General features: G+C 44.5%; 37 protein-coding genes and 1 pseudogene. 10 read left to right on the top strand and 28 right to left on the bottom strand.

From position 1 onward, the window contains the following. Positions 1–41: 41 nt before the first annotated feature. The 3 genes from SANK73390_RS19715 to SANK73390_RS19705 all read right to left on the bottom strand — a co-directional run bounded on the left by SANK73390_RS19715 (position 42) and on the right by SANK73390_RS19705 (position 3,902). Positions 42–1,829 carry an ABC transporter transmembrane domain-containing protein gene (locus tag SANK73390_RS19715; RefSeq protein ID WP_462768053.1) on the bottom strand — a complete coding sequence of 596 codons (1,788 nt, stop codon included), beginning with the start codon at positions 1,827–1,829 and terminating at the stop codon, positions 42–44. A 110-nt stretch (positions 1,830–1,939) separates the two neighbouring features. Then, positions 1,940–3,190 (bottom strand): sensor histidine kinase, encoded by a 1,251-nt coding sequence (locus SANK73390_RS19710; RefSeq protein WP_462768052.1) that lies wholly within the window; start codon positions 3,188–3,190, stop codon positions 1,940–1,942. Positions 3,191–3,206: 16 nt separating this feature from the next. Beyond that, positions 3,207–3,902: a response regulator transcription factor gene (locus SANK73390_RS19705; RefSeq protein WP_462768051.1), complete on the bottom strand. Its 696-nt coding sequence runs from the start codon at positions 3,900–3,902 to the stop codon at positions 3,207–3,209. 136 nt (positions 3,903–4,038) lie between these two features. Between SANK73390_RS19705 and SANK73390_RS19700 the strand changes: the two genes are divergently transcribed. Together SANK73390_RS19700 and SANK73390_RS19695 are read left to right on the top strand one after the other, a co-directional pair. Continuing rightward, on the top strand, positions 4,039–4,713 hold the full coding sequence (locus SANK73390_RS19700; RefSeq protein ID WP_462768050.1) for an ABC transporter ATP-binding protein: 675 nt from the start codon (positions 4,039–4,041) through the stop codon (positions 4,711–4,713). Next, positions 4,704–7,205, top strand: coding sequence for an ABC transporter permease (locus SANK73390_RS19695; protein ID WP_462768049.1), 2,502 nt, complete (start codon positions 4,704–4,706; stop codon positions 7,203–7,205). The genes SANK73390_RS19700 and SANK73390_RS19695 overlap by 10 nt, the downstream gene beginning before the upstream one ends. A gap of 101 nt (positions 7,206–7,306) precedes the next feature. On the opposite strand, the gene SANK73390_RS19690 is transcribed toward SANK73390_RS19695, so the two are convergent. Continuing rightward, complete coding sequence (locus tag SANK73390_RS19690; protein ID WP_462768048.1) at positions 7,307–9,592, bottom strand: aminotransferase class V-fold PLP-dependent enzyme; 2,286 nt, start codon at positions 9,590–9,592, stop codon at positions 7,307–7,309. A 306-nt stretch (positions 9,593–9,898) separates the two neighbouring features. On the opposite strand from SANK73390_RS19690, the gene SANK73390_RS19685 reads away from it, so the two are divergent. Then, on the top strand, positions 9,899–11,776 hold the full coding sequence (locus tag SANK73390_RS19685; RefSeq protein ID WP_462768047.1) for a S8 family peptidase: 1,878 nt from the start codon (positions 9,899–9,901) through the stop codon (positions 11,774–11,776). A gap of 80 nt (positions 11,777–11,856) precedes the next feature. Here SANK73390_RS19685 and SANK73390_RS19680 read toward each other — a convergent pair whose 3' ends face one another. The 3 genes from SANK73390_RS19680 to SANK73390_RS19670 all read right to left on the bottom strand — a co-directional run bounded on the left by SANK73390_RS19680 (position 11,857) and on the right by SANK73390_RS19670 (position 13,742). Then, positions 11,857–12,348, bottom strand: a complete 492-nt coding sequence (locus SANK73390_RS19680; protein ID WP_462768077.1) for a hypothetical protein — start codon at positions 12,346–12,348, stop codon at positions 11,857–11,859. A gap of 332 nt (positions 12,349–12,680) precedes the next feature. Then, positions 12,681–13,154 (bottom strand): VOC family protein, encoded by a 474-nt coding sequence (locus SANK73390_RS19675; RefSeq protein WP_462768046.1) that lies wholly within the window; start codon positions 13,152–13,154, stop codon positions 12,681–12,683. Between the two features lie 135 nt (positions 13,155–13,289). Further along, positions 13,290–13,742: a GNAT family N-acetyltransferase gene (locus SANK73390_RS19670; protein WP_462768045.1), complete on the bottom strand. Its 453-nt coding sequence runs from the start codon at positions 13,740–13,742 to the stop codon at positions 13,290–13,292. 228 nt (positions 13,743–13,970) lie between these two features. On the opposite strand from SANK73390_RS19670, the gene SANK73390_RS19665 reads away from it, so the two are divergent. The 3 genes from SANK73390_RS19665 (at position 13,971) to SANK73390_RS19655 (ending at position 20,620) form a co-directional block, all read left to right on the top strand. Beyond that, entirely contained in the window at positions 13,971–14,324 is a 354-nt protein-coding gene (locus SANK73390_RS19665) for a DUF1428 domain-containing protein (protein WP_462768044.1), read from the top strand. Between the two features lie 608 nt (positions 14,325–14,932). After that, positions 14,933–17,785, top strand: a complete 2,853-nt coding sequence (locus tag SANK73390_RS19660; RefSeq protein WP_462768043.1) for a TonB-dependent receptor plug domain-containing protein — start codon at positions 14,933–14,935, stop codon at positions 17,783–17,785. Between the two features lie 1,077 nt (positions 17,786–18,862). Further along, entirely contained in the window at positions 18,863–20,620 is a 1,758-nt protein-coding gene (locus SANK73390_RS19655) for a S53 family peptidase (RefSeq protein WP_462768042.1), read from the top strand. 123 nt (positions 20,621–20,743) lie between these two features. On the opposite strand, the gene SANK73390_RS19650 is transcribed toward SANK73390_RS19655, so the two are convergent. From SANK73390_RS19650 to SANK73390_RS19585, 14 genes are all read right to left on the bottom strand, one after another. Continuing rightward, on the bottom strand, positions 20,744–21,541 hold the full coding sequence (locus tag SANK73390_RS19650; protein ID WP_462768041.1) for a 2OG-Fe(II) oxygenase: 798 nt from the start codon (positions 21,539–21,541) through the stop codon (positions 20,744–20,746). 15 nt (positions 21,542–21,556) lie between these two features. Beyond that, on the bottom strand, positions 21,557–22,390 hold the full coding sequence (locus tag SANK73390_RS19645) for a 2OG-Fe(II)-dependent halogenase WelO5 family protein (protein WP_462768040.1): 834 nt from the start codon (positions 22,388–22,390) through the stop codon (positions 21,557–21,559). Between the two features lie 16 nt (positions 22,391–22,406). Then, positions 22,407–23,222, bottom strand: coding sequence for a glycosyltransferase family protein (locus tag SANK73390_RS19640; RefSeq protein WP_462768039.1), 816 nt, complete (start codon positions 23,220–23,222; stop codon positions 22,407–22,409). A gap of 12 nt (positions 23,223–23,234) precedes the next feature. Continuing rightward, entirely contained in the window at positions 23,235–28,463 is a 5,229-nt protein-coding gene (locus SANK73390_RS19635; RefSeq protein WP_462768038.1) for a hypothetical protein, read from the bottom strand. Continuing rightward, complete coding sequence (locus SANK73390_RS19630) at positions 28,460–29,386, bottom strand: hypothetical protein (RefSeq protein WP_462768037.1); 927 nt, start codon at positions 29,384–29,386, stop codon at positions 28,460–28,462. Before SANK73390_RS19630 ends, SANK73390_RS19635 begins: the two co-directional genes overlap by 4 nt. After that, positions 29,386–30,813 (bottom strand): hypothetical protein, encoded by a 1,428-nt coding sequence (locus tag SANK73390_RS19625; protein WP_462768036.1) that lies wholly within the window; start codon positions 30,811–30,813, stop codon positions 29,386–29,388. The genes SANK73390_RS19630 and SANK73390_RS19625 overlap by 1 nt, the downstream gene beginning before the upstream one ends. Positions 30,814–30,857: 44 nt before the next feature. Next, on the bottom strand, positions 30,858–40,040 hold the full coding sequence (locus SANK73390_RS19620; protein ID WP_462768035.1) for a DUF6603 domain-containing protein: 9,183 nt from the start codon (positions 40,038–40,040) through the stop codon (positions 30,858–30,860). Beyond that, positions 40,041–41,711: a lipase family protein gene (locus SANK73390_RS19615; protein WP_462768034.1), complete on the bottom strand. Its 1,671-nt coding sequence runs from the start codon at positions 41,709–41,711 to the stop codon at positions 40,041–40,043. A 43-nt stretch (positions 41,712–41,754) separates the two neighbouring features. Beyond that, positions 41,755–42,453 carry a hypothetical protein gene (locus tag SANK73390_RS19610; protein WP_462768033.1) on the bottom strand — a complete coding sequence of 233 codons (699 nt, stop codon included), beginning with the start codon at positions 42,451–42,453 and terminating at the stop codon, positions 41,755–41,757. 61 nt (positions 42,454–42,514) lie between these two features. Next, positions 42,515–43,417, bottom strand: a complete 903-nt coding sequence (locus tag SANK73390_RS19605) for a hypothetical protein (protein WP_462768032.1) — start codon at positions 43,415–43,417, stop codon at positions 42,515–42,517. A gap of 2 nt (positions 43,418–43,419) precedes the next feature. After that, the gene (locus SANK73390_RS19600) at positions 43,420–44,385 is read right to left on the bottom strand and encodes a hypothetical protein (protein WP_462768031.1); all 966 of its coding nucleotides are present in this window, start codon (positions 44,383–44,385) and stop codon (positions 43,420–43,422) included. Between the two features lie 6 nt (positions 44,386–44,391). Next, positions 44,392–45,042: a hypothetical protein gene (locus tag SANK73390_RS19595; RefSeq protein ID WP_462768030.1), complete on the bottom strand. Its 651-nt coding sequence runs from the start codon at positions 45,040–45,042 to the stop codon at positions 44,392–44,394. Positions 45,043–45,055: 13 nt separating this feature from the next. Beyond that, positions 45,056–45,619, bottom strand: coding sequence for a hypothetical protein (locus SANK73390_RS19590; protein WP_462768029.1), 564 nt, complete (start codon positions 45,617–45,619; stop codon positions 45,056–45,058). A 30-nt stretch (positions 45,620–45,649) separates the two neighbouring features. Continuing rightward, positions 45,650–45,859, bottom strand: a complete 210-nt coding sequence (locus SANK73390_RS19585; RefSeq protein WP_462768028.1) for a hypothetical protein — start codon at positions 45,857–45,859, stop codon at positions 45,650–45,652. 982 nt (positions 45,860–46,841) lie between these two features. On the opposite strand from SANK73390_RS19585, the pseudogene SANK73390_RS19580 reads away from it, so the two are divergent. Then, a pseudogene (locus SANK73390_RS19580) lies at positions 46,842–46,925 on the top strand (transposase); the annotation flags it as partial. A gap of 40 nt (positions 46,926–46,965) precedes the next feature. Here SANK73390_RS19580 and SANK73390_RS19575 read toward each other — a convergent pair. Continuing rightward, positions 46,966–47,520, bottom strand: a complete 555-nt coding sequence (locus tag SANK73390_RS19575; protein WP_462768027.1) for a TetR/AcrR family transcriptional regulator — start codon at positions 47,518–47,520, stop codon at positions 46,966–46,968. 101 nt (positions 47,521–47,621) lie between these two features. Between SANK73390_RS19575 and SANK73390_RS19570 the strand changes: the two genes are divergently transcribed. Next, positions 47,622–48,158, top strand: coding sequence for a dihydrofolate reductase family protein (locus tag SANK73390_RS19570; protein WP_462768026.1), 537 nt, complete (start codon positions 47,622–47,624; stop codon positions 48,156–48,158). A gap of 222 nt (positions 48,159–48,380) precedes the next feature. On the opposite strand, the gene SANK73390_RS19565 is transcribed toward SANK73390_RS19570, so the two are convergent. The 3 genes from SANK73390_RS19565 to SANK73390_RS19555 all read right to left on the bottom strand — a co-directional run bounded on the left by SANK73390_RS19565 (position 48,381) and on the right by SANK73390_RS19555 (position 49,998). Then, positions 48,381–48,962 (bottom strand): nucleoside deaminase, encoded by a 582-nt coding sequence (locus tag SANK73390_RS19565; RefSeq protein WP_462768025.1) that lies wholly within the window; start codon positions 48,960–48,962, stop codon positions 48,381–48,383. Between the two features lie 54 nt (positions 48,963–49,016). Continuing rightward, positions 49,017–49,268 carry a hypothetical protein gene (locus SANK73390_RS19560; protein ID WP_462768024.1) on the bottom strand — a complete coding sequence of 84 codons (252 nt, stop codon included), beginning with the start codon at positions 49,266–49,268 and terminating at the stop codon, positions 49,017–49,019. 106 nt (positions 49,269–49,374) lie between these two features. Further along, positions 49,375–49,998 (bottom strand): LysE family translocator, encoded by a 624-nt coding sequence (locus SANK73390_RS19555; protein ID WP_462768023.1) that lies wholly within the window; start codon positions 49,996–49,998, stop codon positions 49,375–49,377. 193 nt (positions 49,999–50,191) lie between these two features. On the opposite strand from SANK73390_RS19555, the gene SANK73390_RS19550 reads away from it, so the two are divergent. Next, positions 50,192–50,944, top strand: a complete 753-nt coding sequence (locus tag SANK73390_RS19550; RefSeq protein WP_462768022.1) for an alpha/beta hydrolase — start codon at positions 50,192–50,194, stop codon at positions 50,942–50,944. A 40-nt stretch (positions 50,945–50,984) separates the two neighbouring features. Here the strand turns inward: SANK73390_RS19550 and SANK73390_RS19545 are convergent, their stop codons facing one another. Next, entirely contained in the window at positions 50,985–53,174 is a 2,190-nt protein-coding gene (locus SANK73390_RS19545; protein ID WP_462768021.1) for a DUF6359 domain-containing protein, read from the bottom strand. A gap of 118 nt (positions 53,175–53,292) precedes the next feature. After that, on the bottom strand, positions 53,293–55,335 hold the full coding sequence (locus SANK73390_RS19540; RefSeq protein WP_462768020.1) for a bifunctional 2',3'-cyclic-nucleotide 2'-phosphodiesterase/3'-nucleotidase: 2,043 nt from the start codon (positions 55,333–55,335) through the stop codon (positions 53,293–53,295). Between the two features lie 236 nt (positions 55,336–55,571). Between SANK73390_RS19540 and SANK73390_RS19535 the strand changes: the two genes are divergently transcribed. Next, on the top strand, positions 55,572–56,351 hold the full coding sequence (locus SANK73390_RS19535) for a thioesterase II family protein (protein ID WP_462768019.1): 780 nt from the start codon (positions 55,572–55,574) through the stop codon (positions 56,349–56,351). A gap of 113 nt (positions 56,352–56,464) precedes the next feature. Here the strand turns inward: SANK73390_RS19535 and SANK73390_RS19530 are convergent, their stop codons facing one another. Continuing rightward, positions 56,465–57,580: a type 1 glutamine amidotransferase domain-containing protein gene (locus SANK73390_RS19530; protein WP_462768018.1), complete on the bottom strand. Its 1,116-nt coding sequence runs from the start codon at positions 57,578–57,580 to the stop codon at positions 56,465–56,467. Between the last annotated feature and the right edge of the window lie 91 nt (positions 57,581–57,671).

The following is a 57,671-nucleotide window of genomic DNA, read 5'->3' as shown; positions in this document are numbered from 1 at the left end:
GTATTTCTGGTACGAAGAAGACTGCCAAATAAAGTTCATATTTATTCATGTGAACTCTCAAATTGCAGCTGGCATAAACGCTTGTATAGCGGGTCAGAGTCGATTAAAACGTGATGCTTACCACGGTTAACAATTCGTCCTTTATCCATCACAACAATACTATCAGCGTGCTTTACAGTAGATAAACGATGCGCGATTATCAAGGTTGTGCGCTGCTTCATTAATTCCACCAAAGCAGCCTGAACATGATACTCACTCTGGGAGTCTAGTGCGCTTGTTGCTTCATCCAGCAATAAGATTTTAGGGTCTTTTAAAATAGCACGCGCAATAGCAATACGCTGCTTTTGACCACCTGAAAGTCTAACGCCTTGCTCTCCTAAAAAACTACTGTACCCTTGTGGTAATGCCTCAATAAACTCATGAGCATGCGCTTTTTTTGCGGCTCTAATAACTTCCTCATCACTCGCTGAAGGTTTTCCATAGCGGATGTTATGCATTACATCCGCACTAAAGAGTACAGGGTTTTGAGGTACTGATCCCATCAGTGCCCTCAAATCAGATAAAGATATATCACGAACATTAAAGCCATTAATGCTTATCATTCCCAGCTGCGGATCATAAAAACGCTGTAACATTTCAAACAATGTACTTTTCCCAGCTCCAGATGGACCCACAATGGCTAACACCTCACCGTGATTTATCGTTAACTCAATTTTATCCAATGCTAACTGTGTTGGCCTTGAAGGATAACTAAACGATAGCTGTTTAATATCAATGGTCATATCGGCATTCAAAGCCAATTTTTCTGGTTGTAATGCACTGGGTAAATTACTGTCTACTTCGAGCAAATGTAATAACCTTTGGGCTGCACCTGCTGCACGCTGTAGTTCAGAGTAAACTTCAGCGATGGTCGCAACCGACATGGCCACCATAACCGCATAAAAAGCAAAGGCAGCTAACTCCCCCGCCGTTATTTTGGCCAAGATGACATCATTTCCCCCAACCCAAAACATCACTGTAATGGCACTAAAAATAAAGAAGATGGCAATAGCGATTAAAAATGATCGGTGCCTAATTGTTAATTTAGCAATACCAAATGCAGATTCAACTTCGTTTGAAAATGCCTGATACTCAGACTTTTCTTGTGTATAACTTTGCACCACTTTAATGTTTTGGATTATTTCACCGGCATAAGTGCCTATATCAGCGATAGCATCTTGACTGCTGCTGGCGAGCTTTCTTACTTTTTTACCAAAAGCAAACATAGGCAGCAATACCAAAGGAACAAACGCAATAACAATGAGCGCCAGTTTAAAGTTAGTGATAAATAGCATTATCACACCACCGATCAGCATCAGTGTACTGCGCAATGCCATTGAAAATGACGAACCTATAATAGACTGCAGTAAGCTGGTATCGGTGGTTAGTCGGGAGGTTATTTCGCCACTACGGTTATCTTCAAAGTAGCTCGGGTGTAAAAATACTATTTTTTCAAATACCGCTTTACGTAAATCCGCAACAACTCGCTCTCCTAACCAACTCATTAAATAAAAACGAAAAAACGTACCAGTGGCTAATAACAGTATCAGTACTATCATGCTCAGTACGGCGCTTTGTAATTGCGCTGATGAATTTGCTACAAAGCCACTGTCGACCACAAATCGTACACCTTGGCCAAGAGACAAAGTAACTGCAGCGGTCACAACCAATGCGAGTAAAGCTAATAATGCTATTAGTTTATAAGGTTTAATAAATGAAATAATAGGTAAGATACTTTTTATCGGCTCTTTTGTATTCGCCACTTTTTTTGCTGTGGTTAAGTTACTCATTAACTATTTTTCCTTTGCTGAAGTCTTTTCCCCCAGCGTTTTTAAAACAATAAAATACCGTTACTATGGTATAAAAGCATGTTAAACGGTTCCATCTAGGTGATATAAAGCTAAAAAGTAATCGCTACTTGAGTGCCAGAGCTATCGCTCGTTAAGGTGTATTGCAAGGTAAGCTTTTCACACAAGCGTTTGACGATATTCAAACCTAATCCCAAACCTTGACTGTTTTTGCCTTTAACACCTGCTTTAAAAACCAATAACTGTTCGTCATTCTTAATGCCTTGCCCTGTATCTTCAATAAGTAGCGTATTATTTGCAAAGGAAATGGCAATACGCCCTTGCGTTGTATATTTAAATGCATTGCCAAGTAAATTATTTAATAAAATTAACAAACTTGTTTTCTCTACCGGTACTTCTACGAGGCTACCAACATCAACTGTTAGTTCAATGTCTTTACCATCGAGGTGCTCGTATTGCTGTATTATGCTTTGCTCAATCGCAGCCAGTAGCCGACTATTTCCTTGCCCTAGCTGATCTTCACGTGCCAGCGCAAGCAAAACCGTGAGGCTTTGCTCTATTTGTTGTTGAGCTGAATCAATACGTTGAACCAAAGATATTTGCTGTTGATCTAAACTGGTTTGCTTTAATAATGTTAAAGCGCCTTGACTTATCGTCACTGGCGTTCTTAATTCATGAGAGACATCTCGGGTAAAGACCTGCTCTCGACTAATGAAAGCCCGAATTCTATCTAGGGCTGATTCTAGCGTTTTTGCAAACGTGCCTATTTCATCGTTTTTGAACTCAGTTGCAAACCCTTGAGGCAGTTTATCAACAGGCGCATTGTTGAGTATAACCATTAAATTATCTAAGGGCTTGAGCAAGCGCTTCGCTATTTTATATGAAGCAAAGCCCATAATAATGGCGATTAAACAGGCAAAAGCACAAACAAAAAGCAAAAAGTACACCATCCCCTCAGTGATCTTTCGAACCACTAAATGATCACTCACTTCTGCCAGTAGATATCCCTGCTGCTGTTTTAACTTTAAAAGATGAAAGTGTTGATCATTTTCACCTGCAAACTCTCTGCGATTTGGCTCTTCAAGCAACAAACTCAAGACCACGCTAGGTAGCTGCGCTTGGGTTTGAAAGTAACGAATAAAATCAAGCTTTGGCTGGGCAACCTGCCCTTGAGAGAGCTGTGTTTGCACAACCTTAGCTTCATCTTTAAGTAAGTCGTAAAAAAACTGGTCCTCAATGTTATATGCAAACAAAAAGCTACTTAGACCAAATAGAGCACTGGTAAGTAACGTGCTCCCTACAAAATAGATAACGATACGGTTACGTAATTGAGCTGTTTTCATCACTAACCTACTTAATTTACTCAGAAACTGAAATGTCTAAAGCAAAGCCCACTCCGTGAAGCGTTTTGATAACCGCCTTAGGGAATGGCTTATCGATGGCCTTACGCAATTGGTAAATGTGTGAACGTAATGCATCCGAATCAGTGGGCTCATCAGCCCAAATTTTGTCACATAACTCGCTACGGCTTAAAGCTCTTGGATGTGCTTCCATCAGCACACGTAGGATTTTCAGTGGAATGGGCTGCAAACTAATTTTTTTTCCTAAACGCTCAACAAGATGTGTTTGTTTGTTAAAAGTAATATCTCCAATGGTAAGCATATGCGTTGTATTGAGCATATGACGCTGTGTCAGAGCCATACAGCGCACCCATAGCTCCTCCAGCGCAAATGGTTTAGTTAAATAGTCATCAGCACCTTGCTCAAACCCTTGTAATTTATCTGCCAAAGTATCTCGTGCAGTCAGCATAATAATCGGAACATGCCTATCAGCATGTTGCCTTATTTTTTCACAAACCTGTAGCCCATCAATTTTTGGCAACATTAAATCAAGTACAATGCAATCATAATAATGTTCAAGCGCTAACGACAACCCTTGCTCTCCGTTGTACGCAAAATCGACCACAGCGTGCTTTGATTCAAAATAATCTGCAATATTACGGCTGATATCTTGTTGATCTTCAACCAGCAATACTTTTATAGAATTTGCAGGCATCGTTACTTCTACCCTGTATATGCTAAATCAAAAAATAATATAGCTGCACTTGTGAAAGCAACGTGAAATCTGCTTTCACACTGTCTTCACACCCAAGTTGGCACCTTAACATGATATCTATATAGGATCATATGTCATGCATAAAAACTCAGGTATCACCCTAACAGCATCAGCGCTCTGTCATCAGGTAAAAGTGAACGCTGGTGACACATTAAGTTTAATTAATACGTTATCGCTAAGTATAAAAAGTGCTGAACAAATCGCAATCACGGGCGCATCAGGTAGTGGCAAGTCCACCTTACTTAGCTTACTTGCAGGCCTTGAAAACATTCAACAAGGCACTTTAACCGTTGAGCATCAAGGTATTTCTGTTGACGATAATTATCTTCGTCAAAATAGTGGCTTTGTTTTCCAGCAATTTCACCTATTGCCCGAGCTTGACGCCATCAATAATGTTGCATTACCACTGAAGTTGCGAGCCGTCAAAAATGCTGATGAGCAAGCCGCCCAATGGCTAGAAAACGTGGGCCTATCACACAGAAAAAACCAACCTATTAGTAAACTCAGCGGCGGTGAACAGCAACGTGTTGCCATAGCAAGAGCGTTTGTTAATCAGCCAAGCATCATTTTTGCTGACGAACCAACGGGTAATTTAGATGAGCAAACAGCTGGGGAGGTTGCTTCACTTATGTGTGATTTTGCACGAAAAAACCACGCCACATTGGTTTTAGTTACGCATAATTTAGCGCTTGCCAAGCGATTAGATAGCCAGTACTGCTTAGTACAAGGAGCGCTAGAAAAATGCGAATAAGCTACCCTAATCAGCTACTTTCAATATGTATGCTATCGCTACAACAAGTATATTTACACACTAAACGAGGACAGAACTTGCTGACGGTTTTAAGCCTTAGTGTACTATTTTTTTACTTCAGCTTTATTACATTAGTCGCACAAGGCACCCACAATTATCTAACACAAAACTTGCAGCAGCTATTAGGGGCCGATACGGTAATTCAAACCAATCGCCTTATGCCTAATGATGATTTAACCAAGCTGAAAAGCTTGACGAGTAACGTAAGCATAGGTCAGCTATATAAGCTCACCTTAACCCACAAAAACCGGCATCAATTCATACAACTTAAAGCGGTAGATGATAATTACCCACTGCAAGGCCAATTAAAATATAGCCAAAATACCAACCTTAATGGAGAAAATATAGCGTTGCCACCTAAGCTGTCGCAAATATGGCTAGAACCAAGACTTGCCTCTGCACTAGGCATAGAAATAGGAGAGACACTAACCTTAGGTAGTACTGAATTACTCTTCTACGCTTACCTTATTCATGAGCCTGACAGGTTGCATGAAGGTCATTCTAGTGACATGCGTGCTCTAGTTCATAAAGCGAGTATAGAGCGTGAACACCTCAAAGTGAACCAACACCGTTACTCATTTAATCACCCTGATGAAGTCATAGATAAAATACAAAATATTCAGCGTAATATGAGCGACAGCCACTTATTTAGCAAAGCTCTTGGCAGACACCCCGTCTCAGCTATTTATCAAAGAGTTGAGAAATTTCTAGGGCTACTAAGCGTGTTACTTATCATTTTGGTCGGGATTATTTTATTATTAGCGAGTAATAAAACCAGTGAGCCATTAAGCCGCTTTATCGCAATCTGCATGGCCAATGGTATGAACAAAAAATACAGACTCCCTGTCATTACGGTTAATTGTTTATTTATTCTCATCGTAAGTTTTGCGCCAGCATTTATACTGGCACTTTTAAGTGCATTATACTTCGAGCAGTTTGTTCAACAACACATGCTTGGCTTTGCACTTATCTGGCAGCCTATCGATTTAATCAAAGTGTTACTATTATCATCAATGGTCTATATCGGCCTATCAGCACCTATTTGGTTTAAAGTCTATCAAGCACAAACCATGCAATTGCTATGCGCGCATACTCCAAGTAAAAGTCAATTAGTAGTAAGTGGCCTTTTTCTGTGTTTTGTGATGACATGTATTGTTTATTCGTATTCAGATAATTGGACCTTAACGGCTCTATTATTGGGTAGCCTTAGTGTATGCATCGTTGGATTATTAATAATTAGCACCTTGGTGCTAAATCTAGGGCGATGGGGACTCGGCAAACATACAAAGCTGCTTGGCTTTACGCTTTATTTAATGCGAAAAAGGATCTATATAAAAACGGCTCAAATGATGTCTCTGGGCCTAAGTATTACACTCGTTTTAATGTGTACCAGAATACACCAAGATGTCAGCTCTATGCTTGAACACTTTAAGTATACACAACAAGGAAACCTTTTAATTACCCAAGTGGATAAACAACAACAACACTCACTTGAACAGTTTTTAAAAACACACAAAGGAGAACTTAAAGAATTTTATCAATACCAATATGCGCAACTGACCCACATCAATAATATACCATTAAATGAAGTTGATATTTCAGTCAGTGATACGTTGAGCACAGTACAAAAGCCAATCAGGCTTCATTGGAGTCATGCTACTCCTCATAACAATAAGCTTGAGCGTGGCAATTGGAATAAAAAAGTACAATCAAATGCGCTGAAAAGTATTTCTATTGAAGACGAAGTATTTAATGAACTAAACCTAAAACTTGGCGATACCATTCAAATGCAAATGCTGGCACAGAGCGAAATATTTAGCGTGTCTTCAGTTCATAGCTTTGTGCCAGGTAGCAGCAATGTTACTTTTTGGTTTGTGGCACACTCAGCCAATGCGATAAATGGCGTACCCATATATAACATAGGCAGTGCACAAATACCCGATGATGCATGGCAAGCACTTGCAACACTTTGGCAGGCTCACCCCTCTATGCGTTTGCATTCTATCGATACACTCCTTAGTCAAACACGTAAATACCTCAATATTTTGACCAGTGCAATACTCACCTATAGTGCTTTGATCAGTTTACTAACGATATTGCTACTCATCGCAGCAATACAAAGGCACTTACAACAAGATAAAAAGCGCAATGGCTTGCTTGTTAGCTTTGGGCTAAGTAAAAATCAACAATACAAATTAGCGCTATATGAGTGGCTAATAATTGCGACATTACCAACTGTTAGTGCATTTACTTGTGTGTATTTTACGATTGATGCATTTTATCAATATGAATTAGGACTTGATTACAAACCTGACCATTTAACGCTATTACTCCATGCTGCCATTGCTGTATTAGTTATTACTTTAATAGGATTGATGGCCACAAAAAAACAATTTGCGGATAGCGTAGCATCGCTGCTATTAAATAAATAAGGGTGTAAAGGCCCTTTACACCCTTATTTATAAACAGTTATGCCTATTAGCATAAGTAAAAAGCAAAATTGATAGCAAAAAATTAAACTGTCAAATTTATGCTAATTGGTTTGACTGAGCGCATATCCACCTTTAAGGTGACCAACATGCTCAAAGCCCAAGCGCGATAGAGCCTGCGCTGCTACTTGAGAGCGACTGCCACTGCGACAAACTAAAATGAGCTCTTGTGATTTATCGTGTTGCTGTTGGCAAATAAAGTCTGTTAAACGTGTTAATGGCACATTCACGTCAAACTCTTGGCTGTGATTAAGTGCATACTCGTGTGGCTCACGAATATCAATAAGCTTAGCCTGAGAATTGGCTTGCAACTTTGCTTTAAGTTCAGGGGCATTATATTCTTGCAACTGCTTTTTATTACATGTACTTGTAAATGCACCACACATAATTTCTTCACCAATGTCATCGTTGATATTTTTATCTAATTCTTGTTTGCGCTTCACAAACTGCTCAACGCTCACCTCTGAAGTTAAAACATCATTGAGCAACGTATTCCTGCTTGCTTCTGCTTTAAAGTTAGTCACAAATTCATTATGGTAATCATGGCTTGGGCAAAGCAAGCTTTGTTGCCCTACAAGTTGCGCGAGCATTTTCAAGCTCTGATACATTTGCTTCGTGTTGCTGCTTGAAAAATTTGTTCTTCCAAGGCTGCCCATTAACACCAGATCACCACAAAATACATAGTTTGGCACCAGCTCGCCAAGTTGTAATTGCTCTTTCTCACATAACACAATAGTAATACTGTCATCAGTATGTCCGGGTGTAGCAACACGTAACAAGTATTTATCACCTATTGAAATGGCTTCAAACTGCTGATTATTTAATTCTACCCTGGTAACCTCTGTAGGCCAGCCAAGATGATCAGCATGCTGTTGTACTAAATGCTGTTGAGCTAACGCAACACGACCTGACTGATGATCAGCATGTCCATGGGTATCAATCGCGGCAATTAATTGTAATTGCTGACATTGCAAGATAGTAAGTAAACGCTTACTCAATTCAGGTAAAGGGTCTATGATCACTGCGGTTTTGGTTAATGGGTCTGCGTATAGCCATGTACAACTGCCACCCATTTTAAACTGTACTAACCCTTGTAACTGTGACTTATTATCGATACTGCCGGTGGCATTTAATAAGCAACTATGACCTAATGCTTGTGCACAATGGTGAATACGATCACAGGCTTGATCTATTTGCTGCTGAGTAACCGCAGGGCCGAATGACATTCTAATCGCAGACTCACTTTGCCAAGCAGGCAATCCCATCGCATCAAGCACAAAGCTACGTGTTACTTTAGAGCTACAAGCCGAGCCTGAGCTAACTCGAATATTGGCCGCATCAAACAAGTCCATTATTTCTTTTGAACTAAAGCCTGGAATAGCAAAGTTAAGCGTTGTTGGTACACTGTTGGCAAAGTCGTGATTGAATAAAACAGTTGGAAAGGCATTTTTTAATGCTAATGCCAGTTGAGAGCGAAACAGCTGCAACTTACCCTCACTTGCAAATACACCATCACCATTACCTTGCAGCTCATCAAAAATAACATTCAATGCCGCTAAACCTGGCAAATTTTCAGTGCCAGATCGCAACCCCCCCTCTTGTCCGCCACCTGCAATAAATGGCGTAAAAGGCGCGCCTTGGCGAATGTATACAAAGCCAATACCCTTAGGAGCATATAGCTTATGACCACTAAAAGGGGCATAATCTATACTGGTTTTTGCCAGCTCTAAACCGCGTTTCCCCAATGCTTGAACACAATCTACAAGCCAATAAATATCAGTATTGTTAGCACGAATAACCATTTCAAGCGCATTTAAATCTTGGTATACGCCGGTTTCATTATTGACAGCCATAGTGCAAATCATCAATGCGTTTGGCACTTCTTTGGCAATAAAGTCGTAATCAAGCGTGCCTTTTTCATCTACAGGGATTGCTTTAATTTTGGCGTTAATTTCTAACACTTGGTTCCAGTGCTTTAAAGATTCAGGTACTGCTTTATGTTCCGTTGCACCATATAAAATGCTGTAATTTTTACCCGGTTGTATTTTTTTTCTTGCCGCACAAAGGGCCGATAAAATACCGGTTTGGATCCCTTCCGTTGCGCCACTGGTAAAAATAACTTGCCCATTGCCTGCGCCTAAAACTTCACCCGCTTTACTGCGCGTTTCATCCATAACTTGTTTTGCCTGCAAACCACTAATGTGACTGCTACTTGGGTTGCCAAACATAGTTTCCATGGTGGATAAAGCCGCTTTTGCAGCCTTTGGTAATACAGGTGTTGTCGCGTTTGCATCTAAATAAATTTGACTTAACGCTTGTTGATCAGACATGGCTGGACCTTTCTTTATATCGAATTGGCTAGTTATAACTAAAAATTATATCTAATTACTTATTGCTATATTAGCAAGTTTAGCTGCTTATTCAACCATTAATTTTCTTAAAATGCCGTGCAATTGCTCTAGCTGTAAGCTTTTCATTGAGTTGTAGTGAATGTTTTTCGACCACCCCCTTATAACATTGTTGTGCATTTCAGGTTAAATTAAAGTTAAAAAAATATAACAATGCAGTTTATTTTTTGTTCATTTTAGGTCATCGTAAATGTGAATCCACTTCAAACAACATGTAAAGGAAATAATATGACAAAGCTAAACACTCTCACTTTAGCCGTTACTTTAGGTTTGGCTGCAAACAGTTACGCAGCACAAATGCTACCAGTAGACCCTGATAAAGCGATTGAAGATAAATATATTGTGGTCTTTGACACACCAACTGTGGTTGACCAAAAAGATGCAAATCGCATATCTGCTTATTTAAGTACACAAGGGAATGATTTAGAGACTAAGTATAATGTACGTGTAGAGCGTAACTTTGGTACGGCACTAAATGGTGTGCTCGTTAAAGCAAGTAAAAAACAAATCCATGAAATGTTAAAAGATGGCAACATCAAATACATTGAACAGGATCAGGTAGTTTCAGTAGAGCCAATGGTTGATACTAAAGTTGAGCAAAAAGCAATTGACATACAAGGCGACCAAAATAACGCGGTTTGGGGACTAGACCGAATTGATCAAGCCGACCTACCACTTAATGGTGTGTATCATTATGATTATGATGGCTCTGGTGTAACCGCTTATGTTATTGATACTGGTGTACTCATTAGCCACAATGAATTTGGTAACCGAGCAAGCCATGGTTATGACTTCATCGATAATGACTCTGATGCAACTGACTGTAACGGGCATGGTACTCACGTCGCTGGCACGATTGGCGGCTCGCTTTATGGTGTTGCCAAAAATGTTAACGTAGTCGGTGTAAGAGTACTAAGTTGTAGCGGTTCAGGCTCAAATTCAGGCGTTATTGCGGGTATTAATTGGGTTAAGAACAACGCCAGTGGCCCATCTGTTGCCAATATGAGTTTAGGCGGTGGCGCTTCACAAGCCACTGATGATGCAGTGAACAATGCAGTCGCATCTGGTATTAGCTTTGTTGTAGCAGCTGGTAATGATAACAGCAGCGCATGTAATTACTCGCCAGCTCGCGCAGCAAATGCTGTTACTGTTGGCTCAACAACCAGTGGTGATAGCCGCTCAAGCTTCTCAAACTATGGCACATGTTTAGACATCTACGCACCAGGTTCAAGTATCAAATCAGCATGGTACAACTCTAACTCTGCAACCAACACCATCAGCGGTACTTCGATGGCTGCGCCCCATGTTGCAGGTACTGTTGCATTATACCTTGATGAAAACCCAAGCTTAAGCCCAGCGCAACTGGATCAAATGTTAAGCTCACAAAGTGCCAAGAACAAGCTGTCTGATGCCAAATCAGGTTCACCCAATGAGCTACTTCAAGCGGCAAGTGGACCAATTGTTGAGCCACCCATTACAGAGTTAACCAGTGGTGTTGGAGTACCTGCAAACGGTGGTGCAGGTTCACAAACATACTTTAAAATTGATGTCCCAGCAGGCAGTGATGCACTATCATTCGTATTAGCAGGTGGCTCTGGTGATGCTGACCTTTACGTTCAACAAGGCCAAAAGCCAACCCAAAATAGCTACCTATGTCGTCCGTATAAAAATGGTAATGCTGAGCAATGTGACTTTACTAACCCAGCAGGGGGTGAATGGTTTGCTATGCTACACGGTTACGCGGCATACAGCGGTGCCACACTAACCGCAACAGTTGGCGGCGATACCGGCGGCTGTGGCAGTGACTGTTTACAAAACGGCGTACCTGTGGCAGGTTTAGCTGGCAGCCAAAACCAACAAATAAGCTATACAATTGATGTACCTGCGAACGTAACACTTAATGTGTCTATCTCTGGTGGCAGCGGTGATGCAGACCTTTACGTTAGAAAAGGCGCGGCACCAACACTATCTAGCTATGACTGTCGCCCTTGGCAAAATGGTAATAATGAAACATGTACCCTTAACTCAGGACAAGGTGGTAAATACCATATTATGCTAAACGGATATAGCAGCTTTTCAGGCGTAAGCTTAGTAGGACAGTACTAATATCGTTTTATAAATTCATAAACACAAAAAGCCCCAACTAATAATTGGGGCTTTTAATTACTCAAACAATCACTTCTGGTTTATTTATTATCACGTTTATACAACCCATCAAATACAGTATGCCACTTTGCTTGCTTATGCGTTTTACTTTGCCACAATTGACGCACTGTGCCATTCTTATTTGGTGTCCAAGTGATACGCTCAAAAATAAAGGTACCTGATTTATTTTGGCGCTTGCCCGACAACGACATACTACCGGCACTCAAACCACCATTTAGCTGTAGTAATAAGCCTGAATTATCTACCCATGTTTGATGCCACCTGCGCGTAGTCGTATCAAAAATATTTAAGCTTTCTCCAGAAAACCCCGACAATGCAGTGTATTGTTCTTTCACAACACAACCGTCATGCGATTTGCTAATGACGTTATTTCCTACTAGCTTGTTATCTGGTGTAAATACCTGCCAGTTGCCTAACCAAAAATCAAATTCATTAAATACTTTGTCATCGCACTTTGCCAAACTCTGTGTGCTGATAAAAAAACAGCCAATAAGCAGTGGTAATTTTAACATCGTCACTTTCTTAACCTCTTATTATTATATAAAATAGGCTCTCGACCCCAAAACAAAGCCAAAGTAAGGGTTCATCAACACGCCCTAATACATAATACGCTTTTTTAGTTTTCTCTTTTTATAGTAACGTTGTTACTGATGAATAAGCAGCAAAGCACCACTTCACTAACTTCGTAACGTGTTGTATGTAAGTACTTTGCAGAGCACTTTATGTAAGTGGCGAATGATAAAGCATTGAAAGCCTCGATTGAACTATGCAAATAATCAAACTCACTCGTCGACTTCCATTATTAAGACATTCACACTCAGTAGTTAGCTACACACCTAAATGTTTAAACATCTTGTTCTTTACTCATAAAATCAGCCATTCGCTGCATAACTTGCTCTTGGGTTAAATCTTCTTTATGCGTGGCTATGGTCCAAACATGTCCGAATGGGTCTTGCAATGTACCCGCTCTATCACCGTAAAATTGATCCTGTATAGGCCTAACTTCTGTCGCTCCATGAACAATCGCTTGGGCAAATACTTTATCTACATCGGCAACATACAGCATTAAGCTAACAGGCGTCCCCCCTAATGTTTGCGGGTCCTGAAAATGTGCTTCGGGGCACATATCTGAGAGCATAATATGTGAGTCTCCAATTTTAAGCTCTGCATGCGCAATTCCTCCATCTGGCATTGGTAACTGCATTACCAATTGCGCATCAAACGCTTTTTTGTAAAACTCAATCGCATTAACGGAGCCATTAATAATTAAGTAAGGGGTCACACTGTGGTAGCCTTTTGGGGTAGTTGGTACTGTCATCACTTTCTCCTTTTTTAAAACCCGTTTATGAGGTTAGTTTAAGATTGTGACAAACGCACAAGATGTTTTTATGAGTAATGCAATTAAGCGCAAGCACTTAGTGTGTATTTCATGGTGCAGCATGTAATTAGGCCATTAATTACAATCAACACGAAGTGCTACTTTTTCAATACCATGTGATGGCGTCCACTGTTTAAATACTGCAAAACCATATTTATTGTATAGCTTAATCGCTGGGGTATTAACAAGTGCGGTTTCAACCGTTGCTTGTTTTATATCACACTCATTCAATACGTAGTTGATGAGTTTACCCGCAATGCCTTTTCTAAAAAATTGCGGATCAACTGTTAAACTATGAATATCTAAATGCTGCTCACTAATTTGTATTTCAATCACCGCGGCTAATGTTTGCTGATCAATGAAACCATAAAATTCGCTCTTTGAACTGGCTATATCTTCAATGCTACGCAACAGTGGAGGGAAGTTCTCCACACCTATCAGTTGCGCCTCTATCTGGTAAGACTTTTGAAATACCGTATGAATGCCTTTGGCCTGAGCAATTTGAGTGTGATCTAGCTTAGTTATCATTTCTATCCTTTTTTGTAAGACCTTAACGCTGAGCATAAAAAATAGCAATTAATCATAAATATGATGACAGTAAATGTATCAATTAATAACTATACTTATTAATTCTAAATAAGTGCTGTCAAATTTGTTTGCTACCAAAGTGCAATAAAGAAACCTCGGAATGTGTAGCCAAGCTAACATAACGACATATAAAACAAAGCTATTCTATATACTACAAGGAGATAAAACATGAGTTATGTAGACGGTTACGTTTGCGCGGTACCAACCAGTAAACGAGAAGAGTATTTGCAACACGCAAAAGTGGCTGCAAAACAATTAAAAAAATATGGTGCAGAGCGCATCATCGAAAATTGGGGTGATGATGTGCCAGATGGTGAACACACTTCCTTTGTCAAAGCAGTTAAATGCCAAGATGATGAAACAGTGGTGTTCTCTTGGATAATGTGGCCATCAAAAGCAATTCGAGATGCAGGCATGACCAAATTTATGGAAGACCCTATTTGCGACCCTCAACAAAACCCTATGCCTTTTGACGGTAAGCGACTCATCTACGGTGGGTTTGAAACTATTTTAAGCATATAGTTAAGACAGCCATTTTTATAATAGCTAGTTTGTCTATATCAAGGTTTTGGTCTGGCTTTTAAAGACCATAAATTAGCTAAAAGGCAAATCATTGCATATTTTATTACATACTTTTTGATGCGATTGCAATATTGTATTAATCGCTTTTTTTAGTTACAAGAATGGTCAACCCATTAACAAAACTTTGCCCAATTTAAGGTGTTTTTAGCAAATTTATAGTGATACGCCTATTTTTTTATTCAATCAGTTAAATTTATTATCCCAAAAAACAAAATAAAAATAGACAATCGTTCACCTCACAATAAAAGCCCAAAAGTAGTTAACCTTTGCAAGCTACTTTATTAACATATTGTTTTTAGCACAATAAAAGTGACACAGCAGACTTTGCTTAACTTAAAAACCCTCATTGCTCTTCTTCACCTCCTATTTATAACTTTAAAATATACTAAATTACAAAACAATATTTGACATTATTAGTTTTTCTCAATTGCCGATGTAATTGTGTTCGGTACACTCTGTTTTGGGTTACTTGTCTAGGCCATCTACACGTCTTTAGCAACTAATTCACCCCGCTATTAATAATAAAAATGAATTATCAAGGGATTCTTATGACATACAAACTATCTCCTGTTCGTAATGCCGTAACTACGGCACTACTAATGATGTCAGGCACAAGCTTTGCCTCAGATGGCGTAAATGAAGCAGCAAACAAAAAAGAAACAAAAGAAATTGAACGAGTCGCTGTAACAGGCTCTCGCCTTATCAGGCCAGAGCTTACGTCTTCTTTACCTATCACAACAGTAACCAGTGAAGATATCGCCCTCAGCGGACTTACCTCTATCACTGACGTGTTCACTCGATTACCCGCAATGAATGGCAATCAAGTGTCTATTGATGAGAACTTTGGTGCCGATGCAAGAAACAATGATGGTAGACAAAAAATTCAGCTACGTGGCCTAGGCTATGCTCGCACCTTAAATCTACTCGATGGTGTAAGAATGGCTGCTGATACCGATGGTTCGGTCGATATTTCAATCATTCCAACCACAATGCTTAAAAGGGTTGATATTAAAAAAGGATCGGCTTCTGCAATTTATGGCTCCGATGCCATTGCTGGGGTAGTTAACTATCAATTACTAAAAGACTTTGAAGGAATAAAACTCAGTGCATCAACGGGGATCAGCGAATACAATGATGCCCCAACACACACTTTCAGCTTCGTTGGTGGTACAAGTTTTGACAATGGCGGATTAACGCTAGGTATAGAAGCAAAAAAAGTGGGCACATACAACCGAGGTTCTCGCAGCTTTTACTACCCAGATCGAAGCGATCAAAAGATCCGTGGTATTTTTGAGGGTACTAATTTTTTGAGCATTTATGGCCCAGATGGCAACTTCACCTACTCTGATTGTGACCCAGATACTGCCACCGCCACTTATTACATGATGCACAGAAGTAATGGCTCAAATGGCAGCGATTTAGCCGATTTTGCACCCTATTCAGCCACATACAAAGGACAAGCAGGGCAAGCATGTTGGGAATTAGAAGAAATTGCCCAAGAGGAAGCAGAGAAAAAGTACAAAGAGGCCCATGGTTATAACTACCAAGGTGAAACACTCGATGCTTCACAAAGGACCGAATACAGCATTTTACTCAACTCCTTTTATAATTTTACAGATACGTTAGAGGGGGCTTTCCAACTTCTCTATGCTGACAAAGAAAACTATGCTCAAGAAGCTGCCGCGGTAGTATCAGGCCTATTTGTTAGCAAGGATAATGAGTTCAATCCATTTGGTCGTGATGTGCGAATGAACCGCCGTTTAACCAATCTCAATAAACGAAACACCACAACAGTAACAACACCTTTGCATGTGCGCTTTGGCCTAAGTGGAGAGCTGTTTGAAAACTGGACCTGGTCAAGCGACTTAGTACACAGTACTTATGAAGCCAAAACAACCTACCCTGCGGCTTTAAATAGAACGCTACTTCAAAACAGCTTAAGTGGCCCCGATGTGTGCCTTGCTGAAGATAGCTGCTCTGCACTAAACCCTTTTCTAGATCTAGAAAACCTCAATAGCGAGTTATTAGATGCCATTATGATTGAGGGAATTTGGACTGAGCATAAAGCGACTACCAACACTTTTAACTTAAGCGCTGTTGGCGAAGTGTACGAGCTACCTGCTGGCAGCATCCAAGTCGCACTCGGAGTTGAGTATCGCACGGAAGAGGCCAGCAACAAATTTGATGATGTTCGAGGCAAGTATAGATTGGTCGGTAACTTAGCGCAGGAAGAAAGCAACTTACCACCCAAACGTAAAATTAAAGAGGCCTACATAGAAACCAGTATACCTTTGCTTGAAGACGCATACTTGGCAAAGCATTTAAGTGTTGAATTGGCTTTGCGCTATTCAAACTACAGTGATTCGGGTTCATCAAGCACGCCATCAGTCAATATTTATTGGAAGCCCGTTGATGAGCTCATGGTGCGGGCAAACTACTCAGAAGGTTTTAGAGCCCCTACCTTGTTTGATTTATATCGTGGTAGAGAAGTACTTACCGATCGTTGGTACTCTAACTCTTCAGATCCGTGTAGCAACACAGGTTGGGAACAACTCCCACTATGTAAAAGTTTTGGTGCAAGAGTTGCCGAAGCTGAGCCCTATCAATGGTCGTTTGAAATGGGTGGAAACGAAAACTTAAACCCCGAAACTTCTACATCACGCAACTTAGGCTTGGTTTGGACACCAGAATATATCAAAGGCTTGAGTGCAACTTTGGATTTCTGGAAAGTTGATATTGAAAATGCCCCAGAGCGTTTAACACGCGTCATGTTGCGCGAAAACGCACGTACCAATGGTGAGTTGTTTGCTGATTTAATTCAGCGTAACCCAACCACGCATGTGCTTGAACATTACAAAAGTATTATTATTAACATCGGAAAAACGCGATCTCAAGGATATGACTTAGACTTAAATTACGCATTTTCAGAAACGGCATTAGGGCAATTTACAGTAAATTATTCTTTGGCTGAAATCACGCGTGGTGAAAACCAATACTTAGGGGATGACGAGTGGACGCCATCAATAGGACGCTATAATAATTTAGAAACTAAGCAGTCTTTTGGTATATTTTGGAATAAAGGAAATTGGAGTTCATCATTTACTGTAGCCTACGGTAGCAAAGCATTTAACTCCGATGAAGATGACATACTTGATTTAACCGACATACCAGAAAAAGACCAATACAGAGAAGCCAGAGAGTATGCCAAAAGCTGGTCGCCCTCTTATGACTTAAAAACCCTTACACTTGGGTATGATGCTCAAGCATATGGTCGTTTTAATCTAACCGTGCAAAACCCATTTGGTGAAACACCGCCATTTTATGATATAGCACGAGGATATGACCGAGGGCCAAACCCAAGGGGTCGTTACTTCACCTTATCATGGTTTAAAGAGTTTTAATTAAAGGTAGACAGAACACGCAGTGTTCAAAGAGATTGGCCACTGCGCGTTCATTGTTTAACTTTTATACTGCCTTACTTTAATCAAACAGCATACATTAATAATGGAATATATCCCCTTCGCACGTCTCAAATGCAGCAGCTTATATCTGATTTAATAGATTTGGAGTTCACCTAACAGGCAGCTATGAGCGAATAGGTGTTTCATGGAGCAGTAGGTAAAGCACACAACCTTGATGTGTATTGTGAGCGACAACAGCATAAGCGACGACGAAGTATAAAAAGTAGCGAAGCGCTATTTGCCTAATACCCTAACTGCACCAATCACTTCACACATCAATGCCCGCAAATGAGTAGGGCTTATTGTGATTAAAGTATGGAGTAATTCTAGCAAAGCTACACAGTCACTGAGCAATTATGGGTTAATTTTGGTAACATTGGTGAACAAATAATATGTAGCAAGTTTGATTTGCTCTTTTTTAAAGTGACTGTCCCTTTTCGTTGCTTTTTTCGTTGCTTAAGTGACTGTCCCTTTTCGTTTTGCGGTCCCTTTTCGTTTTGCGTTATTTTAAAATAGCCATAATCTGGCTATCACTAAATTTTGATTTTTTCATGCAGAATCTCCTTCGATTATTTTACGAGAAAATTCCACTTTTGACGTCAACTATTTTTCGGGAGGATCACCTTTGCCTACCAGTTTGCCAGAGGAAGGTCCAACTGGTGCCTGAATTTGAATTTCGCCTATGTTTTCTTGCTCTGAGTTACTGAAGAAAGTGAAATAACTAGACCAAGGATTTAAATCCTCAAGATAGAGTGTAGACACGCCCCCTTATATAAATTGCACCGCTCTATTGTTTAAATCCGATGGTGCATAAGCGAGTACATCGACAAAAATAACCTTACAAACTACAAGGGTGTAATACAGTGTAATGCGTATCCTCTAACAGTCCGTCTATGATTACTTGAGCTCAAAGACAGCAGTTAAGCCATGTCAAATACTCGCTGTCCAGAAATTTGTATGAGGCTTAATAACAATGTTTGGCGAACTGTGAAGCAAACCATTTCAAGGAGATACACTATGACCATTAGCCATCAAAACAAAACCAATGAATCTCGGGTTAGCCTGAGCAACAGCGAACTGCCCATTCATGGCGCCCGCCAGGTAGACAGTGTGGCGCACACTCAGACCATTGACCTTATCGTTCATCTGCGTCGTAACCAAGACAGCAAGGGTCTACCAAGCAGTGAAGAACTCGCCGCTACGCCCGAAAAACAGATATTGACTCAAGAGCAATTTGCCCAATTGCATGGTGCGGCACCACAAGACGCTGACAAAGTTTGCGCATTCTTAAACGAAAACAACCTATGTGTTCATGAGGTTAATCTGGCATCACGTCTGGTACATGCCAAAGGCACCGTTGCAGATATCAGTCGCGCATTCTTGGTCCACCTTGGCATATACAACCACCCTGACTTTAATCGGAGCTTTCGAGGGTATCAAGGGGCGTTAACTCTCCCTGCATCTCTAGGTGACATTGTACTTGGTGTTCACGGTATTGATGACAGACCAACAGTTCACCCACATCTTAGGACACAGTCGCAAGACAACTCGGCAGTCAGCCTTACAAACTATGAAGAAACGAATTGGACTGCTGCCTTTACACCTCCACAGGTGGCCCGTCTTTACGATTTTCCGTCAGATGTGACTGGCAAAGGGCAATCGATAGGCATCATCGAAATAGGTGGACCATACAATGGCAGCCCTTATGGCGGTGGCTTCGAGCAACAAGCGCTACAGCAGTACTTCGAAACAGTGACCGAAAGTCCCATGCCTCAGGTCACATCCGTGCCTGTGATGGGTTCTGTCAACAACCCATATGGCGGAGGTAGCGGCGAGGTCTATCTTGACATTGAAGTTGTGGGTGCAATCGCGCCAGAATGCCAGATTGCTGTCTATTTTGCATCGTCTTTGGCAGCTGCGCTCAAAGCAGCGATTCATGATCCACAGCGTCACCACACAGCGATTACTATCAGTTATGGTGGAGCCGAGCAGTTACACGCTCAGCAAGAATATCAATTGATGAATGAAGCATTATACGAAGCAGCCTGTATGGGGATCCCCGTATTTATATCTGCAGGTGACAATGGCTCTGGTGACTTGCGAAGTCAGGAGCAAGGAGAGTTTACTGTATTAGCAACAAGAGCGAATGTCAGCTTTCCTGCCAGTAACCCTCACGCCATTAGCTGTGGAGGCACGAAACTTGTGGCTGAAAACGGTGTCATCGAAAAAGAAACCGTGTGGAATAATGTGATACTTGGCCCTGATGCCAGGCCTGGACAAAACCTCCCCCAGGGGGCAACCGGTGGCGGTGTAAGTCGGTTGTTTACAACAGTCCCTGCATATCAGCGCAATGCTGATATTAACCCTCAGTCCGTCAATCTCGGTCATAATACCGGCCGAGGTGTGCCAGATGTTAGTGGGAATGCAGATCCAAATACGGGTTTTCTTGTCTACGCACCGCAGCCGTCATCGGCAAATGGCGCGCCACTCCAAAATCAGGTTCAGCCCATTGGCGGCACCAGTGCTGTTGCGCCGTTATGGGCTGCACTGAGCGCTTTACTCGGCGAAAGCCTTAACAGCCAAGGCCCTTTAAAATCGCTCAACAACACCTTTCTTTACAACATTACCAATGGCTCAATGTTCCGCTCTATCACTGAAGGTGATAACAACACCTCTCCTTTGGTAGGTGGTTATGAGGCAGGCCCGGGTTGGGACGCTTGTACCGGATGGGGCAGCCCCAAAGGCCTGTCAATCCTAGAGCAACTCAAAAAATAATGTATCAACCTGTACATTAACAACATGGCTTAATGCAATTGGTGAGCCATGTTTACAGTGCTTTGAATGAACGCTACCAGAGAAACAAAAAAGGAGTCGAAGGATGATTTAAGTTTAAAGGTATTACGACCAGGCAAAAAGCTGTTTACCATCATTAGAATAACTGAGCCAAAAGCCTGCGGTAATACGCTCTTTGCCAACCACCGGGGTAACCTTATGATAAATTCGGGCGGCATCAAACACCAACATACTACCCACTGGCATACTGATAATGTTTTGGTCGGCTTCGGCTAGTTCATCAGGTCCACTCGGATATGGCGCATCATATAAACCAAGCTGACCCCCCCTTTGAGCGTTTTGTAAAGTAATAAGGCAACTTAATTCAAAACCAGGCATTAACTTCGATAAAGCCTCAGAATCGGCATAAGGTAAGCCTTGTTGATAAAACTCCATATGGGCATGAGTGCCTAAATACCCACCTTCAGTCATAATACGCAGGGTCACCATTGGCAGCGGTGTGCCTTTAAAGTGCAGCCTTGTAATGTCGTTTTGCTCGGTCAAACTCGACAGTAATGCCAACAATTCATCCTGCGTACCCGGCGGCAACTGCGCAGCGAGAAAATCATCCCACTGCTTTACCGCACTGTTGCTTTGATTGGTGTCATTGAGCACCTGCAATTGCCAAACATTTGGACCCATACCAAACACGTTGCTAAACTGCTCGGTTTTAGGCACGGGTACGTCTTGTTGCGCGGTGATGTTGATTAGTTTGTTGACCGTGTCATCATCCAGGCATTTTGAAAAAAGCACACCAGCGATGGCATGACCGTTACTATCAACCAAACCGTTTGGTGTAATACGGGCTTGCTCAGGGTCTTCAACGATAGCGTAACGTCTAGCGTTATCAGTTTTATTTGTCATTCAACAAATTCCTTGTCAACTCCATATGTACAGATTTTCATCACTTCTGGCAAAGCTTGCGAAACCGCCGATGGTAATGCGATCACAAGGTCCCTGTACCGGGCATACCTGATGCCAGATCCTACCTCCCGCAAAAAAGATAAGATCGCCGACCTGTGGCGCGATGGTATATTTTTGGATATCTTCGAAGTAGTTATCACGTTCCGGGCTAAAATGCGGATAACGCTCAGTATGTATTTCTTTCGGCGTGTCTTCCCACTCAAGATCAAATAGACATAATTCACCACCAGTTTTCGGTGCCTGCAATACCACAAAATAACTTAACTGATCATAAAGATCCGTTTTGGTGCCTAATTCCGACATCGACTCATATTCGTTGATAAATTCATTACCCGAATGGACATGCAGGCCATAGTTGTCCGGCTCGATTGTCCGGATAACTGACGCGCCATAGGTTTGGCCGTCAGCCGAATCAACAAAATCAACTCTTTGAGCGCCGGATAATTTTGAGAAAACGTCTTTGAGCCGCGAGTCAAAATCAACACCACAGTGCTGTAAAAACTCATTTCGGTAGCGTTTAGCAAACTCAAAATAGTGCTTTCTGTCCGGCTTGGCTATCATCAGTGGCTCACCGAGGATCTGACCGAAGGGCATGTCAAATTGTAAGTCTTGAGTGAACGCTGCCATCCCAGCAACGATTGCCTGTGCCTCTAGCTCAGAAAGCACGCCTCGAACCAAAAAACCATCTTTGTTGCCATGGTGTAACTCCTTGGCACCGTCAGGGTGACACTCACTCAGTTGCTCAAAATCGAGTGAATACCAGCGTAAAAAATCACAGTTTTCTTGCATTGTTGTACCTTTATTCTTATTGGGTTATTCCAATATCTTCCGTCGTATACAGATAAGTATCTAAGTCATCTCTTTCCAGCTCGGGATTGGGCTGTTTGGTTTGAATCGCGCACCAGTGAAACCTTGCAATATCTTCTGGGTAGGACGTTCCTTGGGCGTTCGCCTTTTCCCAGTTTTCTAACACGATTTCACATTTGTCCAAAGGAATGTGGTGGCGCGAATAACTACCGTAAAAGTGCACGAACATATCACCTTGCTTATAAAATTTAGGGTGGTTTTGCAATTGCTCAACATAACCAATTTTTGCCAACCCTTCGGGGTGTTGCTTGAGCACTTCAATCATCGCCTCTTGTTCGCCGATGCCGTTCCACACCTCGTCGGTGCAGATAAATTGCTGTTGTTGGTAGGCTTGTTCTAAAAACCACTTTGACCAGAGGGTATTGCGAATCAAAAACACCCCGGTATTGATTGGCATATGTTCCAAGCCAATCACTGGATCCACACCTAAGATCCGATAAAACTCCTCATGTGATTGCACAATTAAATCAAACTGAGGATCGCAAAAACTTTCCAAAGGACGGGAGTGATCGAAAATCAAAGTATCACTGTCGGCCCACAATACCCACTCATGCTCTTCAAAAGCCTTTAAAATGGCCGGGATCTTGGCCCAACAAGCCGGGCGATCGTTAGCGATATCAACATCTTGGATGAAGGTATAGCCATGCCGCTCACAGTAGATCCGCCTATTTTCAAGCGCCATAACCCCCAGCCGTTCGTATTTGAACATGTCGTTTTGCGCCGGGATATCATTAAATGTAATAACAGCAGTCATCAAAATAAGCCTTTATTTACCGACCTTTACAGTGATCGTATTGTTAATGTGTATACCTGAGAGTGTCGCTTCCAGGGTGTATTCAGTCGTGGCGGAGACTTCCACCTCCACGGAGCCCTTGCCTGAGCTATCAGGAGATAACTTTTCGCCTGAAGGTTGCAACACCAACTCATCACCGTCTTTAAAGTCGTTAACCCAAAATCCTAGTTTTTGTTTGCCCGCACTATCCAATACAGCATCGTCAGGGCCGAAATAGCGCACTTCAGGACCTTCCCCCCCAATAGTGCGTGTCAGCGGGCCACCGGGGCCTGTCACTGTGAGCGCCCACACTTCGTCCGCCATTGTTAAAGATGGTGGTTTGGCATATTTAACCAACGGCGCTGATACCCCATCGGCAGGGTTCATGGTTTTGTAACTAAAGTACACAATTTGTGCCGGGGTAAACTCTAAAATCACCGGCTCACTTTGTGCCGTTTGCTGTAATGGAGCCTGAGCATATAAAGTCACTGTCAGGCTTTCCTCGTTGCCGACCATATGCTCTGCCGGGATGTATTGGTAGCCGTCTGGTTGGTCGGCATCAACCGGTACCGATGAGCTGCCGGGATATAAAGCGGCGCCGCTGGCATAGGTGGTACTCCAGAATAATTTTACCGGCTCAAGAAAATCCAGTTTTGTGGTATTTCCCGCACTAAAGCTATTGATCTGCGGCGGCATCAGGTTCACCACAACCAAGGTGGATTTACGCTCAGTATTGCCGGCATTTTGCACTTCTACCTTGTAGAGGGTTTGCGGCACGCTCTGGTTTGGCTGCACTTTGAACTTACCGGAAAATACTGGTCCCGACCCTTCTAGAATTTCACTTTGTGTCGGCTGATTGCTAGTCAACACCACTTTCGCCCCGTCGGTTGCCGTCCAGAATATTTCCGTGAACTCAAAACCGCCGACTTTATCCGGACTGGCATATGCGGATATGGTCAAACCTTTGGTGATCTTACTTAATGTAAGCGCTACCGAAGTGCCTTTATCATCGCCATCACTGGCTTGAGCGGTGATAGCCACCCCATTGGTCGCAACCACAGAGTTAACGGCAATATCGCTGATCACTAAGGTGAATACACTGTCTTTTTGCCACACAAACGGTCTGATCGGCTGGGCGGTAACGGTGACCTTTGACGAACTGGGTTGCACGTCTTGTTGCCAGTTGCGATCAGTCACCGCGGCTGTGACTTCACTTTGCTTACCTTCAGTGACGAGATCAGATGCCTCTGGCCCCACTGGTATCTCAACAGTTATGGTGAAATCAAAGCCAACGTTGATGTCATTACCCGAGTCGTTTTTGACCTCAATCTGAATCGGCATTGTCTGTTCGGTCAATACCGCGTCCGGGGTAAGGGTATACTGCAGGTTCGGCACTTCAGTTACCTCTATATTATTATTCATAAGAAAATCCAGCGTTGGTGCAAAAGTTGAAAGGGGTGATTTGTCTGTGTCTGAGTTAAACGCCCCCGACAGCCGCATCCAACCCCAATATAGTTGCAAAGGTTGAGGGACTAAGGTCGCTTGGGCATCTTGGTTCGACACCTTATCTTCTGACCAGGTGGTTACACTGTCTCGCCAAACGTAGTCCCAGGTGCCTTTGATATCGGCCGGTAGCGGCATGCGGACACTATTGGGGTTAACCAAAAGTGGGCCGGCACGGGTGATAAATTGCAAATTCGCCAAAGCGGTATTGATAATACCCGGTGCCAGCAGCCGGCTTTGTAACGGCAGGTAACCGGTGATCACAGGCAATTGTTCAGACGGCTCCATCAACACCGTCAACATTCTCGGTGCCACTTTAGGCGGCGTAGTGCCAGTACCTAGATATTGGGTATTTTCCGAAGGCGTAACTGAAACCAAGTTATCCAGCACCACATATTTAAGCTCGGCCTCTGTGGCTAAGCTTTCAGGCATTTGAGTCACCAACTCACTGAAGCTATCAGGCCCTTCGGCTACAGCTCTGCGCAACGACCCGCTCTCAGGCGTATAGCCGTATACTGCGTTGACCGTATTGTAATCATCGTCTAGATAATAACCAGTTACACCATTGCCTGGCAGCCCTAAGTCGCCAACCCGCAGTGGAAACTTGACTTTGGTATAATCATTAGTGACCTGTTTACCCGTATTGTCATAACTTTGTTCATAAACCGGATCACCGCTGAGCTGCAGTTCAACACTTGCTCGTACCACAGCCAGCGGCTGGCCGACCAATATAGAAAGGTTACTTTTACTGAATGCTTCCGAGGTGGCGAAGTGGTTAACACTATCCATCAAATCCAATAGTTCGCCCAGAGCATCAACGCCATTTTCAGTTTGCGTCAAGATCCCTTCGACCATTGCCAACAGATGTTTATTGGCCAGATTAGGCGAACTGCCCAATGGAAAGTTCAGGCCCGGAGCGGCTTCCCAACGAACCCCGGTGCCAACATCTTTGACGATGGGCAAGATTACCCCTTGAACAAACCCGAGGCTATCGAACACCAGCAAACCGCCGCTTAACAAATCTGCGGCAATAAAACCACAAATCGGCGAACTACTATCAGACGAGTTGCTCGGGATCGGCGGCTCTGATTGGGCATCGATCAAATTAAAATTAATGCGCGCCGGTTGGGTTAATCTCGGCGGCAGCTGGGCATAAATCTGATTGCTCGAACCACCCGGTGTCACCATCGACTCAGAACGGACCGGTACAACATAACCACCAGGAAACTCGCCTTTAAAGGTTTGCCCCCAACCATCTAACACCCACAACCTCGATAGCGCCAAATGGCCGGACCGAATAGGTAAAAAATCAGGCTTACTATCAATCGGCGGATTAGGCACAATGGCACTAGCAGGCGTTGTATCCCCAGACTGATTGCCCTCAGCTTCTGATTCCGAACGCTGAATAAGCGCTTCAGTTAAGCCGCTCATCGATTGTATAACGATATCTGACGTCAGCAACAATCTGGACACTTCCTTTAAGTCTGTGCGCACAAACTCAGGAATTTGTAAATCAGGCGTTTGCAACAGGGTCCCGATCCGTGAGGCTAAAATGGTAACCGCATCGGAGTTCAGTAAAGTTCTGCCCTGATAATTAAAGGATGTATCAGCGACTTTTGTCGATTGCCACTGAAAATCAATCTCACCAAGCTGCCAATTATCCAGTGCGTCAGCCGGTGTGGTAGAGGTTGGGTGCCACTCCCCTTGCCATGCGATGTAAACTGGTGACCATGGTTGCTCCCAGTCTTGATTGGCCAGCGGATCCGGTGGCGTTCCGTCAAAACCGCTGACCTGAGCCATCAGTTGTACTGACAGAGAATCATCCAAACCTGGTACCGCTTTAACCGCAGATTGCAAATTCAATATTGCTTTTTCAACATCCGCCAAGGCAGGTCCCCCGCCTGCCGCAGTGAGCCACAATGTACCGAGCCAAGACAGTAACCCCGGATCGAGCATCATCGACTCAAGCAGCAGCCCTTTGGCCTCCAATGGAATATTGGCATACTCTAAAAACGCCAGGTCTAAACCAGCCGCCATATCTGCTGCGGTGACTTGCGCGGGCCATGTGCCGTCAACGGTTAAATTAAAGCCCACCAGCGTTTGACCGCTCATACGGCAGTCGAGATTTTTTTGGCTGATGCTACGATCGATAAACTTATCATCCGCATGGGTTTGCGCCACCAATATCACCGGGTCGTTAGCATCTTGAAATTGGTCTAAAGGCTGTAAACTGGCGACGTAATCAGACCCTAGTAAAGTATCCAGGGCACTGCGTTGGTGCTCTATTGTCGCTTGAGTTGTGGTTAAGTCATTGGTTAAAGTACTTATCTGTGTCGTCAGAGTCGCAATAGCTTCTTGAACGGTTGTGTTATCCGGTTGGCGCACCAATTTCCATTGCGCGGCAAATAGTGACCATTGCCGTGACTGCAAGGCGTCGGTTAAACGGCTAAGTTCAACTTCGCTGACATTGAGCTGAGTGAGCACATTGGTTTGTTCGGGGTCTAAAGGCACCGTGGTTTGGTTGGTTTCAGTATCGCCCGGCAAGGCGACAACCGTCTCATATCCGCCTGAAGAGCCACCGAAACGCAGCCCTGCGGTGGTAAATTCAAAACTAACGACATTGGTTAAAAAGGTGGTGATGGTATCTGTCATCAGCGCTAGGATCAGCCGCTCAATGGAATAACCAGCTACACCGGAATCAGGCAATTGCTCATTCAACCAGGCACCGAGCGCTTCACTGGGGGTATTACCTATGGCGACGGGCACTTCGCCTGAAGGCGGGATGTTGGTATTCTCATAAAATGCATCTTTGCCTTGCCACTGAAGTTTTTGTACCGAGCCATAAGGCAATAATTGACCAGGCAGGTTTTGTTGTGCTTGCGGTAACCCTGATGGGTCAACACCATTTTCTTTGGCCCATGCCTGCCACACTTTTTGGGCATCACTGAGATCTTGTGGCGTACCGTCACCCACTTGCATTTTCAGTGATTCCATTTGATTTTGCCACTGCTGCTCGTCGGTAAACCCTTGGGCCTGTTCTGCCGATACCCCAAGTAGCGGATCCCAGTCGGTCGGGTTAAAAAACCCGATCACAGAATAAGAAATGTCCGCCTTTGAATCCAATAGTGAGGTCAATGGATCATAAAAAGCCAATATATTGATTGCCGACTGGTAGGTCACAGAAAACGCAGGCGCACCGGGTGCCATAGAATACAGCCGCTTTTCCGTTGAAGGTGCGTCAGTCATCGGTTTAGTGAGTTCAGTGGCAACACCGATAAACGTATATTTATTTCGAGACTCAGGTGCAGGCCAGGCAGATTGGCCGTTAAATTCATCTTCTTTATCGCTTTGCAACAGCCACGCAGTTAGTGTCGGTGCAGTACCTGGATCGGCATCTTTTAAAGTGACAGAGCGCACCACCAACCAACGGTTGGGCAATAGCGGAAACTCAATACCATCGGGTTGCGATTGACCAGATCTAAGACCCGTTGGCACCGTCCAGTGCAGCTCTACTCCTAACTGGGGCACGCCCAACCCAGTTGCCGCTTCAAATGCTGCGGATGTCGGCACCGGGTTAGAGGTATTACGTAAATTGGTGTAATCCACCCCCACTTGAGAAAAGTTTTTGGTGATATCCCGTAAGTTCGGCTCACCCAATGCCAGTGCATCCACTGTCATCGGCGCTAGTAGACGCGGGCCAGACCATAACGCAGCAGTCATGATGATTCGCCTCCGCTTGATGCCTTACTCGGTTGTGGTTTAAACACTTGCAGACCTGCGGCCCGGATCATTTCAACGGCAAAATCTGCCGCAGATAAATCTTTATCACTCGGCCAATTATCGGTTTTGCTCAACCAACAGTTTAACTCTGCCATACTTCGCTTAACATCGATAACACCGGCGGTTTGGTCATCGTTGCGAAAAAATATTTGAGAGCGTACTGCCACATTGTCTTGCTTGATTTGTTGGCCGATTTGATCCGCTTGAAGGCTACGAACAAAGGTATAGGCACCTAACGTTGTACCGCCTTGGCAGTTTGGAAAAGGCGTTTCTTTTTCGACGCGTACACCAAAGTGAATACCTTCTGAGGGTTCTATGAGCTTCACTTGTGCCGGTAAATCTTCAAAGATTACCAGCAACACATCTTTAGCCAGTGGATCCATCCGCAGCAAATTGATTTTCTGCTCATTCTCATCCAGACCCACGACCTCCATCCCGGGATAGCCACCCACGACTGAAGAACGTATCAACATAACAGTAACCACCCCGCCTTCACTTACCGCTTTCGGCTCGGCGACACCACGGAGCTGACTACGCAATTTTTGTGCTTCTTGGTGGACAACTTCTGTCAGATTGACTTGCTGGTTTATGTCCGTGAGCATTTTCAGTGAACCCGTACGACCTAATGACAATGCCCCATCCATTGCACGCTCCAGCCAGTTGATGTCCATAAACGACCAGCGAATGGATTCAGACGGCAGCATACGGTAATCGGGCACCAAATACTCAAAAGGTACCCCATAGAGTAAAAACAGCCGAGACAACCAGGCTTTTATTGGTTCAGGCATATCTTCCGCTTGTGCGGTTGCGGCCTGCTGTAGTACTTGCTGAGCGGCCTCTGCCCTTGGCTTCCAACTCTTCATTATTGTTTTCCTTCAAGAAAACCCAACTGGGTCATAACAAATTCTAACGGATCCTCACCTGCTGAAGTGGCATCTCGCAGTTTCTCGGCATCAGGCAAATGTGCCGCACTGTTGGTACAGGCACGGGCACGTCGTTGTCTTATTTGAGGAATAGACACTTCACTGAGGTTCTGTTGCAACATGTGCGTCGCACGATGTGCCGTCGACAAATCGCTGCTCGACTCTGTGGTGCCTTTGGTTGCCTGCAACTGCTGAGTAACCAGCTGACTCTCCATAACCGTATGGACTGAAACCCTTTGCTGTTGTCGCCACAACTGCATCTGTTTAACAAATGAGGTATCTGACAGCGCCAGCAAACGGCCAATTTGCCAAGCTGCAGCATAAGTGAAATCGAACATCCCATTTTGAGGATTGTAACGAATGGCATGATCAGAAACCGAATACGTGGTTTTGAGTGGATCTTCACGGTTTGGCCAAGGCGTCAATACACCCCGTGTCCAAGCGGTGGTTTGTTCACCTTCAAGCAGTTGAGTCTGAGTGGGAACATAGCCCAAATTCAAAGCTTGCTCAGCGACTTTTTCAGCATCTGTTTCATTTGAGGCATCTGTCGAGGACATGCGTAGCACCTGGTTTTGACCAGTGTTTTTAATGTTCTGCAACAGACTGATGAAATCACCGGGAAAGGCTGACACGGTATATTGCCACTGAGCCAAAACCGCCAGGTTAATCTCTTTGCCGCTGACCGATGCGCCGGGTAAATTTTTACTCTGACCTTCTAACGATACCAAATAAACCGTGCTGGTACGCGCTTGACTGCTCGAAGACGCCGGTAACCGATTCGCCACCACCAAAGACCAAAAGCCATTGGCCAAACCGGTGATTTTATCGGTGGTATCGACATTGCGAACATGGGTAAGAAACGGCAGTTCATCCAGTGACGGCGCAATAGTTTGAAACAGCGCAAGATCCATTTTCATCAATTGTACTTGCTGGGCTTTCTCATCTGTGGTTAAGTTTGGCAGATCGGGCACCACTGTATCATTGGCTGTGTTGATCAAATCATCCACAGTCGCAGTAGTTGGACTTTTGACCTTGTCTTTTTCAGTGTCATGCACAACCAGCAACGCCAGCCAAGGGGTATTGTCGGTAACATCACCGGGCACTATTGGCCTTGCCCAAGGCAAGTCTTGGGTCAGCACCACATGAGGCAAAGCCTCTGCAAAATTACCGGCATGATTGCCCGGCGGATAAACCGATTGCAGATCTGCCGGTTGAATACTGAACCGTGGTGCCATAACTTGCAGTGTTTGGTTGGCAATGTAGTCAGGCGGACTATCGCCATCAGGACCAAGGTCAACACTCTGAGTTACCTTTAACTCATATGTACCCGCTTTTAATGGCGCAATGCTGGAGTCATAAAACGTCACTTTACCGGAGAGTAAATCACTGTCCGGACCAATAGTGTTACTCATTAACGTTCTCCCTCTAGTTTTAAACTGACACTGACTCGCTTAGGTTTGGTTATGCAATGCGCATCTGCGCCCAAGTGCAAACCTTGATTATTTTGCGAACCACGCAGGCTATTTTGCGTGTTGTGACTGAACACCCCAACCAATTGCTCGGCATGCTTCGCGCGCACCATCAAGCGCACCCATCTGTCAATCGCCAAGCCCGAAATATCCACACTCGCCGTTTGACAGCCGATACTGCGGTCATCTGCCAGCAATGGTGCCAGTGAGCGTTTAAGCAGTTTACCTTCGGCATTTCGCTCGACCACCGCCACTTCAATATCATCGGGGTCTCCATCGACCAACACACAGGCCAAATCGTGATGACCCGGTAGCCAAGTGGTAACCCAACCCGGACGGTGCTCATCAACATGCTCAACCAAATTAAAACTGAGCATGTGGTCGGCGGCGCAAACATCTCGCTCATTAATACTGTGCATGCGAATAACCGCTTGTGGTTTAACCAAGCAGTCATCCCCCATTAAATAACGGGCATTGACACGAACCAGCTGGCTACCTCTTTGCCATCCGGCAATCTCAGGTTGATTGTCAGCCCCAGTGACGACCGCGTGGTCGATACCCTGCGGCAAGTTCACCGCCACATTATCATCGCTGGTTTGGTCATGCATAAAGGTCGGCTCAAGCCGCTCATCAAAGCCCATCACCCTGATCCCCAGTTGACCGTTACAAGTGATACTATGACCCGCGCGCTTATCAAGGGCCCAAACTGCAGCGGTACCGCGCCTGAGGCTTGGATCCCTACCCAAACGCTCTGATTCAACCCAGCTAGCGCAGACCGTACGACGGGCAAAACGGCCCTGCCCTTGTGCGATTAGGCGACCGGCATAACGACGCGCCCCGCCCAAATTTCGTGGCGCGGCCAGTGGTTGCTCCTGAACCAAGGTCTTGGCCTGAGGGGTAAAACGGGTTAACTTTTTGCTCGAACTCGGTGCAAGGGTTTGACTCAATTCGGCCAATACCGGCGGTGCCTGGAAAATATCAGTCGCTTGCCTGGCCATCACGTACAAATCCGGGTTTAACGGTGCCAGTAATGAACGCTGTTGCAACGATGCCAGAATTTGATTGCGCACATCAACGATACCCGCCGCCATAATTGTTTCCATGACGGTCTGAATAGGCTTTGTCTGAGGCAAAGGGTCTGCCGGAGTATACGGCGCATCAACCGACAGTGGTAAACCCATATCGCTGAGGCTTTCTGTACCGAATACTGACAAGTCGGCAGGCCCTAACTCACCGTTGTGTTGATAGCGAACCCCGGCAATGGCGGAACCTGTCATGGTATCGGGAATGACCGTATTGGTCGCAGGCGCAGTTTTGGTTTGTAAAGGTGAGGTTGCCCACAACCCCATCGGACTATTGCTGGTATATGGAAGCAAATCAAACGTGGTGCTTTCAATCGGGAAGTTAGTCCCTTGTGCCATAATGCTAAAGGTCACCTCAGATGCCAAGGTGCTAATATCCATCGGGCGCACACCCAACGGCGTACCTTTGCTGATAGGCGTAATATCACCGGCGATGGCTTTGGTGCTAGGCACCGCAGACTCGGCCTGTAATTCAAACCCAATACGTTGCATAGTCCAGACATCAGTATTAGCCTCACCTTCAATCAAACCAGCAGGGATCTGTAGTTTCAATACATTCTGCTTGCCTGACGATGCAGCTGCCAGCTCAGCGTTTACCGGTGGTTTAGTCGCTGGCGGTAAGAAGTTCTCAGAAAATATTTGCCAGCTACCGATAGGCTTGTTGTCCAAATCCGGGTTTTGGTCGCCGATTGGTATAGAGAAAGAGATCACATACCAGTTGACCGTGACCTTACCTGCAGTAGGCGGCCCCCAAAGTTGTAACGCCGCACCGATTTCGGCTTTCAGGCTAATGGTTATTCCAAGCAGCTTGATGGTAAACGCCGCACCGACACTGATTGAGATATCAACGTTAAAATAAAATGGCTTCCACGCAATAATAAAATCGGCATTGGCTTTAAACCATGCACTGAGCGGACCGGCTTTGTATTCCAAATCTAGCCTGCCACCTGCCATCACCGCGTTAGGCGTCAACGCAAAATAGGCTTCACCGACAATACTGGCTCCAGCAATAGGCCAGCGCAGCCCTAAACGCGGTACCACCGGGTAATAATCCGGCGGGGTGTAATTAGGGTTGAATCCACCCAACGTAAGACAGAAGTCTCCGGAATGTTCATTCGGCGACCACCAAATGGTTAAGGCGAATCCACCGGTGATCTTACAGTTTTTATCCAGCACAAACGAAGCAGGTGTCAGCCGTGCCTGAGCCAATAAAGAACCTTCGGTAATGTTAACGGTGACAATCAAACCAAGTTGGGCAAACATCAACGCTTTTTTGGGATCTTGCACCAACGGCGGCTGAGAAATGGTCGACACTCCCAGCAATGACATCACCAAAGAGTTACCGAACTCCACCACAGCCAGGGCTGTCGACTCAATTAATGCATAGCTGGTAAACTTCACACCGGCGGCAACCCAATAGGCGCCGACTTCCGGTTTCACCACCTGTGACATTTTGCTCAACGCCTCGCTTGGTGTCGGATCAGTGCCAAAAATAGCTGACGGATCATTCGCCGCCTGAACCAGAATAAAATCTTGCACCTTATCAGGCTGTGGCAATATCAATGAGCGATTGTATGCAAAGCCGCCGGAAAAGCCTTTAATGAAAAATGACGGTGGCCCGCCCAATGGAAAACCACTGGCGGCAAAGACGAAAAATGACGGATACTTATCATCAGTCGTGGGATCGGTCATCAGTCCGTATGAACCCACAGCCGATACTCCAAAACGGCCGATGTTGACATTCATTGCACCGTTGTACAGCACATCATCACCGGATTGCTCTTTAACCAGTCCACCCGCGATATCTACCGAGCCAGATTTAAATGACACGGCTAGACCGCGCAAGTCCATATCATAAGAGTCCAGTGACAGCGGTTTAGAAACATTCACCCCTACCGACAAATCAAACACAGTCATAGACAAGGCGCTAATGTCTAATCCGCCAGTAAAGCCAACTCCTAATCGCGTCGGTTCGTTGTCCCAGGAAAAACCGACTTGCTGGACACTCAGCGGTCCGAAAGATTGTTGTATCGGAATAATCACTTCGTTGACGACTTCACCCGAGGCATTTTCTAACCCGGCCCAAAATTGACCCGGGTGAGTGTACGCGGCAATCGCACTGAATCTTGGGTCTGTGGGTGGGTTGTTGGCTTCAGATCCGCTGCTTCCGCTACCTAGTAGATTGGCAGCAACAGGGTTAACCGATGAGCCTTGCGGCAGGGCATTTGGTGATAATGCCCAACCTAAATCGGCAAACTCCAAACTACCGCCGATGACCGTTTTGTCCAAATCGTCAAAGGTCAATTGCATCAAGGTTCGGGGGCTGACCTGCTGCATCGAAAAGCGTGAGACCGATACCAAAGGCGCTTGGCTTTTCCCGTGAATATCCAGCCCGATATTGCCTAATACCAAAGATGTTCCGGCAAAATTCGGGGTGTAGTCGGGGGCATCGGCGATCGGCAGATAAGCGGCAAGCCCTGGTTGCGGTTTGACAGTCCCTTGTTGGCCACTTTTATCTATCCAGATATCATTTTGCGCGCCCAATTGGAAGGTCACATAAGGCAACGCATTGACGGCTATATCGTTAGCCTGAAGCCGTATCCCGTAACCGAGTGTGTCATGCTTTTCAAGGTATATACCGCCTTCTTTTCCGATGGTGAGTACCTTAAGCGGATTGGTCAACATCGCTGTGAGGAAACCACCGATAAAGCGCTGCGGCGTTAACTGGGTCAAAGTATCTATGCTGACTAGCACATACTTATCTTCGACTTTCTCTAACAAGCCACCACCAATTAACAGATCGCCCGGCGTCGGTGCTTTATCTTGGTCAACGATTTTCGCGTCTAACCAAGCTTTCACCTGAGTGATGTCCAGCAGTAAAATAGAGCCGTAGCGTGGTACTACCCACTTGAGCACATCAAGCAGCCAATCTTTGAGAGTCACACCGTTAAAGAATTGCGGCAGTAGCTCCACTTGCAATGCCGAGGCAACATTGTTGTCCCGTTGTGGGTCAAACAACATATTAAAGGTATTGTTGGCGGCATCGAATTTCATCAACAACGCTGGGCCTGAGTTCTCCAGTACCACAGGTATTTGCAGGTTCAAGCCGAAGCTGAACATCACATCAAAGTTGTTGGCCGGGTCAACACCCACACCGGTACGGGAGACAGTGACATCGAGCAGCCCGGTATCAGGGAAGTCTACCTCGGTCCAGAAGCCGAACAAACCGTTATCATCACGACCGGATAACAGCGTGATCGGAATATCCTTGCTCGGTATCCAGCTAACCAAACCTTCTTTAGGTTCGATGGTACCGGGGATAAGACCAGTCAATAGCGTTGTAATTGCTTTCGCAGTGCCGTTGGCACCATCAGCTGACAGTCGGACATTGAGCCAGTCCAGCGCCTTTTGCAAGATCTCCTCAGGGGTGGTGGCCGAGCTTAACTCAGTGACCAGCGCTGCGACATCCAGCTGTTCGGCTCCGCCGGCAACCCTTAAACGATTGACAAAATCTTCCGCTTGAGTGCCTTGAAGCTTGTCAATCAGCACCCCGGTCAGCTCCTTGGCCAACTCCTGCACTGCCACAGATGTCGCCGCTTCTATCAAGGCCTGCCAACCGGCAAATGGGACTAGCGCCAGTGTTGGGCCTTCGGTCTGGCCCAGACTCAGCGTAAAACCTTTGTCGTAGCCGGTAACGATATACACCTTGGTCGTGGTTTGCTCGACTTTTACCGAGCCGGTAATGCCGGGTTGGAAAGTACGGTTAAGAGCAACCCCAGCGCCTAACGTGACCATGGCAACATTTTCTGAAATGGCTTGGGTGGTCTGCAATGAGGTGACAAATTGTGGATCATCAGAGTTACTGTCATCTACTGCAAATTGCAATTTCACACCATAGGGGAAACCGCTGACCAACACCCCTGTTTGACCGCTCGGCAACTGCTCTACCTTCATGCCGTTGCCGGACACTTCAGGGATCTCTTTAAGCAGCGTACCAACACGATTAACATCCAATGTGCCCTGAGCACCGAACACTGAGCCAGACAGCAGCCATTCAACGGGATTATCAAATAAACCCAGCAACGACTTGAAGGTAAGTTGCTCCCCTTGTTTGACCAACAGACCTAACCCTTGCATCAGCACCGCGGCCAATGGATAAGGCTTTATGACATATTGGTCTAACAGCAAGGTAACGAAGCTCGAGACTGTTTGCGGAGGTCCCAGCACAGTCACCTGGTTGATGAATTGCTCTGTGCTAAATGGATAGAGTGTCAATTCAGGTGCAGCAGGCGTTTGACCGTCACCCCATAAGATATTTACGTTCAGCGGTCGCGTTGTCGAAGCTTGACCGATGCGCCAACTAACACTCGGCGCAAATGACATCCGCACTTGCGGAATATAGCAATTGATATCGGCACTAAGGATGCCGTTGCTCAGATTCAAAGACAAAACGCCGGATAACTCAACAAAAGTGCCAATCGCTATCGGCGCTTTGGTGGCAAGCTGGAACTGTTCACCGTTAACAACCTGCCATTTAAATTGACCGAAATCACCTTGATCCGACCCGGCAATAGCAGTCGTTAACGCTTTCACCCTATCACTGTCACCAAGCAATGCTTCAAAGGCATCGACTAAAGTACTGACCGGAGCGGAGGCCAGCTTAACAATGGCCTCAGGCACTGGCGCGTAACCAAGTGATTTGGATGACAACAAACCCAGAGCCGACAGCATGTCCAGTACCTGACTCGGTATGGTCGGCACAGTGATACCCAAGAGCTGTTCTAACAGGTTAAACAAGTTGGTCCGGCCTTCAGCATCTCCAAGGACTTTGACAATCCCATTTGTCAGCCAATTCAAAGGATTGGCGAACAGGCCATTCCAACCTTCGCTTGAGATACCTGCATGCTCAGGATCGGTTAGCAACAGTCCCAAATCGGCAAACAGCTTGTAGGTATTTTGGAATGTTTTGTTGTCTTTGAGCCCCTTCGCGGTGTACGCAAATGCCGTATTTAAGGCACTAAAGAAAGCCTGTTTATTGGCCTCAAGCGGCAGTAGTTTATCCCCCGAAACCAACAATGGAATGGGCGTGATGACCAAACCTTGATCAAGGGTAAATAATAGTTTCACCATCAGCCCGTCGATGTCCTTACCGTCATACGTGGTAACAGGCCCTTCGGTTGACGTCATGGTGGCGGACAAGAGTAAAGAAGGCACATGCTTATCCGTTTCCGGGGTATCCCCAACCGGCACCTGCACTGCCAATATTTGGGCATCGGTAACCACCTTGATACCGTTAACAGGCTCGCTACTGCTTTGCCTGCCCAGCCCCAACCCGAGGCTGTCTGAAACACCACTGAACACCAACAAGTCGAACCCTGACGCAAACGCTAACGGTAAGCGCAGCGGCTCATCAATGCTACCTGCGCCGCTCACAGAAGGTACCGACTGACCATTAGTAATGGCCCAAGCCACCACGGAAGTGGCGGCTTTAAGGTTCGCAGGGACCGAAGTGATACCTTGTAACTGGGTTTTTAAATCGCCGATAGGATCGTTGAAATTGGCCGGGGCCAGTACCGGCATGGTGTCTGGCCAATGGATCTCTTGCGGCAAGTGAGCACCGAGATCTGGCACCAGCCCCAATACACCATCCATCGCCAGCGCTGCGGGCTGTTCCGTACGCGCGATAAATAAGCCGAGCAAACGTACCAATAAAGTGGCGAAATTGCTTTGCTCCATGAGCTTATCAAGCTCAGTGGTATCGCTAAAAATCAAATCCTGGTCTAATGCCAAGGCGTCTGAACCTATCTCAATTGCCGGTTTAGACACGGTCATGTTCCATGCCCAGCTCGACATATTGCCCCAACTAACGTCCATACTGGCGCCGTCGGCGGTAATTTTCGCGCCGACAATGTTCGGGATTTGTAATTTTTCATTGAGCCCCATCGCTGCACGCATCAGCGGCAGCCAACTGGCGGTAACATTATCGCCGATGTCCAGTTGCACCAAATGAACGTCGACATCCAAATCGATGGTCGGAAGATTAGTAAATTTAAGCGGCGGATTGACGCTAAAACCAAAAGTCAATAACTTGTCGGCACCACTGCCGGGCTCTTGGAATATCAACAGGCTAATCGGCGTACTGGCTAGACGTACCAGCCATGGAGAAGTACGGGTGCCATCCCCATTAACGCTGATCGTTGGGCCTCCGACTTCGGCCAGCAAGGTCCCAAACGCTTCAACAATATAGGTAAAGGCTAACTTGTCACCGGCATTTTTACTCAGCAAGTCGCTGTAATACCCGGTCATCGCCTGGATCGGGTTGGAAATCGAATCCAATAATCCTGCGGCTGACAGCGGTGGTGTAGCAGGCCAAGTGTCGCCACTTGGCAATGTCGGTGGGATCAAACCGATGATGGTGCCCACTGCGGTGCCAAAGTCAACATGCTCACTACCGCCGATGCCCAACAATTGTTTCAGTTTGTCAACGATTTCACTGATCAGAGTATCAACCCCGACCTTGGCAATCTGCTGTGGATCCAACAGATTCAAAGACTCATATTGACCATCTGTTGTGGTGACATTGATGAGTTGAAAATTGGGCTGCAGTTGCATGCCCTCGGCAAGCACAATACCAGCCTTAACACTACCGAGCGATAATTTAATCGGGGAATCAGTTTCTAGTAACAACTGACCTGTAGTACCGCGCTGGAAGACAAACCCGGCCTCACCACTTAAAGAGTCAGGTTTTGATGATAAATTACCGTTAAGGTCGAGGTTCATTTGACCCAGCTCGACAGCGGCGTTCATCACCAATTCATAATCATTGGAACCGCCCAAACCTTTCGGCTTCGCCTCAAATGCCACGCCGGGATAGAATTGACGAACCCCTTGCGCATTGGTTTGATAGCCCAAGGTAAACAAGAAACTACCGACATTATTGACGTCAGCCAAAGTTACACTGAGCGGGTCATTCCTGCTACCGCTACCGCTGATCGTCGGCCCAGTGGTGCCGATCAGCTGACCTAAAGCATAGAGCCAAGCTTTACCGGCTTCAACATCATCAAGCAATCGCGCAAACCAAGATAAAATCGTGGCGGCGGGGTTACCGCCTTGCGCGGCGACCTGAGACATCTGAACCCAATTAAGCAGCGGCACTTTACCGCTCGCCCCTGGTACATTTTCAGCCAAACCCAACACGGGTAACACATAAACTAGTTTGTCTTTGTCGATACCGGCCTGAGCCAAAGCGCTCATGGCAATAGCGGCAATACTGGAAAGGATCTCCTGGTCGGGTAATGCCAACAGGTCAACCAATGAGATATCTTTGGCCTCGTCAGCATTTGGCAGTTTAAAATCGACAAACACTAAAGACAGGTCAACCGGGTCGCCGCTACCTAAATCGATAGAGGCCGAAGTTTTAATCCCCTTCAGTGAGATATCAACACCGTCGAACAACAGTTGGTCTTCACCCGCGGATATTGACGCGCCGATGGAAAACGGTCTGCCCGTCTTGCCCATAGCCAAACTAAACTGACCGTTACCCAGCTCCACCATAGGTAAGAGTCCCCAGGCAAGCACTTTAATTGAATCCGGGCCAACACTTTCTTGTGCGCCGGTGGCAAGATCCAGCTTTTCAGCCTGTTTACTCTGGTTAGGCCCACTCTGATTAGGAAAATGCCATTGCACCAAAGAGCCCAGACCTATCACCTGAATCGCTTCATTTTCCGGCGAAGGATAAGAAACTAAATACAAACCGGTATGGGTAGCGCCGAAATTCAAAGGATACCAAGTGCCTAACAAAGTGGGATCGGTAACCGGAATGCCTAAAGCATTGCCTCCCACTTCACCTAGCAGTTGAGTAATCGCGGCAACAAACTCTTCTGGATTGTGTTTAATCGAGGTCTGAGTAACGGTAAAAGGGTCTTCAAACCAACCGGCTTGCAGCTCCACCACACCATCTTTGACTTTGATGATGCCGATCATCTGACCCAATGACAGCAGCAGCGGGTCTATATCTGAAGATGGAACGATATCAGATGACATTTAACTATCTCCTTTGTCAGATGGATCCAGCAATGCAATGTAGGTGTTGATGGCATGAGAGGTCGCGCCATCGAAGTCGGTCGAGCCACCGAGAGTAATATCGGTACCGTAACGGGTTAACAGACTGTTCCAGCTGACACGGGCAATGGCATCTTGCAACCGACTAACCAAAAAGACATTCTTCTTATATTCCGGATAGATACTTCTCAACCCATATCCCGCCGCCGCCGGACTGCCGTAACAATAGGCATTGACAGAAGGGACCTCGTCAATGGCATTGAAATTAAAATCTAAAGCCGCAACCATTGCCGCCATAGCACCGATGCTGTGGCCAGCAATGACCAACTCGTTCTTGCTGAAATCCAATGTCTTTAGATAGTCCCTTAGCTGCGTTCGATTGTCGTTGTAAACTTTGTAAGCACCACCATGTACATCGACACTACGAGGCAACCAATCGATGACCGTGTTAAAAAAATGCGCAAGGTCGTCCATCGCTTCGGCATAAGTCGTGTCGGAACGAAATACTACTGCATACAGGCCAGGACTGGGCCGATGAAACACACTTATCCAGGGGTTGTTATCCGGAAAAGCGTTGACCAACGACCAAGAAGAAGGCAAAGTGGGTGCCAGCTGAGGGTGCTGGGCTCGTTGCGCCGCTGCGGCACATAACTGAGTCATCACATAAGACAGTTGAGCATCATAACCATCCGCTTTGGTCGTGCTGACATTTTTAGGATTCGCGGTGGTGGTTTTATCATTTAGCACATCAGTATAAAATGGACCACTACGCTCCCACCAAGGAGCATCAAAGGCGGGCAACGAGGCTTTTTGTGGAGTATTGGTCCCCAGTTGCGCCAACGGATGGTCCTTGCCGTATACAGTCGGCTCGGTGGGAAAGAAGTCAATGACCGGGCTGATACCGGCGCTCACTGCCCAAGCATCGCTAATACTCTCGGTAAACACACTTTGAAAACCACTACTGGCATTTAATGGCGCCGAAAAGGAATACAAACGTATATCTTTAAATTTAATTGATATTTTTTCTTTATCTGGCCTAAAGTCAAACGCCGCCAATTGAGCAAATGCCGCGCCTATTCCCTGCCCGCAGATCAACAACTCTGTATTTTCAGGCACAACCAGTTGTGTTACCTCTTTAACGAGCTGCCATAGCGCTTCTCGCATAGACAAATAGATATTTTGCAGTGCACCATTAAAACTGACCTCCCCTGAAACAAGCGGCTCTGAGGCTTGCTCAGTCACTTGCAGTTGCGCAAGACGCTTCGCTTGTTCATGAGTGTTATTGCAGGCCCAACCCTGTAAGCAGTTCATTTGATTTAAAGTGCTGCTGACGATGTTTGCCGCATCCCCGGTACCGTCAGGATCGGACATGATCGAGTCAGACAACACCGACTGCTGTAAAAATGGATTGGGCTGCAAAGAAACTGTATTGAGAAAGTCCGTCCAGGGCGAGCCCAAAACAAGGGCAATTTGATTGTTACTTCCTACAAGATTACCGATACAGGTATAGGCCTGAATCCCATTGCCGACGTTAGTGCCAACCAGACCCCAGGGAGGAGGCAAACCTTTAGTGAGCAAGTTACTGAGATCACCCATTGCCAGTGAAGCCAGTTTTTGCAAAGACACGGAAATCGTTTCGTCATATGAAGCCATGGCGTATCCCCTTACAGTTATGTAGAAAAGTTAAAAAGCGAACTCAAATATCGACGTGATAGTTACCGTTATTCCCAGGCTCTCCGGCTCTTCCTGCATTGCCCGGATCGCCTGTACTACCAGCAAGACCTGCACTAGGAACAGGTGCACCACTACACTCACCTTTTCCAGGTTCACCGCCTGCGCCGCCCTCACCAAATTTACCACCTGTGCCGCCGGGTTGGCCAAAACCACCGGGTACCGATACGGTAACATTTGACTCATCGTCAGCCTTAACAACCTTCACTTTAATGTTTCCACCGTTACCGCCATTGCCACCACTACCGCCGTAGCCACCATTACCGCCGATGCCGCCGTTACCACCGTTTCCACCTGCAGTACAATGTGTTCCTTTGCTGTCACCGCTGCCACCGGTACCACCTTTACCACCCGTGCCACCGTCACCGCCGTTACCCGCTTTACCACCATCACCACCTTTACTTTCGATAGCCAAAATGCCACCGCTCAGCTCATTAATGGTCAATTGGAGTGATGCCGCATTTGTACCATCGGTACCGGATGTGCCGTTTGTGCCATTGCCGCCCTGTGAGCCATTGCCACCAGCGCCTGCGGCATCGCAGGAATTCCAGCTACACTTGCCTTTATTACCAACAAGGCCGTTGTCACCCGGGTCACCCATATCACCGTCAACACCGTTTGTACCATTAACACCGTTGACTAAAATCGTTGCTTCTTTACTCATTTTCTATTCACTCCTTATGAATGATTTGATTCGTATTTCAATACATTTCAACCGTGGTCAATTACACCTTACAGGTTGCACACATGGCTCTCAGCACAGAGGCAGTTGTCATTAACCGATTTTGATCAACATAGAACTTTCCCGATTGTGGACTGTCATCAGGTACTGAAACCTCAGGTTTGGTTACTCTTAGATCTGCACAACTGTCCCATGAACCGTCTACTCTTTGACCGTTGGCGATTTGATTAAACAGCGCCATACCTGTGTCGGTATGCCCCGATAGCAGCAAAGAGCCCGCTATCCAGCCTGCACTACTATAAGAGTTGGTCTGAAGTGGTCCGGCATGGGGGGTAAAACAAAAGCGACTTTTATCATCAAGCCAATGCGCTGCCAATAACACGTGATATGTACAGTACCAAGGGCCTTTCCACCAGTAGCCTTGCCAGCCACTCGCGGTGTCGAAGCTTGCATCCAGCTTAGGCAGCAAGCCTTTCCAGCTCTGTTGTGGTATATCTAAGTGTGCCCCTTTAAACGCAGGCCAAAGAATATCTAAATGAGGTTCAGACCATGCTCCAGGCCCATCACAATAGGTGACAAAGCCTAATGATTCATGCCATGCCCGGCGCAAAAATGCACGATCTTCCTCTGCCACCGGATACCCGACAGCATCAAGCAAAGCAATGGCGCAAGCCGTTGAATCTGAGTCGGCTCCGGTTTCGTGATTGTATCCCCAACCGATGGCATAAGTGCGTTGGCGGCTTAACCAATCCGCAGCTCTTGCAGCAGATGCCGCTGCTTTGGGGATTTGCCAGCAGTCGGCAGCCTCAGCCAATGCCCAACCAATATAAGCGGTTGCCCATTCAGTTGATATCCCTACTGGCAGGCAATAGTCTTGCCACTGCCCGTCTTGCTCAGCATCGAGGATAAAATCAACTGCCTTGTCAACCGCTTGAACTAAAGACATCGTTATCTTACCGCCTGAAAATACACATTAACTCGAGTATCCCCGTCGGCAGTTACACCCAACCCAGCAAATGCAACGGCTACCTTGTCCTCATCGAGAGACTCAGAAAAACGCGGTAGTCCCTGAGCACCTGGAACCTGGCTTAAAATATCGTCCCACTGGGCTAAAGAATGACCAACACAGTGACCACAAATATCAATCTTGGCATCGGTTGCCCCGTTACCTTGCATCGGTGCCGAAATAGACAGTACCAGTCCGGATGAGTCGATTTCACCACCGGATATCACCTTAGCCAACCAATGCAACATCGGCTCGCTATATAACTCAGCTACCCCGATGTGTTGTAGGTTACTTTGTGCTGTTAAGCGAAAATAAATCTTCACTCTGGCATCATCCAAGCTGTGACCTTCAATACCGAAACTGGCCAACTGAATAGACTCAGTTTTGTGTAGCAAGGTGGCAAAATAATCCCGTGAGTCAGGAGCAACGGATTTCAACCAATCGTCAATATGCTCTGAAGCTTTATCCAAAAACGGATAAGCATCACAGTACATTGCCATACCGGGCCCTCCAGGTACCGTGGCAAGCCACAGTGGCCCATTGGTAAACCTGTCCGGTTCACACCATTGGCACATCATATCCAAAGTGGTTTTCAAACTGGCGGTTAACTCAGGTGCCTTAGTTAAGGACAGGTCAATAGCTACCTCCCAGGCACCGTGAAACCTCGCCTGTTCTCGCATAACATGACAAGGGTCAACCAAAAGTCGCCCCCTGAGTTTGTTATTTTTCGCTGACACACAAACTTCCAGAGGCGAACCGTTGCCATTGAGCGTAGAGTGACCATCTTCACTGGCCCAAGTTGATTTTGGTAACAGAGTGTTAAGCTCCTGCTCGAACGAGACACTATCGAAAATGCCCAATCGCTCGGAGGCCGGTGCTAACGCGCTGATGTCCTGTGCTACGGTCATCGTTTATTAACCTTTAGGAACAACGTTGATCACACCTGCTCTACCGGGGTTACCGGGAGTACCGGCTTGGCCGCCATTGCCTGAACTACCGTCAGGAGAACCGGAGCCGGCATCACCGCCCGGACCACCAGCACCACCGGTGCCACCGGTCGCTTCTTCTGAGCTGGTAGTAATATTGGCACTTGGATCTAACTTTGTGTAAATCACAGTGAACGTACCACCATCACCACCGTTACCGCCGTTACCACCATTGCCGCCGGTACCGCCGTTGCCGCCCTGGCCTTTATCGCCTTTAGAACCGCAACCACCGTCACCGCCTTCACCACCTTGACCACCTTGACCGCCTTTGCCGCCACTTCCACCGGAACCACCAGGACCACCGGCGTTATGGATAGAAATGTCGCCGGTAATGGCACCAACGTTAAGGGTTACCGAGTTACTATTACCACCACGGCTGCCATCGGTGCCGTTACGGCCAACCTTACCGGTTTCGCCGGTACCGCCTTTACCACCATCACCATGACAGGAGCCATTCCAGCTTGAGCTAGGCCCTGATGAGCCTTTAGAACCAGAGTTACCAGAACCGCCTGCCTGACCTGAGGTTCCTGGGGTCCCTTTAGTGCCTATATTTGTTATCGTTCTTGATGAATCAGTCATTGCTATCTCCCTGTTATTGTTGAATAAGCTCTTCGATATTCACAGTGACTTTAGACTCAACGATGATCTGTCCGCCTGGCTCTACCGTCACTTTTTTAGCATTGACAACTGATCCATCAGGTTCGTTTATTATCCAAGGTTTTTCAGGGGTAACCACAATGTCATCCACGGCATAAACAGGTACCGAAAATGGCGCGAAGTATTTTTCAACCACGGGTTTCCAATCTGCTGCTTTGTCTGAGTGCCCCCAAACATAGGCTTCAGCGCCTTTGATTACATTCTCTCTGAGATCACTGGTCAGATCGTCCAGGTGATCGACATTGTAATCACCAGGATTACAGGCAGGCACATCAGGCGCGCCAGCGATCTTGCCACTATCGTGCAGAGCATTGCTACAACCGGTCCACTTCTTAACCTCATCCAGATCTTTGGTCTCAAGCACTTTGGCTGCTTTAATATCCTTGCCGCCACCGGATACACCGAACTGAATCGGTCCATCACAATCGCTACACTTCGACACATCGTCTGGGCCCAGACCATAGCGTTTCAGTTGATTTTCAAAAGTAAAATCACTCATGTTTTCTCCTTATTGTCTTCAGTAATAAAATTACGCACCAGTACTCAGTTCAAAACTACTGGTGAATTTGTGAAACATTGGTACTTGTGAACCGGTTTTACTTACCGGTTTGAGCTCAAAATTCATCAAAGCTTGATTGCAAGAAAGGTAGCGCACTACCCATAAAGTCAATGCTGTCAGTGCCATGTAAAATATCCCGGCCATCAAATCCGTGTAATAGTCAAGAATATGCTTTGTCATTGCACACCAATCTGTAGGTTGTAATTTGAACTGTTTTTGAAACAACAGGACCCGGGCTTATTTCACAAGCCCGTGCGATTTCTGTTGCTATCATAAGAACAAGCGGAGGACCGACACTCCTTGTTGTTCTACTTCTATTGATTACCGCCAAATTCATGCTAGTTCCTTGTCGACGTAATAGTAAGTCAGACAAATTAGTATGTAAGTTATTTGTAGCACAGAAGTTATCTTGTAAACATTACACCTAATTACACGGACCGCTAATCATAGAGAATTACGACGTTGATTCAGCTAAAAAACCACTAAAACATTGATTTAAATATTTTTTCCCTGCCGGTAACTGAAAGACGTTTTTTGCCGGAGCAATGGATAAGGTACTAACTTGATTCATGATCGACACTCCGGTTAACTGTGTTTATCACTATCAGTTTGGCGCATTGACGCCGATTTAGGCACGCCCATCTCATCAATCACCCTGCAACTTCCTAAACTGAGTGCACAGAAATTAGCACAAGCTACATGTGCTCATTTGCACATTGAGAATAGCCTTACTTAGTGTTTAGAATTTGTGATGAACGAAGGTGGTTGTCGCATTCGCCGAGATGGAGGAGCAGTAGTATTCGCTGGCGTACGGCATATAGCATTAAATTTATTGTAAAAAGAAACAATATTCAAAAAAGGCGTACGTGCTTGGCAAATGAAGGTTGCTGGAAACGAGCTCTACCTTGAAAAGACAATGAATGGCAAGTGATTTTTCATGCTCTTACCCTAGTCTTTTTGGCTTATCTATGTGAAAAATCCCCATCAATATTAAAGGCGATTTTATAATGAGAAAACTAACGTGGACAGGCATTCATGAACTCAAATTCTGAGGAACTTACGGAAACTTACGTGGGCCACGTTCAAGCTTGAAACTTTGAGTGTTTTGCCTAAGCTTTAAATTCTCAAAATCATTTCAAATTCTAAGTTCAAGGAGTGAACGATGGGTTTAGCAAGGAAGCGGCAGATAAGTTTGTCAGATACTCGATATTATCATTGTGTTTCGCGCTGTGTGCGTAGGGCATTTTGAGCTATAAGCAGACATATACACTTTAACTAGTAGTGTATTATACCTGCACCCTTTTGAATAAAAAGTCTAGGGAGTTATCCGCATAATCTGGTGTCAATTCACCATTTGAGTCACATGCTAGTGCCATTGAAAAGCCATGAAGATAGTCAACTAATAGATCAAGAAAAGCCTTTTCTTGATCGCTTCTTAATTTTAATGGGTTAACAATTAAATTAAATCTACTTACAAATACATCGGCAGGACTGTTTGAAGACATAGATAAGAGAGTCTTTAATAAGCCATCATATTTTTGGAGAATTGCTAAATAGCTTTTTGAAAGCTCTTTTAGTTCTTGTTTCCAATCTAATTTTCCGCTAGGTACATATATTTCAGACATTAGTGACTTAGCAACACCCTCCAGTAAAATATTTTTGTTTTTAAAGTAATAATATAAAGCCATAGGATCGACATTCAATTCTTTCGAAATGGCCCTCATACTAGGAACTTTCCCAGTGCCAGCCATCATACATTTAGCTTTACTTACTATTAACTCGGCACTAAGGCTGTTTTTATTTTTGGACGGGCGACCTCTTTTTGCTTCGGATTGCTTCATATAAAAATCTATAAACTTTACTTTTAATTTCTACGATGTAGAATAATTTTACAATATTCTACATCGTAGAATAAAGTAAAATTAAGTTAATAGGGGTATTTATGTCCAATAAAGTATTTATAGCTACAAGCCTCGATGGTTACATCGCTGGAAAAAATAATGAAATTGATTGGTTAGAGACTATTCCTAATCCAGATAATATCGATATGGGTTATCAGGCTCATATGGAAAGTATCGATGCTTTAGTTATGGGTCGTAACACGATGGAGTTAGTTGCGAGTATGGATATTGAATGGCCTTACAGCAAACCGGTTTTCGTTTTAAGTAAATCATTGACGAAAATGCCAGATAAACTGAAAGGAAAAGCATTTTTAGTTAAAGGGAATATAAAAAGTATCAATAACGAGTTAAAGAAAAAAGGATACAACAACTTATATATAGATGGTGGCTTGACTATTCAGAGTTTTTTAAAAGAAGACTTGGTTGATGAGCTTCTAATTACAACAATACCAATATTACTTGGCAGTGGAATCCGACTCTTCGGTGAATTAAATCGTGTAATAGAATTTAGGTGTACAAAATCTGAAAAGTACTCAAATGGTATCTGCCAAAATCGTTTTGAGCGCTACGTTGGTTAATATTCAATTGAATACATGTGCCAATGCGAAAGACCGCTTTTGGCACACGGAACTATCAGGTTTTATTAAGTTCGCTTAGCCTAATTTGACAAATCAAGTTAAGACTTATTCACCTCAAACATATTAAAAGCGAATATGGGCAAAAAAGCGCCTCTGACAAAACCGAGTACACTGCACGCTGATTTTGGCTAAGAACTTCCTTAAAGTTATGACAGTGAATTATTAAAGCACCCTAGAATTTTTCACCGCGCTCACACCTTGCCAATCTTCTAAGTCTTGATCGGGTTTTTCTTCTCTAAATTTGGCATACTGTGCAATTCCTACTGAATCTTCAAGTATCTCAACTTCAACACCTTTTTCTTGTAGTAAGCTTTCGTTGCCAGAGGCATTGGTTACATCCCCCACCACAACTTTACTAAACCCGCGCATGTACAACAAAGTGGCGCATACATCACAGGGGCTTAAACTGGTATACAAGGTGGTTTTACTAAAGTCGATTCGCCCAGCATCGCGAATGGCCGAGGTTTCACCATGGTTATAAGGGTGATCTTCTTGTACTAGGGTATTGTGGCCTTTACCTACAATTCTTTTTGTTAAGTTATCTACTATCACTGCGCCAATTGGGCAGCCGCCCTCTTGATAGCTTTTTTGCGCCAATAACACCGCTATGCGCATAAAATCAGCATCACTCAAACTACTACCAAATTCCCCACCCATTAAAGTTGGCAAACTGCGGGTTGGCATATGAGCAACGGCCTCTAGCGCCTCATCACAAATTTGCGCACGTTTTGTTAATATGGCCATGATCAGTTCCTTTAAATTAGTTTTGGATGTATTGGTAACAGCATAGCTTGATCTTCAAGCACATACACACTCATCTTTGTAGTAATGCTTATGAGATTTGGGCGACACTCGCCCAACTTCCACGATATGAAAACCAAAACCTATTAACCCAGTTAAATTGTTTATGGTTGCAAGCGCCACAGTGTGGCCTCGCTTTACGCACGCGTGGATCAAGCGTAAAGTTGAGTCGTTCTCAGGCTCAACTTTATTCCAAGGGTACATAATAAAACAAATTTTCACAGGCTTTGACTCGTAGCTAATTAACATTAAAGAGACGTAGAGTACAAAATAGTGCCCAAAGGTGCTGAGAAATATTTTTTATCGTCACGATAAAAATATCAAGAAGTGCTAATTTAGCTTTTATAATAAATAGTTAGCGCGTTTTTGCATCAAATAACATACCAATGCCCAGTGCGGCAATGAGCGTTGCACAACCGCGATTAAAATACTGCATAACAGACGTGCGCTTAAACCAATTTTGCAAAAACGCGCCCATTGCTGCATACATACTAACGGCAATTAATTCTAGTAATAAAAATAAGCCCCCTAATTGTATAAACTGCTCCCCCACCGCTTTAGATGGCTCAATAAATTGCGGTAAAAATGCCGTAAATATCAAAATAGCTTTAGGATTACCCAGTGCAAGCAAACACTCTTGCTTGGCTAGTTGAAACTTAGAAGCCTGCAAAAATTGACTTGATAAAGCGGTGTGAACTGGCGCGTGCCAAAGCTTAATTGCCAGCCAAAATAAGTAACCAGCACCTAATAACTTTATAGCAAAAAATAGCCATTGTGAGGTAAGTAGCACCACAGCCAATCCACTTGCGGCCAACGTTATCATAATCACAAATGCCAATAGCCGCCCAAAGCCCCCAACTATTGCACTACTAAAGCCATAACGCTGCGCATTATTGAATGCCAACAAATTGTTTGGTCCCGGAGCCATATTCAAGGCAAAACAGGCTGGTATAAAAAGTAGTAAAGTAGAGAGACTCACAGTAAATTCCTTATTCGTTATGCAGTGCTTATATTGCAAAATGTAACATTTATCCAAACTTGCGGTTAAGTTAAACAAAAGCTAAGGTCGAGAAAAAGATAAATACATTTCAACCAATTAACCTGAGATTAAGGCATTTTTTTATTATACTTGCTGACCAAAATTGATGAAAATAATAAAAAGAAGGAACGATATGCGCACCACATTAGTTAGTGCCTTGACTTTGCTGGCAGCAAGTATGAATAGCTTTGCAATCACCACAATAAATGATGACACGCGTCAACGTCAGATCCCCATCGCAGTGTCTCAACCAATAAAACACCAAGCATGTACCACCGGTAAACAGTGTAGTGTCGCTTTTATAAACGCAGGGTATGGCGTTGAACATACAAAGTACCAATTCATTTCTAATAAGCTTAATGAGCTAGGATACCTAAGTGTCGCGATTGGTCATGAACTCCCCAGCGATCCACCATTATCTATCTCTGGCAACTTGTTCAAAACTCGACAAGAAAACTGGCAACGCGGCGCAAAAACAGTTCAAGTGGTACGTGAACATTTAGCAAAGCACTATCCAAATTACGACTTTAACAAACTAATGCTACTTGGGCACTCTAATGGCGGTGACATATCATCACTACTAGCAAGCCAAGGCATTACTTTTATCAGCGATATTATTACCCTCGATCACCGCAGAGTACCATTACCTAGAACCAAAAACATTCGCGTGCTGTCTATTCGTGCTAGCGACTTTGCTGCTGACTCGGGGGTTTTACCAACCAAGCAAGAACAAAAAAGCCAAGGCAGCTGCGTGGTAAAAATAGCTAAGTCTAAACACAACGATATGAGTGATTACGGCCCTGATTGGCTTAAACGCCGTATTACATTGTTAGTTGAAAAGCATATTAAAGGTGCAACATGTAGCACCTTAAAAGCCATAAGCTAAAAAAGGGCCTTCCGGCCCTTTAATTTTCCTAGTTCAACCGTTAATCAAGTAAAGTTAATTTGCTTACGTTGCGCACACCAGCATGATTCATATAATCATTCTTAATACCTTCAACACGTAAACGCTTTCCTAATACACTTGGGCTTAATTGCGGGCTAAATGCACCGCGTTGTGATGACTCAAGCTTAATGTACAGCGTATCAGCGCTATTATTATCATCACTTAGTACTAATGCATATTTGCCGTTAATTGCCGAGGTGATAACCCCAGCAACAACCACGGCTTGCCCATTGTTCATTGCCAAGACATCGCTAACTGATAGGTCAGTACTTGGATCTGGCTGTGTCGTTGTGCCGCCATCAAGTACTTCAATAGAGTTTACTTGACGTACACCCGGTGCACTCATGTAACTATCTCGAACACCTTTGATAAGTAACTGAGCATCTAAAATTGATGGGTTTAATTGTGGGCTAAATGCACTGCGCTGAGATTTTTCAAGCTTCACGTTAATGGTAAAACTTGCATCATTGCTATCTTCTAGTACCAAAGCATAAATGTTATTAAGTGCCGATTTAACACGTCCCGTTAATTCAATACTTTCGCCTTGTGCGGTTGCTAATGCTTGCTCTACCGAAAGCGCCGTAGGGGCAATTTGAATATCACTTACATAACGTAAACCCGGCTCGCCCATATAGCTATTACGCTTGCCAGTAACAATGATATTCTGGTTTAAAATACTAGGGTTTAACTGTGGATTGAAGTCGCTGCGCTGAGCGCTTTCAAGCTTGACATAAATGTGGCTCGAAGGGTTATTTAAGTCGGTTAAGTCTAAACCATAAATGCCATTTACCGCCGCAGTTACTTTACCAATAACCACCAGCTCAGTGCCTTGTGATGCTGCTAACGCTTGCTCTACAGAAACAGTATTACCCGGTGTTGGTGTAGGGTCTGGATCCGGGTCTGGGTTAGTTTGCCCATCACCATATGGTGCATTAAACGAGTTGTTTTTATAGGTATCTGTATCCCACGCATTAAAGCCACTTGCAGGCGTGCCCCAAGGCTGGCCATTGTTAGGATCTGTGTATTCTTGAACTGCCATTGGCGTTGGCGTTGCAACCCCACTCACTCGGCTATTTGTACCGTCAAAATACTGGTAACTCTCTGGTGTGGCTAGCCAATTTATAATATTTACCGCTAAAACAGCAGCATTTCCCGAATCAGTCCATCCAGGATAAGTTTTTTTAGTATTGGCATTATCTTGACGACGATATTTAGGGGTTGCGTCTTCAATGGGTGAAGAGTCACCAATAAATGCCGCTTTACCTGCACCCGACTTTGCAATTGCCGCATAAGGGCCTTCTGCAGCGCCACCAAAGTATAAACCTTGGTCTTTTGCATGTCGCCATTTTACAGGGGTGTCAGACTCAGAGAAGTACACCAAGCCTTTTGCTTTTTGTGGGTCAACAACTGCTAAAGTCGCACCTGCCGCCATTAAAATTGGCTGCACACCTTGGGTGATCCCTTCAGTTTTATTGCTCGCAACAACGCCGCTCACACCTTGCTTGTAATCTACTCCGTTAAAGCGAAAGCGAATACCAAAGTTTTCAACTAACCAGCCCGCATTAGCACTTTTAGGGTTACGCCAATCACCGTAAGCGCCACCCATGTTGTATTTACTTAAATCTGAGCGGTTATAACCGTTAAATACTTCTGTTGCATCCCAAGTATTTAAGTTACGGTCAGCATCATAGTGATCGGCCACAAAGAATATACCTTTACCCGCAGCAACAAACTGCTCAAGCGCCGCTTGTTCGCTTAACGTAAAAGGACGGTTAGTTTCGGCCAATACAAATACATCAGCGTCTTTAATAGCGTTATAAGTAATGATTGCTTCATTTTGATTTGCACCATTAACACGGTCGTCAAAAAAGCGAATGCGGCCATCATTGTTTAAATCAACACCACGGTATTCTTTTACCGTATAACCTTCTTGTACTAAAGCATCTGCAAAATCAGAAAATGCACCATCAATTACCCAATCAGCATTACCTTCAACACCGCCGTGCGATACATCAAAATAAACTGTTTTACCATTATTATTGCTCGCCGTTGGCGTTTTAACTGGTGCGACATTGTTCCAACTGTAAGCATCAGCAGCATATGCTGAGCCGCAGGCTATGCTTGTGCCAATAAGCAAAGCAAGCGCGCTATTCCTATACATAGGTTTCATTCTAAAGTTCCCGTTATTGTTTGAAGTTCCTATCACTTTGCAAAGCAAAGACTGCAGCTAGGGTTAGGTTAAACAGCCCCTAACAATGAGGCTGTTTTTATGCGCTGATAAGCACAAATTACTGAGGTTGAGTTAAATCCAGTTGGTAAATAGCAAAGCCGTCTTCGTTAACTTCTGTGGTCGGCAAAATATGACTAAATTGCTCACTATATGCTTTTGCATCATCACTATTTGCACTGGTGAATTGAATTTGTACATTCGCAACAGGTGCAAATGACCAGTTCATATCTGCTGCTGGGTTAAGGCCTTGGCCATTGTTTTTACTGCTTTGATGAGCAATATAATCAGCAACAACTTGGCGGTTCTCATCTGGTGAATCAACCACTATTTTATCTGCACCAATGGCTGGAAAGTTGCCGCCACCAGAAGCGCGATAATTATTGGTTGCAACTAAAAACTGCTGCTGCGCATCTACTGGCTGACCTTGATAGGTCAATGCAACAATACGCTGACCATCAGATACTTTTTCCCCATTTGCGTTGTATCTTGCAGGTTGAGTCACATCAACTTGATACGTTACACCATCTAACACATCAAAGTTATATGATGGAAAGTCAGAATTAATCAGCATTTGAACGTCTGTACTGGCAGTATCAATTTGCATAAATTGACCGGCAGACATTTCTAGCCATTCTTTAACCTGTGCGCCAGAAAGCTTCAATACTTTTAATACATTAGGGTATATATATAAGTCAGCAACATTTCGATATGCAATATCCCCCTTTGCAATTGAGGTATAATCATCAGCACCGCCACGACCCGCTCTAAATGGTGCGCCTGCAGATAAAATAGGCAAGCCATCCAGTTCAGTACCCTGTACAATTTTTTGTGTGTACCAAGTTTGCGCATCAGTCACTATTTGAATAGACGGGTCATCATTAACCAAAGCAAAATAGCTATTTACTGGGCTTGTGATTTTTGCAAATGGGGCATTAACCCATTCACGTGTATCTTGGTGGGCTTGTGTTACTGCCGACTCTACTTGTGCGTCGTTTTCAACAAGTGCAGTGGTTACACGGTTTGCATCAGTTTCATAAATAGCTTGCAATGTAGACTGTGAATCACTGACCTGCCAATCACCCGATGTGTACTCTAAAGTTAGGTCAATCACACCTAAGTGATTACCCCAAAAGCCTGGCATAACTGCCGCTACGCCATTAACAGTACCCTTTTCAACATCTACGCCATGCTCTGCCAAACCTTCATAACGAGGACCTGGGAAGTTCGCATGAGCATGCCCAAACATAATGGCATCAATGCCTTCAACTTTAGACAAGTAATAACTGGCATTTTCTGCTAAGGGTTTTTTAGCGCTTACTTCTAATCCAGAATGAGGAATGGCAACAATTAAATCAGCGCCTTCTTCTTTCATCTTTGGTACATAGAGATTAGCCATTTCAATAATATCTTTGGCAATCACTTTGCCTTCAAGATTCGCTTTATCCCATTGCATAATTTGTGGTGGTACAAAACCAATAAAGCCAACCTTAATGACATGCTCCGTGTCATCAGTATCTTTAAAGGTTTTTTCTTGGATCACATAAGGTGAAAATAAAGGCTCATCGTTGCTGGCATCATCATCGCCATCATCTTTAAATACATTGGCCGAAATATAAGGAAAGTTCGCATCATCAATTGCTTCGTCTAAAAACTCTAACCCAAAGTTAAATTCATGATTACCAATATTCGCTACATCATAATCCAATGTATTCATTGCTGCATACACAGGATGTACTTCACCATCCGCTAAGTTTTTAATCTTAGCCATATAGTCGCCCAACGGGCTGCCTTGAATTAAATCTCCGTTATCTACCAATACTGAGTTGGTTGCCTGTTCGCGCGCTTGGCGGATCAAAGCAGCCGTTTTTACCAGACCCACTTTATCGTCTTGTTTATCTGCAAAGTAGTTAAAGTTCAGTAGATTGGCATGCAAATCTGTGGTCTCTAACAAGCGAACTTCTATTTTGGTTCCGTCACTCACTACTTTTGCTTGGGGAACTTCAACTTTTTTAACCTGTTGTTTATTGTCTGAGTCTGAACAGCCAGCGAATAATGCGCTTGAGCCACACAATATTGCTAATGGTAGTAACTTTGTTTTCATGATCCGTGCTCTTTGTTTATCTAAAATAGAGCAAGTACTATAGAGATAAAAAAAGACAATTAAGCGAATTATTCATGGCAAATTAATGCCATTTATATGACTTTTGGGTACATTAATATTGTGAACTTTAGTATAAAACACCAACAAATTTGGCTATGGATTTCTTTTTATTCCCTAACGCGATACACTACAGAGCATATTCATTAAAAAAATCAGAAATAAAAAAGGATATTTAAATGAGCAACTTACCACCAAGCCAGTGGTTATATATCCCAAAACCCAATCCGCAAGCGACTTTGAAACTAATCTGCTTTCCTTATGCTGGAGGAAGTGCAAGATCATTTAGCGATTGGCAAAACACCCTGCCGCATTATGTAGAGCTGATTATGATCTCTATGCCCGGACGTGGCAGCCGCTTTAGTGAGCCACCTGCAGATTGTATGGATACCTTAACAAACACGCTCCTTGATGAATTAACGCCACATTTAAACGCCGATACCATTTTTTATGGTCATAGCCTAGGTGCCAGAGTTGCCTTTGAGATACAGTTAAAAATAAAAAAACGTGGCCAACAAGGACCCTGTCATTTCATTGCCTCAGGCAGTGCAAACCCAGGCAAAGACCGCAGTGACAAGAACGTTTATTTGTTAAATGATGCCGACTTTATTGAAGAGTTAAAAAGTCTTAATGGTACGCCTCCCGCTGTTTTAGAAAATGAAGAATTGATGGCGCTATTCATGCCTGTGTTACGCGCAGATTTTAAACTTGCTGACACCTACAGGTACACAGGGACAGAGCAATTATCATGTAATATCAGTGTATTTGCGGGTAAAAAAGATGAAATAACCGAGCAAGAACAGCTTGATTGGCAAAATTACTTTTCGAGTAACTTTTCATTTGAATATTTTGAAGGCGACCACTTCTTTATCGATAGTCATAACGAACAAGTTGGCCAAGCAGTAAATAATATCATTGCACAAATACACAATGATATTATGTTAACTCAGGTAGGCTAACTACAATAGTATGAATATCTAATTGATATTTTATCGCTTTAGATTAGAGATTATTGGACATGGTGCAACTTTATTAATAGCTACACCATAAGTAAGCACTAATATACATCTATCTAAATTTGACCAATCGACTTTAATAGTACCTGAGCTTGTTGATTATCAGGGTGTGATTTAATCACACCTTCAACAAGCGCTTTTGCTTGATGATGCTTATTTTGTTGTATGTAACCCTGCGCTAAGCTCAAATCAAGCATTGGATGATTAACTTGCTTTTGAGTCAGCTCCAGTAATACAACGGCACCACTTACAACTTTTTCGTCTTGCGTATGCTTAAGCTGATAAACCCCCGACATAGCCATTAACATAACATCATAATCTTGCGCATGCTGCTGGTATGTCGATACCGCTTGATTATCACCTGCCATCACTTTTTTCACCAAGGCCATCGTTTTATCATCTTTATTAGGTGCTAAATCCACCGGCTTAATTCCAAGTGCCTTTACCACTTCTGTGGCGGTTTGGGCAGTTGAGAATGGGTTTTGTCCAGTTATAAGGTTGCCATCTTTTTCAACATGGCTCAGCATCATTCCTGCATGCTCAAACTGAGCACCTCGCTCTTTAAGTTTATCCTCTAGTAAAAAATCAAAATGTGGCCGCCATTTTTTACCAAATGCTATTTCTTCTTGGTTAGTAAACCCATTTACTCGTTTGTTATCTACTAAGTATTGCCCATTACTGAGTTTTACATTAACCAAAGCTGCTGGACCATGACATACCGCTGAGATCACACCCTGCTGCTGATAAACTTGAGCGATAAGCTTTTGTAGAGGTTTGTGCTTATATAAATCAAACATCGGCCCTTTTCCGCCAACAACAAACACTGCATCAACGTTCTGTGCATCTAGTGCGCTAATTTTATAGGTGGTATTAAGTGCCGTAACGGCATGTGTATCTTGCAAAAAAGCTTGGTTGTAAGGTTTTTGACTATCATATTTATCTGCAACAGGTTTGCCGCCCGCTGGGCTTGCAAAAGTAACATCTAAGCCATTTGCTTTAAAAACACGATATGCCTTTGCTAGCTCATCAAACTCATAGCCCGGCTGGCTAAGTTCGCCATCAGCTGACAATTGACCATGGCTACTGAGTACCATCACTACATTGGGATTATCACCCGCATAAACCGTAAAGCTGGCCGCCGCTAAAAATATAGGTAAGATCATTTTGAACATAACTTGTTTCCTTTAACTTTTAGGTGTCTCTCAAGGCTAAAGAAAGTGATGTGAAGCAACTGTGAAGAAACGCATAAAATACGTATTTCTA

The sequence above is a fragment of the Pseudoalteromonas sp. SANK 73390 genome (assembly GCF_054966645.1).
The sequence above is the reverse complement of the archived record's forward strand: the minus strand, read 5'-3'. Positions and strand labels throughout refer to the sequence as shown.

Bases quoted from the DNA above. Each gene is read 5' to 3' on its own strand.
- SANK73390_RS19715 (WP_462768053.1), bottom strand. From the start codon at position 1,829: ATGAGTAACTTAACCACAGCAAAAAAAGTGGCGAATACAAAAGAGCCG.
- SANK73390_RS19710 (WP_462768052.1), bottom strand. From the start codon at position 3,190: ATGAAAACAGCTCAATTACGTAACCGTATCGTTATCTATTTTGTAGGG.
- SANK73390_RS19705 (WP_462768051.1), bottom strand. From the start codon at position 3,902: ATGCCTGCAAATTCTATAAAAGTATTGCTGGTTGAAGATCAACAAGAT.
- SANK73390_RS19700 (WP_462768050.1), top strand. From the start codon at position 4,039: ATGCATAAAAACTCAGGTATCACCCTAACAGCATCAGCGCTCTGTCAT.
- SANK73390_RS19695 (WP_462768049.1), top strand. From the start codon at position 4,704: ATGCGAATAAGCTACCCTAATCAGCTACTTTCAATATGTATGCTATCG.
- SANK73390_RS19690 (WP_462768048.1), bottom strand. From the start codon at position 9,592: ATGTCTGATCAACAAGCGTTAAGTCAAATTTATTTAGATGCAAACGCG.
- SANK73390_RS19685 (WP_462768047.1), top strand. From the start codon at position 9,899: ATGACAAAGCTAAACACTCTCACTTTAGCCGTTACTTTAGGTTTGGCT.
- SANK73390_RS19680 (WP_462768077.1), bottom strand. From the start codon at position 12,348: ATGTTAAAATTACCACTGCTTATTGGCTGTTTTTTTATCAGCACACAG.
- SANK73390_RS19675 (WP_462768046.1), bottom strand. From the start codon at position 13,154: ATGACAGTACCAACTACCCCAAAAGGCTACCACAGTGTGACCCCTTAC.
- SANK73390_RS19670 (WP_462768045.1), bottom strand. From the start codon at position 13,742: ATGATAACTAAGCTAGATCACACTCAAATTGCTCAGGCCAAAGGCATT.
- SANK73390_RS19665 (WP_462768044.1), top strand. From the start codon at position 13,971: ATGAGTTATGTAGACGGTTACGTTTGCGCGGTACCAACCAGTAAACGA.
- SANK73390_RS19660 (WP_462768043.1), top strand. From the start codon at position 14,933: ATGACATACAAACTATCTCCTGTTCGTAATGCCGTAACTACGGCACTA.
- SANK73390_RS19655 (WP_462768042.1), top strand. From the start codon at position 18,863: ATGACCATTAGCCATCAAAACAAAACCAATGAATCTCGGGTTAGCCTG.
- SANK73390_RS19650 (WP_462768041.1), bottom strand. From the start codon at position 21,541: ATGACAAATAAAACTGATAACGCTAGACGTTACGCTATCGTTGAAGAC.
- SANK73390_RS19645 (WP_462768040.1), bottom strand. From the start codon at position 22,390: ATGCAAGAAAACTGTGATTTTTTACGCTGGTATTCACTCGATTTTGAG.
- SANK73390_RS19640 (WP_462768039.1), bottom strand. From the start codon at position 23,222: ATGACTGCTGTTATTACATTTAATGATATCCCGGCGCAAAACGACATG.
- SANK73390_RS19635 (WP_462768038.1), bottom strand. From the start codon at position 28,463: ATGACTGCTGCGTTATGGTCTGGCCCGCGTCTACTAGCGCCGATGACA.
- SANK73390_RS19630 (WP_462768037.1), bottom strand. From the start codon at position 29,386: ATGAAGAGTTGGAAGCCAAGGGCAGAGGCCGCTCAGCAAGTACTACAG.
- SANK73390_RS19620 (WP_462768035.1), bottom strand. From the start codon at position 40,040: ATGTCATCTGATATCGTTCCATCTTCAGATATAGACCCGCTGCTGCTG.
- SANK73390_RS19615 (WP_462768034.1), bottom strand. From the start codon at position 41,711: ATGGCTTCATATGACGAAACGATTTCCGTGTCTTTGCAAAAACTGGCT.
- SANK73390_RS19610 (WP_462768033.1), bottom strand. From the start codon at position 42,453: ATGAGTAAAGAAGCAACGATTTTAGTCAACGGTGTTAATGGTACAAAC.
- SANK73390_RS19605 (WP_462768032.1), bottom strand. From the start codon at position 43,417: ATGTCTTTAGTTCAAGCGGTTGACAAGGCAGTTGATTTTATCCTCGAT.
- SANK73390_RS19600 (WP_462768031.1), bottom strand. From the start codon at position 44,385: ATGACCGTAGCACAGGACATCAGCGCGTTAGCACCGGCCTCCGAGCGA.
- SANK73390_RS19595 (WP_462768030.1), bottom strand. From the start codon at position 45,042: ATGACTGATTCATCAAGAACGATAACAAATATAGGCACTAAAGGGACC.
- SANK73390_RS19590 (WP_462768029.1), bottom strand. From the start codon at position 45,619: ATGAGTGATTTTACTTTTGAAAATCAACTGAAACGCTATGGTCTGGGC.
- SANK73390_RS19585 (WP_462768028.1), bottom strand. From the start codon at position 45,859: ATGACAAAGCATATTCTTGACTATTACACGGATTTGATGGCCGGGATA.
- SANK73390_RS19575 (WP_462768027.1), bottom strand. From the start codon at position 47,520: ATGAAGCAATCCGAAGCAAAAAGAGGTCGCCCGTCCAAAAATAAAAAC.
- SANK73390_RS19570 (WP_462768026.1), top strand. From the start codon at position 47,622: ATGTCCAATAAAGTATTTATAGCTACAAGCCTCGATGGTTACATCGCT.
- SANK73390_RS19565 (WP_462768025.1), bottom strand. From the start codon at position 48,962: ATGGCCATATTAACAAAACGTGCGCAAATTTGTGATGAGGCGCTAGAG.
- SANK73390_RS19560 (WP_462768024.1), bottom strand. From the start codon at position 49,268: ATGTTAATTAGCTACGAGTCAAAGCCTGTGAAAATTTGTTTTATTATG.
- SANK73390_RS19550 (WP_462768022.1), top strand. From the start codon at position 50,192: ATGCGCACCACATTAGTTAGTGCCTTGACTTTGCTGGCAGCAAGTATG.
- SANK73390_RS19545 (WP_462768021.1), bottom strand. From the start codon at position 53,174: ATGAAACCTATGTATAGGAATAGCGCGCTTGCTTTGCTTATTGGCACA.
- SANK73390_RS19540 (WP_462768020.1), bottom strand. From the start codon at position 55,335: ATGAAAACAAAGTTACTACCATTAGCAATATTGTGTGGCTCAAGCGCA.
- SANK73390_RS19535 (WP_462768019.1), top strand. From the start codon at position 55,572: ATGAGCAACTTACCACCAAGCCAGTGGTTATATATCCCAAAACCCAAT.
- SANK73390_RS19530 (WP_462768018.1), bottom strand. From the start codon at position 57,580: ATGTTCAAAATGATCTTACCTATATTTTTAGCGGCGGCCAGCTTTACG.